Source organism: Arthrobacter sp. GMC3 (assembly GCF_002929305.1).
Classification (GTDB): Bacteria; Actinomycetota; Actinomycetes; order Actinomycetales; family Micrococcaceae; genus Specibacter.
Window position 1 is genome coordinate 115,344 of the sequence record NZ_PJIO01000002.1, and the last position, 56,423, is coordinate 171,766.

The 56,423-nt window shown below is 63.2% G+C and carries 57 protein-coding genes (2 of these 57 cut by a window edge); 39 read left to right on the forward strand and 18 right to left on the reverse strand.

Features of this window, described 5'->3' with window-relative positions; genetic code table 11:
* Nucleotides 1-410, reverse strand: partial view of a GTP pyrophosphokinase family protein gene (locus CXQ94_RS03805; RefSeq protein WP_104086898.1) — the beginning only. 697 nt of this gene lie to the left of the window's left edge; 410 of the gene's 1,107 nt are visible here — the first part of the coding sequence; its start codon is at nt 408-410; the stop codon falls past the left edge of the window.
* Between the two features lie 104 nt (nt 411-514).
* Between CXQ94_RS03805 and CXQ94_RS03810 the strand changes: the two genes are divergently transcribed.
* Genes CXQ94_RS03810 through CXQ94_RS03830 form a run of 5 tightly spaced genes read left to right on the forward strand, consistent with a single transcriptional unit; the run spans nt 515 to nt 4,778 of the window.
* Entirely contained in the window at nt 515-1,459 is a 945-nt protein-coding gene (locus CXQ94_RS03810; RefSeq protein ID WP_104086899.1) for a carbohydrate kinase, read from the forward strand.
* Between the two features lie 4 nt (nt 1,460-1,463).
* On the forward strand, nt 1,464-1,997 hold the full coding sequence (locus CXQ94_RS03815; protein ID WP_104086900.1) for a YbhB/YbcL family Raf kinase inhibitor-like protein: 534 nt from the start codon (nt 1,464-1,466) through the stop codon (nt 1,995-1,997).
* A 36-nt stretch (nt 1,998-2,033) separates the two neighbouring features.
* Nucleotides 2,034-2,843, forward strand: a complete 810-nt coding sequence (locus CXQ94_RS03820) for an HAD family hydrolase (protein ID WP_104086901.1) — start codon at nt 2,034-2,036, stop codon at nt 2,841-2,843.
* Between the two features lie 10 nt (nt 2,844-2,853).
* Nucleotides 2,854-3,633, forward strand: coding sequence for a glycerophosphodiester phosphodiesterase (locus tag CXQ94_RS03825; protein ID WP_104086902.1), 780 nt, complete (start codon nt 2,854-2,856; stop codon nt 3,631-3,633).
* Nucleotides 3,634-3,662: 29 nt separating this feature from the next.
* On the forward strand, nt 3,663-4,778 hold the full coding sequence (locus tag CXQ94_RS03830) for a glycerate kinase (protein ID WP_104086903.1): 1,116 nt from the start codon (nt 3,663-3,665) through the stop codon (nt 4,776-4,778).
* Nucleotides 4,779-4,828: 50 nt separating this feature from the next.
* On the opposite strand, the gene CXQ94_RS03835 is transcribed toward CXQ94_RS03830, so the two are convergent.
* Nucleotides 4,829-6,133 (reverse strand): uracil-xanthine permease family protein, encoded by a 1,305-nt coding sequence (locus tag CXQ94_RS03835; protein WP_104086904.1) that lies wholly within the window; start codon nt 6,131-6,133, stop codon nt 4,829-4,831.
* A gap of 223 nt (nt 6,134-6,356) precedes the next feature.
* Between CXQ94_RS03835 and CXQ94_RS03840 the strand changes: the two genes are divergently transcribed.
* Nucleotides 6,357-7,226 (forward strand): class II glutamine amidotransferase, encoded by an 870-nt coding sequence (locus tag CXQ94_RS03840; protein WP_104086905.1) that lies wholly within the window; start codon nt 6,357-6,359, stop codon nt 7,224-7,226.
* Between the two features lie 11 nt (nt 7,227-7,237).
* Here CXQ94_RS03840 and CXQ94_RS03845 read toward each other — a convergent pair whose 3' ends face one another.
* Nucleotides 7,238-7,552, reverse strand: coding sequence for a helix-turn-helix transcriptional regulator (locus tag CXQ94_RS03845; protein ID WP_104086906.1), 315 nt, complete (start codon nt 7,550-7,552; stop codon nt 7,238-7,240).
* Between the two features lie 53 nt (nt 7,553-7,605).
* On the opposite strand from CXQ94_RS03845, the gene CXQ94_RS03850 reads away from it, so the two are divergent.
* The gene (locus CXQ94_RS03850; protein WP_104086907.1) at nt 7,606-8,541 is read left to right on the forward strand and encodes a cation diffusion facilitator family transporter; all 936 of its coding nucleotides are present in this window, start codon (nt 7,606-7,608) and stop codon (nt 8,539-8,541) included.
* Nucleotides 8,542-8,832: 291 nt separating this feature from the next.
* Here CXQ94_RS03850 and pgm read toward each other — a convergent pair whose 3' ends face one another.
* Nucleotides 8,833-10,476: a phosphoglucomutase (alpha-D-glucose-1,6-bisphosphate-dependent) gene (gene pgm, locus CXQ94_RS03855; RefSeq protein WP_104086908.1), complete on the reverse strand. Its 1,644-nt coding sequence runs from the start codon at nt 10,474-10,476 to the stop codon at nt 8,833-8,835.
* A gap of 171 nt (nt 10,477-10,647) precedes the next feature.
* Here pgm and CXQ94_RS03860 point away from each other — a divergent pair, with 171 nt between their 5' ends.
* Nucleotides 10,648-11,298 (forward strand): DUF4190 domain-containing protein, encoded by a 651-nt coding sequence (locus tag CXQ94_RS03860; protein WP_104086909.1) that lies wholly within the window; start codon nt 10,648-10,650, stop codon nt 11,296-11,298.
* Between the two features lie 92 nt (nt 11,299-11,390).
* Here CXQ94_RS03860 and CXQ94_RS03865 read toward each other — a convergent pair whose 3' ends face one another.
* A complete protein-coding gene (locus CXQ94_RS03865; protein WP_258066672.1) occupies nt 11,391-12,869 on the reverse strand; it encodes a peptide MFS transporter in 1,479 nt (492 codons plus the stop codon).
* Nucleotides 12,870-13,049: 180 nt separating this feature from the next.
* Between CXQ94_RS03865 and CXQ94_RS03870 the strand changes: the two genes are divergently transcribed.
* From CXQ94_RS03870 to CXQ94_RS22440, 3 genes are all read left to right on the forward strand, one after another.
* On the forward strand, nt 13,050-13,376 hold the full coding sequence (locus CXQ94_RS03870) for a rhodanese-like domain-containing protein (protein ID WP_104086910.1): 327 nt from the start codon (nt 13,050-13,052) through the stop codon (nt 13,374-13,376).
* A 34-nt stretch (nt 13,377-13,410) separates the two neighbouring features.
* Nucleotides 13,411-14,361 carry a prephenate dehydratase gene (gene pheA, locus CXQ94_RS03875; RefSeq protein ID WP_104086911.1) on the forward strand — a complete coding sequence of 317 codons (951 nt, stop codon included), beginning with the start codon at nt 13,411-13,413 and terminating at the stop codon, nt 14,359-14,361.
* Between the two features lie 121 nt (nt 14,362-14,482).
* On the forward strand, nt 14,483-14,656 hold the full coding sequence (locus CXQ94_RS22440) for a hypothetical protein (RefSeq protein ID WP_181034062.1): 174 nt from the start codon (nt 14,483-14,485) through the stop codon (nt 14,654-14,656).
* 8 nt (nt 14,657-14,664) lie between these two features.
* On the opposite strand, the gene CXQ94_RS03880 is transcribed toward CXQ94_RS22440, so the two are convergent.
* Nucleotides 14,665-15,735, reverse strand: a complete 1,071-nt coding sequence (locus CXQ94_RS03880; RefSeq protein ID WP_104086912.1) for a diacylglycerol kinase family protein — start codon at nt 15,733-15,735, stop codon at nt 14,665-14,667.
* A 50-nt stretch (nt 15,736-15,785) separates the two neighbouring features.
* On the opposite strand from CXQ94_RS03880, the gene serS reads away from it, so the two are divergent.
* Entirely contained in the window at nt 15,786-17,063 is a 1,278-nt protein-coding gene (gene serS / locus CXQ94_RS03885) for a serine--tRNA ligase (protein WP_104086913.1), read from the forward strand.
* Between the two features lie 63 nt (nt 17,064-17,126).
* Here the strand turns inward: serS and CXQ94_RS03890 are convergent, their stop codons facing one another.
* Entirely contained in the window at nt 17,127-18,557 is a 1,431-nt protein-coding gene (locus tag CXQ94_RS03890; protein ID WP_104086914.1) for an MFS transporter, read from the reverse strand.
* A gap of 91 nt (nt 18,558-18,648) precedes the next feature.
* Between CXQ94_RS03890 and CXQ94_RS03895 the strand changes: the two genes are divergently transcribed.
* Both CXQ94_RS03895 and CXQ94_RS03900 read left to right on the forward strand, forming a co-directional pair.
* Nucleotides 18,649-19,323 carry a TetR/AcrR family transcriptional regulator gene (locus CXQ94_RS03895; protein WP_219816977.1) on the forward strand — a complete coding sequence of 225 codons (675 nt, stop codon included), beginning with the start codon at nt 18,649-18,651 and terminating at the stop codon, nt 19,321-19,323.
* Between the two features lie 105 nt (nt 19,324-19,428).
* Complete coding sequence (locus CXQ94_RS03900; protein WP_104086916.1) at nt 19,429-20,271, forward strand: HAD family hydrolase; 843 nt, start codon at nt 19,429-19,431, stop codon at nt 20,269-20,271.
* Here CXQ94_RS03900 and CXQ94_RS03905 read toward each other — a convergent pair.
* From CXQ94_RS03905 to CXQ94_RS03920, 4 genes are all read right to left on the reverse strand, one after another.
* Nucleotides 20,268-21,179 carry a PrsW family glutamic-type intramembrane protease gene (locus CXQ94_RS03905; protein WP_104087315.1) on the reverse strand — a complete coding sequence of 304 codons (912 nt, stop codon included), beginning with the start codon at nt 21,177-21,179 and terminating at the stop codon, nt 20,268-20,270. The two genes, CXQ94_RS03900 and CXQ94_RS03905, sit on opposite strands and share 4 nt — an antisense overlap.
* A 138-nt stretch (nt 21,180-21,317) precedes the next feature.
* Nucleotides 21,318-21,854 (reverse strand): RDD family protein, encoded by a 537-nt coding sequence (locus tag CXQ94_RS03910; RefSeq protein ID WP_104086917.1) that lies wholly within the window; start codon nt 21,852-21,854, stop codon nt 21,318-21,320.
* Between the two features lie 87 nt (nt 21,855-21,941).
* The gene (locus CXQ94_RS03915; RefSeq protein WP_104086918.1) at nt 21,942-22,511 is read right to left on the reverse strand and encodes a hypothetical protein; all 570 of its coding nucleotides are present in this window, start codon (nt 22,509-22,511) and stop codon (nt 21,942-21,944) included.
* Between the two features lie 243 nt (nt 22,512-22,754).
* Nucleotides 22,755-23,243 carry an inorganic diphosphatase gene (locus CXQ94_RS03920; RefSeq protein ID WP_104086919.1) on the reverse strand — a complete coding sequence of 163 codons (489 nt, stop codon included), beginning with the start codon at nt 23,241-23,243 and terminating at the stop codon, nt 22,755-22,757.
* Between the two features lie 183 nt (nt 23,244-23,426).
* Between CXQ94_RS03920 and dacB the strand changes: the two genes are divergently transcribed.
* The 14 genes from dacB (at nt 23,427) to panC (ending at nt 37,343) form a co-directional block, all read left to right on the forward strand.
* Nucleotides 23,427-24,827 carry a D-alanyl-D-alanine carboxypeptidase/D-alanyl-D-alanine-endopeptidase gene (dacB, locus tag CXQ94_RS03925; RefSeq protein WP_104086920.1) on the forward strand — a complete coding sequence of 467 codons (1,401 nt, stop codon included), beginning with the start codon at nt 23,427-23,429 and terminating at the stop codon, nt 24,825-24,827.
* Between the two features lie 145 nt (nt 24,828-24,972).
* Complete coding sequence (locus CXQ94_RS03930; protein ID WP_104086921.1) at nt 24,973-26,148, forward strand: zinc-dependent metalloprotease; 1,176 nt, start codon at nt 24,973-24,975, stop codon at nt 26,146-26,148.
* 3 nt (nt 26,149-26,151) lie between these two features.
* The gene (gene tilS / locus CXQ94_RS03935) at nt 26,152-27,276 is read left to right on the forward strand and encodes a tRNA lysidine(34) synthetase TilS (protein ID WP_181034064.1); all 1,125 of its coding nucleotides are present in this window, start codon (nt 26,152-26,154) and stop codon (nt 27,274-27,276) included.
* A gap of 35 nt (nt 27,277-27,311) precedes the next feature.
* Nucleotides 27,312-27,863 carry a hypoxanthine phosphoribosyltransferase gene (gene hpt / locus CXQ94_RS03940; protein ID WP_104086922.1) on the forward strand — a complete coding sequence of 184 codons (552 nt, stop codon included), beginning with the start codon at nt 27,312-27,314 and terminating at the stop codon, nt 27,861-27,863.
* 257 nt (nt 27,864-28,120) lie between these two features.
* On the forward strand, nt 28,121-30,193 hold the full coding sequence (gene ftsH / locus CXQ94_RS03945; RefSeq protein WP_104086923.1) for an ATP-dependent zinc metalloprotease FtsH: 2,073 nt from the start codon (nt 28,121-28,123) through the stop codon (nt 30,191-30,193).
* Nucleotides 30,194-30,294: 101 nt separating this feature from the next.
* Complete coding sequence (gene folE / locus CXQ94_RS03950) at nt 30,295-30,855, forward strand: GTP cyclohydrolase I FolE (protein ID WP_104087317.1); 561 nt, start codon at nt 30,295-30,297, stop codon at nt 30,853-30,855.
* 10 nt (nt 30,856-30,865) lie between these two features.
* A complete protein-coding gene (folP, locus tag CXQ94_RS03955) occupies nt 30,866-31,822 on the forward strand; it encodes a dihydropteroate synthase (RefSeq protein WP_104086924.1) in 957 nt (318 codons plus the stop codon).
* Nucleotides 31,819-32,232: a dihydroneopterin aldolase gene (folB, locus tag CXQ94_RS03960; protein ID WP_104086925.1), complete on the forward strand. Its 414-nt coding sequence runs from the start codon at nt 31,819-31,821 to the stop codon at nt 32,230-32,232. The genes folP and folB overlap by 4 nt, the downstream gene beginning before the upstream one ends.
* A complete protein-coding gene (gene folK / locus CXQ94_RS03965; RefSeq protein WP_104086926.1) occupies nt 32,229-32,762 on the forward strand; it encodes a 2-amino-4-hydroxy-6-hydroxymethyldihydropteridine diphosphokinase in 534 nt (177 codons plus the stop codon). Before folB ends, folK begins: the two co-directional genes overlap by 4 nt.
* 116 nt (nt 32,763-32,878) lie before the next feature.
* Complete coding sequence (locus tag CXQ94_RS03970) at nt 32,879-33,382, forward strand: DUF3180 domain-containing protein (protein ID WP_104086927.1); 504 nt, start codon at nt 32,879-32,881, stop codon at nt 33,380-33,382.
* A 70-nt stretch (nt 33,383-33,452) separates the two neighbouring features.
* Nucleotides 33,453-33,905, forward strand: coding sequence for a PH domain-containing protein (locus CXQ94_RS03975; RefSeq protein WP_104087318.1), 453 nt, complete (start codon nt 33,453-33,455; stop codon nt 33,903-33,905).
* A complete protein-coding gene (locus CXQ94_RS03980) occupies nt 33,902-35,467 on the forward strand; it encodes a PH domain-containing protein (RefSeq protein ID WP_104086928.1) in 1,566 nt (521 codons plus the stop codon). The genes CXQ94_RS03975 and CXQ94_RS03980 overlap by 4 nt, the downstream gene beginning before the upstream one ends.
* Nucleotides 35,457-36,401 carry a Rossmann-like and DUF2520 domain-containing protein gene (locus tag CXQ94_RS03985; protein WP_258066674.1) on the forward strand — a complete coding sequence of 315 codons (945 nt, stop codon included), beginning with the start codon at nt 35,457-35,459 and terminating at the stop codon, nt 36,399-36,401. Before CXQ94_RS03980 ends, CXQ94_RS03985 begins: the two co-directional genes overlap by 11 nt.
* 21 nt (nt 36,402-36,422) lie before the next feature.
* Nucleotides 36,423-37,343 (forward strand): pantoate--beta-alanine ligase, encoded by a 921-nt coding sequence (gene panC / locus CXQ94_RS03990; protein WP_104086929.1) that lies wholly within the window; start codon nt 36,423-36,425, stop codon nt 37,341-37,343.
* Between the two features lie 156 nt (nt 37,344-37,499).
* Here panC and CXQ94_RS03995 read toward each other — a convergent pair whose 3' ends face one another.
* The 3 genes from CXQ94_RS03995 to CXQ94_RS04005 are packed head-to-tail and all read right to left on the reverse strand — an operon-like array spanning nt 37,500 to nt 40,854.
* Nucleotides 37,500-38,438 (reverse strand): ribokinase, encoded by a 939-nt coding sequence (locus CXQ94_RS03995; protein ID WP_104086930.1) that lies wholly within the window; start codon nt 38,436-38,438, stop codon nt 37,500-37,502.
* A complete protein-coding gene (locus CXQ94_RS04000) occupies nt 38,435-39,859 on the reverse strand; it encodes an MFS transporter (protein ID WP_104086931.1) in 1,425 nt (474 codons plus the stop codon). Before CXQ94_RS04000 ends, CXQ94_RS03995 begins: the two co-directional genes overlap by 4 nt.
* A complete protein-coding gene (locus CXQ94_RS04005) occupies nt 39,856-40,854 on the reverse strand; it encodes a nucleoside hydrolase (protein WP_258066675.1) in 999 nt (332 codons plus the stop codon). The genes CXQ94_RS04000 and CXQ94_RS04005 overlap by 4 nt, the downstream gene beginning before the upstream one ends.
* A gap of 229 nt (nt 40,855-41,083) precedes the next feature.
* Between CXQ94_RS04005 and CXQ94_RS04010 the strand changes: the two genes are divergently transcribed.
* The 10 genes from CXQ94_RS04010 (at nt 41,084) to dhaM (ending at nt 50,783) form a co-directional block, all read left to right on the forward strand.
* Complete coding sequence (locus CXQ94_RS04010; protein ID WP_104087321.1) at nt 41,084-42,070, forward strand: LacI family DNA-binding transcriptional regulator; 987 nt, start codon at nt 41,084-41,086, stop codon at nt 42,068-42,070.
* A gap of 125 nt (nt 42,071-42,195) precedes the next feature.
* Nucleotides 42,196-43,644, forward strand: coding sequence for a lysine--tRNA ligase (gene lysS, locus CXQ94_RS04015; RefSeq protein WP_104087322.1), 1,449 nt, complete (start codon nt 42,196-42,198; stop codon nt 43,642-43,644).
* 13 nt (nt 43,645-43,657) lie between these two features.
* Complete coding sequence (locus CXQ94_RS22445; protein WP_181034066.1) at nt 43,658-43,813, forward strand: hypothetical protein; 156 nt, start codon at nt 43,658-43,660, stop codon at nt 43,811-43,813.
* A 96-nt stretch (nt 43,814-43,909) separates the two neighbouring features.
* A complete protein-coding gene (locus CXQ94_RS04020) occupies nt 43,910-44,239 on the forward strand; it encodes an Lsr2 family protein (RefSeq protein ID WP_104086932.1) in 330 nt (109 codons plus the stop codon).
* 161 nt (nt 44,240-44,400) lie between these two features.
* Complete coding sequence (locus CXQ94_RS04025) at nt 44,401-46,890, forward strand: ATP-dependent Clp protease ATP-binding subunit (protein ID WP_104086933.1); 2,490 nt, start codon at nt 44,401-44,403, stop codon at nt 46,888-46,890.
* Between the two features lie 116 nt (nt 46,891-47,006).
* Nucleotides 47,007-47,777 (forward strand): TMEM175 family protein, encoded by a 771-nt coding sequence (locus CXQ94_RS04030; protein ID WP_104086934.1) that lies wholly within the window; start codon nt 47,007-47,009, stop codon nt 47,775-47,777.
* Between the two features lie 4 nt (nt 47,778-47,781).
* Nucleotides 47,782-48,288 carry an amino-acid N-acetyltransferase gene (locus tag CXQ94_RS04035; protein ID WP_104086935.1) on the forward strand — a complete coding sequence of 169 codons (507 nt, stop codon included), beginning with the start codon at nt 47,782-47,784 and terminating at the stop codon, nt 48,286-48,288.
* Nucleotides 48,289-48,409: 121 nt separating this feature from the next.
* On the forward strand, nt 48,410-49,411 hold the full coding sequence (dhaK, locus tag CXQ94_RS04040) for a dihydroxyacetone kinase subunit DhaK (protein ID WP_104086936.1): 1,002 nt from the start codon (nt 48,410-48,412) through the stop codon (nt 49,409-49,411).
* Complete coding sequence (dhaL, locus tag CXQ94_RS04045; RefSeq protein ID WP_104087323.1) at nt 49,399-50,064, forward strand: dihydroxyacetone kinase subunit DhaL; 666 nt, start codon at nt 49,399-49,401, stop codon at nt 50,062-50,064. The genes dhaK and dhaL overlap by 13 nt, the downstream gene beginning before the upstream one ends.
* The gene (gene dhaM / locus CXQ94_RS04050) at nt 50,061-50,783 is read left to right on the forward strand and encodes a dihydroxyacetone kinase phosphoryl donor subunit DhaM (RefSeq protein ID WP_104086937.1); all 723 of its coding nucleotides are present in this window, start codon (nt 50,061-50,063) and stop codon (nt 50,781-50,783) included. Before dhaL ends, dhaM begins: the two co-directional genes overlap by 4 nt.
* A 209-nt stretch (nt 50,784-50,992) precedes the next feature.
* Here the strand turns inward: dhaM and CXQ94_RS04055 are convergent, their stop codons facing one another.
* Nucleotides 50,993-51,922, reverse strand: a complete 930-nt coding sequence (locus tag CXQ94_RS04055) for an A/G-specific adenine glycosylase (RefSeq protein ID WP_104086938.1) — start codon at nt 51,920-51,922, stop codon at nt 50,993-50,995.
* A 115-nt stretch (nt 51,923-52,037) separates the two neighbouring features.
* Between CXQ94_RS04055 and CXQ94_RS04060 the strand changes: the two genes are divergently transcribed.
* Nucleotides 52,038-52,703: a hypothetical protein gene (locus tag CXQ94_RS04060; RefSeq protein WP_104086939.1), complete on the forward strand. Its 666-nt coding sequence runs from the start codon at nt 52,038-52,040 to the stop codon at nt 52,701-52,703.
* Nucleotides 52,704-52,730: 27 nt separating this feature from the next.
* Here the strand turns inward: CXQ94_RS04060 and disA are convergent, their stop codons facing one another.
* The 3 genes from disA to CXQ94_RS04075 form a co-directional block, all read right to left on the reverse strand.
* Entirely contained in the window at nt 52,731-53,801 is a 1,071-nt protein-coding gene (gene disA, locus CXQ94_RS04065) for a DNA integrity scanning diadenylate cyclase DisA (RefSeq protein WP_104086940.1), read from the reverse strand.
* Nucleotides 53,802-53,996: 195 nt separating this feature from the next.
* Entirely contained in the window at nt 53,997-55,388 is a 1,392-nt protein-coding gene (gene radA, locus CXQ94_RS04070; protein WP_104086941.1) for a DNA repair protein RadA, read from the reverse strand.
* Nucleotides 55,389-55,469: 81 nt separating this feature from the next.
* Nucleotides 55,470-56,423, reverse strand: the 3' portion of a protein-coding gene (locus tag CXQ94_RS04075; RefSeq protein ID WP_104086942.1) for an aromatic acid exporter family protein. It continues 165 nt past the right edge of the window; 954 of the gene's 1,119 nt are visible here — the last part of the coding sequence; its start codon lies off the right edge, out of view; the stop codon is at nt 55,470-55,472.

Consider the following 56,423-nt stretch of genomic DNA (forward strand, 5'->3'; position numbering starts at 1 on the left):
GACTCGATGGAGCCGATGTCCTTTTCCCTGTCGCCGCGGCAGTCAAAAATGCTTCGACGGCGCTTGATCAGGTTCGCGGCCTGCGCATTCTCACCGGGAAGGGTGGTGATGACACGCACGCCCACCATGTCGGTCAGGTTGCGCAACGGCTCCGGAAATTGCAGGGCGGGCGCGGAGTCGGGCTCCGGGGCCACCATGCGTGAGGCCTTTTCCCGGAAAGATTCAACGGATTTGGTGCGGCTGGTGATGAAAAGCGGCTTGTCTTCGGCCTCTTCCATGACCTCGCGAACCAGAGATTCCATCTCCGCGGTGACCCGTTCCAACTGTGGCCGGGCACGTTCGTACGCGGCGACGGAGGCGATGACGGACGGACGCAGCGAATCGTCCAGGCGCTCCCAGTAGCTACTCATGTCTTCGAGCCTAAACGTCACGACCCTGCTGCGCGAGCGACGCACCCAATGCTCACCTCCTGTTCTTTCGGCAGTCTTTCCAGGGATGGCCGTAGGCTGGTGCCATGCTGACGGTAATTGGTGAGGCCCTGATCGATGAAGTAGTGCGCCCGGGTCAGGCGGCGCTCCCTCACGTTGGGGGAAGTCCCCTGAACGTGGCGGTGGGGCTGGCGCGGCTGGGGCACCCCGTGCAATTTCTTGGTCGTTTTGGCCGTGACGCCTACGGTGACATGGTGGCGGGGCACCTGCGCGAAAATGACGTGCTGGTCCCGGTGGCCCCGGACGCGCACCCAACCTCCGTTGCCCGTGCCGTATTGGATGACGCAGGCGCCGCCAGCTACGAATTTTCGCTGACCTGGGAACTGCCAGCCGTGGCCCCGGGCCCCGGTGGCGCCCCGAACTTCATGCTCACCGCCACCACGTTGCTGCACACCGGTTCCATTGCCACCATGCTGGCGCCCGGAGCGGAGCAGGTGTTTGCGGCAGTGGTCGCGGCGCACCCTTCGGCCACCATTTCCTATGACCCCAACTGCCGGCCCAGTATCATCACCAACGTTGACTATGCTCGGGCGCAGGCGGAGAAGTTCGTCAGGCTGTCCGACGTCGTGAAGGCCTCCGATGAGGACCTGGCCTGGCTGTACCCGGGCGTGGACCCGCTGGAATCGGCCCGCACCTGGCTGGCGTTGGCAGGAGAGGAAGGTCCCGCCGTAGTGGTTGTCACCCAGGGAGGAGGCGGCCCGTGGGCTGTTTGCGCTGCCGGTGAGGCCCAATGCGCGGTGCCAGCCACCACCGTGGTGGACACCGTGGGCGCGGGGGACTCGTTCATGGCTGCCTTGTTGGCAGCCCTGGTTGAGCGGGAACTCGATGGCGCCCAACGCCGTCCAGCCCTCTGCGCCATCAGCTGCGAACAGTTGGAGGAAGTGCTCCGCTATGCCGCCCGCGCGGCTGCGATCACCGTTTCCCGGGCCGGTGCCAATCCGCCCACCCACGCCGAACTCTTGGAAGGCTGAGCACATGTACGACTACGACCCCTACACATTCCTCACCCCTGTTCCGGGCTTTACACTCACCAGCACCTCCCTCACAGACGGGGCCACAATGCCCTTGGCACAGGTCAATGCTGGCGGGCATCCGGGCGGCCTGGACCTGTCCCCGCAATTGTCATGGGCGGGGTTCCCTGCCGGCACCCGCAGCTTTGCCATCACCATGCTCGACCCCGACGCGCCCACAGCTTCCGGTTTTTGGCACTGGGCCGTGGCCGACGTGCCGGCGTCCGTGACGAGCCTGGTAGAAGGTGCAGGCGATGCTCGCGAATCGGCCGGCCTGCCCGTTGGTTCGTTGACCCTAAAGAACGACGCCGGGTTCCCCGGATACATGGGTTCGGCCCCTCCCGCCGGGCATGGTCCCCACAGGTACATGCTGGTGGTGCACGCCGTGGACGTGGCCTCGCTTGAGTTGCCGGCGGATGCCACCCCGGCAGTACTGGGCTTCAACCTGCATTTTCACACCCTGGCGCGGGCCCGCCTGACGGGCGTCTTCGAGGCGTAGCGGGCGGCGGTGAGCGGAAGTTCGGTAGCCTTGGGTATGCGCTTAATTGCCAGTGACATTGACGGAACCATCCTGGGCCACGACGGCACCATCAGCCAGCGGACCATCGAGGCCTTCGCGAGGGCTGCGGCCGCGGGGGTCGAGATCGTGTTTGTCACGGGCCGCCCGCCGCGCTGGCTTGACCCGATCCGTGAACAAATCGGGCACACCGGAACTGCCATCTGCTCCAACGGCGCCGTGACCTACGACCTCAGCAGCGAGTGCGTTATCGACTCCCACGTCCTGGACTGGGACACCGTGGACCAGGTCCGGACCATTGTCATGAGCCTCGCCCCGAAGCCCTACTTCGCTCTGGAGTCCCTCACCGGTCTCCACGTTGAAGATGGTTTCTACGGCAACCACACCTCGCCTTTCGGGGTAGGAATCATCCCCTCGGCACTGACCCCTGACATGGCTGATGGCGGGATCGTGAAAATGCTGGCCGTGCTGCATTCCGGCAACGCTGATGAATTCATGAACCTGGTCACCCCCAGCATCGGCAAGCTCATCTCGGTCACCCACTCGGCCCCCGAAATTGCTCTGCTGGAAATGGGCCCACTGGGCGTCAACAAGGCCGTCACGCTCGCCGAATACGCCGCCGCGCGCGGCATTGACGCCGCCGACGTAGTGGCATTTGGCGACATGCCCAATGACATTGAAATGCTGGCCTGGGCCGGTGCCGGCTATGCCATGGCGAGTGGGCATCCGGATGCCCTGGCGGCCGCCCGGCTGACGGCTCCGCGCTTTGAGGACGACGGCGTGGCCCAAGTCATCGAGGCACGCCTGGCCGCGCTCCACCTGGCATAGGGAGGCGGCTGTGGACGAGACGAAGCCGTACCTGGGGTCGGCCCATCCGGTGGCGATCGCGCATCGAGGATTCTCCTTGGACGGGCTGGAAAACTCGCTTGCGGCGTTCACCGCCGCGCTCGCTCAGGGCTACCAGTACGTTGAAACCGACATCAACACCACGGCCGACGGGGTGACCGTGGTCTTCCACGACGCCTCCTTGGACCGGACCACAGACCAGGCAGGGCTGATAGCCCAACTGCCCTACACGGCAGTCCGCAAAGCCCTGATTGGCGGGCGGGAGCCTATCGCCACGCTGCGCGAATTCTTTGCCGCGCTACCCACCGCACGGTTCAACATTGACGTCAAGGACGCCGGATCGGTGGCCACGCTCGCGGCGCTCATTGAGGAACTTGGCCTGCATGACCGGGTCTGTGTGGCGTCGTTCTCCGATAAACGCCGGCGTCAGGTGCTGGCTAGGCTGAGCAAGCCGGTGGCGAGTTCGCCGGGCAGGAATCTGATGGCCGCCTACGCCCTGCTGGGCCCCTGGCTGCCGGCCCGGCTCATGCGGGCGCTCATGCACGACGTGGATGTGCTGCAGATCCCGCGCAGCTTCGGGAAGCTGAACCTCGTCTCGCGGCGATCCGTGACGCGGGCCCACCGGCTGGGGCTGAAAATCCATGTCTGGACCATCAACGATCCGGCGCAGATGAACGAACTTTTTGACCTGGGCGTGGACGGCATCATGACCGACAGGGCTGACCTGCTCGCGGACGTCATGCGGGCGCGCGGATACTGGCCGGCACCGTAACATGGGCCCCGGGCTGGCAGGATGGAACCATGCGAATTTTGATTGCACCGGATAAGTTCAAGGGCACCCTGACAGGCGTCGAGGCGGCCGCCGCCATGAGCGAGGGGGCGCTGCGCGTCTACCCCGAGGCCGTTGTGACAACGTTGCCAGTGGCCGACGGCGGCGAAGGCACCCTTGAAGCGGCCGTGGCCGCAGGTTTCGAGGAACGATTCAACACGGTGGTGGGGCCCATTATCAAGCCCGCCGGCGCCGTGTGGGGGTTCCACCCGCAGAGCCACGTGGCTGTCATTGAGACGGCACAAGCCAGCGGCTATCTGCTGTGCGAACCCACGGTGGAAAACTCGCTGCGCGCCCATTCCTACGGTTCCGGGCAGCTGATTGTCGCTGCGCTCGAGGCCGGTGCCACCGAAATTATCTTGGGCCTGGGTGGGTCGGCCATGACCGATGCCGGCTCCGGTGCGCTGCGTGCCTTGGGCCTGAAATTGGTGGACGCCCAAGGAAATCTGGTGCCGTTGGGTGGCGGGTCCCTGCTCGATGTGGTTGCCATCGACGCCACCGGCCTGGACCCGCGACTTGCCGCGGTCAAGGTGCGGATGGCAGTTGACGTGGACAACCCGCTGTTCGGCTACAACGGCGCAGCCCATGTCTTCTCCGCCCAAAAGGGTGCCGACGCCGACGCCGTGGAGAAGCTCGACGCCGGGCTCCGTCACCTGGCCTCCCTGGTCCGGGAAGCCACCGGGGTGGACGTCGACATTGCCGGATCCGGTGCCGCCGGCGGGTTCCCGGCCCTCTTCCTGGCCTATGCTGGCGCCACTGTTGAGCGCGGCTTTGACCTGGTGTCCGAGATGATCGGGCTGGATGCGGCCTTGGACGACACCGACCTGGTCATCACCGGCGAAGGGTCAATGGATGAGCAGTCCCTGTCCGGGAAGGCGCCCATCGGTGTTGCCGACGCCGCCCACGCGAGGGGACTACCCGTCGTCGTGGTTGCCGGACGGATCACCGTGACACCGGCCGAACTGGCCAAGCACGGTGTGGTTGCGGCCGTCAGCGCCACCGACGTGGCAGGATCGCCCGAGGCTGCCCTGGCCGCCGCCGCCCGCTACACCACCCTGGCAACCTCCGAAGCGCTCAACGGTATCTAGCCCCCGAACCGCTGGTGGAACAAGCCACCGCCGTGTAGCTGTGGCGAGGCCTAGTGCGCTGCGGCTTCCTTTTCCGGCTCCAACGGGTCGGTGGCGGTGCCGCGCCACTTCGCCAGGGCGTTCATGCCGTGGTAGATGACCAGGGCGGCGGTGGTTCCGAGCGCGATGCCAGCGAACTGCAGGTTGCCGATGGTCCAGGTGAAGTCGGCGACGCCGATGATCAGGGCGACGGCGGCAGTGGTCAAGTTGATGTTGTTGGAGAAGTTGACCTTGTTCTGCACCCAGATGCGCACTCCCAGGACGCCAATCATGCCGTACAGGAGTGTGGCCGCGCCGCCCAGAACACCAACGGGGACGGTGGCAATCAATTCCCCGAATTTGGGTGAGAAGCTCAGCAAAAGTGCCGCGATGCCAGCCACAAAGTAGGCTGCGGTGGAGTACACCTTGGTGGCGGCCATGACGCCAATGTTTTCCGCGTAGGTGGTGGTGCCCGAGCCGCCGCCGAAGCCTGCCAGAGTGGTGGCAACGCCGTCGGCAATCAAGGCGCGGCCGGCGTAGGGGTCAAGGTTTTCACCTGTCATTAGCGCAACAGACTTCACGTGGCCGATGTTCTCTGCCACCAGCACCAACACCACGGGGATGAACAGGCCAAGGACGGCAAAGTGGAACGTGGGTGTCTGGAAGTGGGGGAGACCGATCCAGCTGGCGTCGTTGATCTTGGAGAAGTCCACCTCGCTGCGCATGACGGCCACGAGGTAGCCGATCACCACGCCCACCAGGATCGCCAGGCGGCCTAGGATTCCGCGGAAAAGGACGCTGACTAAGATGATGACCGCAAGGGTGATGACCGCCGTGACAGGGGCCAGCTTGACGTTGTTCCATGCTGCCGGAGCCAGGTTGAGCCCGATCAACGCCACAATGGTCCCGGTGACCGGTGCCGGCATAAGCCGGTTGATCCACGAAGCGCCGAATTTTTGCACCACCAGGCCAATCACAGCAAGAGTCACGCCAGCAACCACCACGCCACCCAAGGCACCGGCCACGCCAAATTGCTGCTGCGAGGCCAGGATCGGGGCGATGAACGCGAAGCTGGAACCCAGGTAGCTGGGGACGCGACCGCGGGTCAGGATCAAAAAGAAAATGGTGCCAATACCGGAGAAGAACAAGGTGGTTGCCGGCGGCATGCCGGTGATCAGAGGCACCAGGAAGGTTGCGCCAAACATGGCCACCACGTGCTGGAGACCAATGCCGATGGTGCGCGGCCAGCTCAACCGTTCGTCGGGCGAGACCACCTGTCCTGGCTCAATTGTTTTGCCGTCCCCGTGGATACTCCATTTAGTGCCCAACAAACTCATAGCGTGCCTTTCCTGTGCAATGCCCTCATCATCTGCGCTTAAGCGCAGCAGTGCGTGATCATCGATAAGAATAGCGGCATTTGTGGCCGCCTCCGGAGCGGATTTCTTTTTGCAAGGGGCCACGGCGGTACACCGCAACCGCCAGCGCAGCTAGGATCACGGTAGGGGCGGTGGTTTTCCCTCGAACCGCCCGGTTTCCTTGATCAAGATGAAGGAGCGCCGTATGTGTCGACTCTTTGGCTTGCATGCCGGGGCGGAGCCGGTGAAGGCAACGTTCTGGCTACTTAAGGCCCCGGACAGCCTATCCGTGCAAAGCCGGCGTGAACCCGACGGCACCGGGATTGGGGTGTTTGATGCGGGCGGCGTGCCGGCAGTTTTCAAGCAGGCGCTGGCCGCATATGACGACGCGGTCTTTGCCACGGAGGCGCGTGAACTCAAAAGCAAAACCTTTGTTGCGCACGTCCGGTACGCCACCACGGGCGCCCACACCGAAGCGAACACGCACCCCTTCGAGCAGGACGGTCGGCTGTTCGCCCACAACGGCGCCTTTGGTGAATTGGACACGCTGGATGCCAGGCTGACCGAACTTGGTGGCAAGGATCTTGTCCTTGGTCAGACTGACAGTGAGCGGATGTTCGCGCTGATCACCTTGGAAACCAGACGCTCAGACGGCGACCTGCGGTCAGGTATTTCTGCCGCTCTGGGTTGGATTGCGGCGAACCTGCCTGTCTACAGCCTGAATCTCATCATTACCACCGCGAGCGATTTGTGGGCTCTGCGGTATCCGGATACGCATGAACTGTTCATCCTGGAACGGGCTCCTGGCGGGCATCGACGCGGACAGCCCTTGGCAGTGGACAGCTCCAGAATCCACGGACACAGCCGTGCCCTGGACAGCAAAGGTTCCGTGGTCATAGCCACCGAGCCCATGGACGGCGACCCCGGCTGGCGGCTCATGGAACCCGGGGAATTGCTCCATGTTGGTGCGAACCTCGAATCTCGGAGCAGCCGGCCACTGCTGCATGATCCGGTGCGGCGGCTGGTGTTGCCGGATCCGGGGACGGCTGTGCCTGGAAGCCCTGCCGACCCATAGATCTTGGGGGTCTAGGCCTGCTGGGGGTGGTGCTCGGGGTCAACCTGGAGTACGACGCCGAGGAGATCGTTGAGTGCGTGGGCCAGGGCTGGATGGGCTAGTTCATACCGGGACCGGCGGCCCTGCGCCACTGCCACGGCTAGTCCGCATTCGCGCAGGCAGGAGAGGTGGTTGGAGATGCTTTGGCGTGAAACGCCGAGTTTCTCGGCCAACGCGGCGGGATAGGTGGGGGCAACGGCGAGCTCCATGAGGATTTGCGCCCGTGTGGGGTCCGAGATGGCGTAGCCAAAGCGGGCCAGTACCGCCGCGTTGCTAATGGACTTCATTCTCAATATGATACACGCTTTGCTGGATTCAGCGTTGGATGTACTATTGAGTCATGTCAGGACACGATCACTCACACGGCCATTCGCACGCTGGCGCGCCAGGCGAAAGCCACCAGGGACGCATCGCCATTGCGCTGGGCGTTACGCTAGCCGTCTTTGTCCTGCAAGTCATTGGCTCACTGGTGACAGGATCGCTGGCGCTGCTCTTTGACTCCGCACACGTCCTGACCGATGCCGGTGGGCTTGCCATGGCCCTGCTGGCGGCCCGGCTGATGGCCCGGCCCGCCACCAGCAAACGCACCTGGGGCTTTGCCCGCGCAGAAGTGCTTGCCGCCACGGCGCAGGCGGCCGTCCTGCTCGCCGTCGGACTCATTGTCCTGGTCGAAGGCGTGCAACGGCTGTTTCATCCCACCGAGATTGCCTCGAGCGAGATGATCGTTTTCGGAGCCATTGGGCTCCTCGGCAACGTCATCTCCATGTTCGTTCTGATGGGCGGACGCAGCAAGAACTTCAACATGCGTGCGGCGTTCCTCGAGGTTGTCAACGACGCACTCGGCTCGGTAGCCGTCATCGTTGCCGCGGTGGTGATTGCCTTGACAGGCTGGATGCAGGCCGACGCCGTGGTTGCCATGCTCATTGGCGTGCTAATCCTGCCGCGCACCGTAAAACTTCTGCTGGAAACCGTTGGCGTGCTGCTGGAATCGACACCCGCCGGACTGGATTTGGCCAAGGTCCGCGAGCACATCCTCGAACTCGACCACGTACACGAGGTCCACGACCTCCATGCCAGCCAAATCGCCACCGGGCTGCCCGTGCTTTCCGCCCATGTCGTCGTGGATGCGCAATGCTTCCACGACGGCCACGCACCCAAAATGCTGGACGCGCTGCAAAAATGCGTGGCCAGCCACTTTGACGTCAGCGTGGAACACTCAACGTTCCAGCTCGAACCACTAGGTCACGTAGACCACGAATCCGGCGTCCACCACTAACTCGTGCGGACCGGCGTCTAGACCTGCCCGGCTGCGGACCGGCATTCCCTCGGCCGCTTTCCGACCGACGGCCGCGGGCGGCCTTACGGTCTCCCTGACGCGGCCTACGGAAACGCCGGCTCCTCCGCCGATCCGGTGATGTCTCCACCACAGCGGACCTCTGCGCTGAAGCCGGAGTCGACATTTTTTGTAGGCGACGTAAAGGAGACACCAAAGGCCGTCCGCGGCCGACGTGTCGGATAGTCGCCGGAAAAATGCCGATTCGGCGAAAGGGCCGGGTCCGCAGTCGGGTTAGGAGATGACGCCGTCGACTAGGGCTTTCGCTTCGGCCTGGACTTGGGCGAGGTGCTCGGGGCCCTTGAAGGATTCGGCGTAGATCTTGTACACGTCCTCGGTGCCGGAGGGGCGGGCCGCGAACCAGGCGTTCTCCGTGGTGACTTTCAGCCCGCCGATGGCGGCGCCGTTGCCGGGGGCCTCGGTCAGTTTGGCGGTGATGGGTTCGCCGGCCAGCGTGGTGGCCGTGACGTCGGCTGCTGAGAGCTTACCGAGGGCGGCTTTTTGCTCGCGAGTGGCGGCCGCGTCGATGCGGGCGTACGACGGCGCTCCGAAGCGGGCGGTCAGCTCGCCATAGTGCTCCGAGGGTGACTTGCCGGTGACGGCCGTGATCTCAGAGGCCAGCAGAGCCAGCAAGATACCGTCCTTGTCGGTGGTCCAGACTGAGCCGTCTCGCTTGACGAAGGAGGCACCAGCGGATTCCTCGCCGCCAAACACTCCCTCCCCGGACAGCAGCCCGGGCACAAACCACTTGAAGCCCACAGGGACCTCAACCAGTTGCCGGCCAAGGTCGGTGGCAACCCTGTCGATGATGGAGGAGGACACCAGTGTCTTGCCAACGCTGGCGGTTGCCGGCCATTGTTCGCGGTGCGTGTACAGGTACTGGATCGCTACGGCCAGGTAGTGGTTGGGGTTCATCAGCCCAGCGTCCGGGGTGACGATGCCGTGGCGGTCGGCGTCGGCGTCGTTCCCGGTGGCAATGTCGTAGGGCGCGCCAGCAGTGAGTTTGTTGATCAGCGACGCCATGGCGAAGGGGGAGGAGCAATCCATGCGGATCTTCTCATCCCAGTCCAGGGTCATGAATGACCACTGCGGATCCACGGTGGGGTTGACCACCGTCAGGTCCAGGTTGTGGCGTTCGCCAATCTCTCCCCAGTAATCAACGGACGCGCCACCCATGGGATCGGCGCCAATACGGACGCCCGCCGCGCGGATGGCGTCAAGGTCCAGCACGGACGGGAGGTCGTCAACATAGCTTGAGAGGTAGTCGAATTTGCCTGTGGTCGGCGCGTGCAGCGCCTGGGCCAACGCCATGCGGCGGACTCCGCGGAGCTCATTTTCCAAGAGTTCGTTGGCGCGGTTGGCGATCCAACCGGTCGCATCGGAGTCGGCCGGGCCACCGTGCGGGGGGTTGTACTTGAAGCCGCCGTCGCCGGGCGGATTGTGCGACGGTGTCACCACGATGCCGTCGGCCAGCCCTTCCGTGCGTCCCTTGTTGTACGTGAGGATGGCGTGTGAGACGGCAGGTGTGGGCGTGTACCCGTGACGGGCGTCGATGAGGACCTCGACGCCGTTGCCCGCCAACACCTCAAGAGCCGTGTTTTGTGCCGGCTCACTCAAGGCGTGCGTGTCCTTGCCCATGAACAGGGGGCCGGTGATGCCTTGGCCGTTGCGGTATTCCACGATGGCCTGGGTGATGGCGGCAATGTGGGCTTCATTAAAGGAGGTTTTCAGCGATGTGCCGCGGTGTCCGGAGGTGCCAAAGGCCACCCGCTGGCCGGGATCATTGAGATCCGGTTTCAGGTCGTAGTAGGCATCCAACAATGCAGTCAGATCAACGAGGTCTTGGGGAAGGGCAACAGTGCCCGCGCGGCTAGCCATGCCCCCAGCATGACAGAGCGTCCAAGCCTGCGCACTTATTTATCACAGTGTGGACGATTAACCGGCGGGCAAATGCCGGATGATTCAAATGCTGGACTACGATGGAAGGCAAGTTTCCCACCATCAAGTCAGACACTCCGCGTGGAGGGTCATTTCCGCTAGGAGCCACCCGTGTCGAACCAGCCGGAGCAACCGCAGTACCAGCCTGGAATGCCGCAGGACTACACTCCGCCCGGATACGCGCCCGCCCCCGCTGCGCCGCCCGTCTTCGACGCGCCGCCCGCCGATTTCCAGGGCCAAAACCAGCAATTCAACAATCCGCAGGCACCCTTCCAGCCGCCCTATGGGCAGGTGAATCAGGACCCCTACGGGCAACCTTTTGCTCAGCCTTATGGTTTGCCGCCGCTGGATCAGCACGGCCAGCCCATCCAAAACCCGTACGGTGCTCCCATTCCGGGACAATTTGGCGCACCCCAATTTGCTGCCCCCACGTACTACCAGGGTGGCCCGGGGTACATTGATGCGACAAGCGGCCCCCGTGGCATGAGCCTGGCCAGCATGATCATCGGGCTGTCGTCGCTGTTCATTGCGGGCTGGCTCATCGTTCCGCAAATCATCGGCATCGTGCTCGGACATATTGGCCTGAGCAAGGAAAGCCCCCAGGGAAAGCCGTTCTCCATCACCGGGTTGATCACCAACTACTTGGCACTGCTGGTTTATGGTGGCCTCTACTTGTTCCTCATCTTCATCTGGTCCGTCATGGGAACAGAGTCCTACAGCCCCTCTTCGGAGCCCTACACATGGTTGGGTTCTGGCCTGTAGGCCAGCACTGGAAACTAAAGTCTTAAAACGACGGCGGCACTTGCCCTTCGCTGATGCGAAAGGCAAGTGCCGCCGTCGTTTTAAGAAATCGCTTACATGACGCCGGACATGAGCTTCTTGATGGGCTTCTGCAGCAGGAACAACAGCACGCCGAAAGCGATGGAGACCAGGCCGATCACCAGGAAGTACGGGGTCTCATTCGCGGGGTCGTACCACTGGGCCAGGACGCCTGACATGGCCGTACCCAGTGACACGGACAGGAAGAACAAGGCAACCATCTGGGTTTGGAACGCGGCCGGGGCCAGTTTCGTGGCCAGGGACAGGCCCACGGGGGAGAGCAAGAGCTCGGCAACCGTGAACAGCAAGAGGATGAACACGATGGCCAGCAACGGCACGGCAGCCATGCCCGCGAACGGGATGAACGCCAGGTAGGCAAGGCCCATGACCACCAGAGAAGCCGAGAACTTGATCGGCGTACCCGGCTGGCGGGCACCCCACTTGGTCCACAGGGCGGCAAACACGCCGGCCAGGATGATGATGAAGACCGGGTTGATGGAGGTCACCCAGCTCGGCGGCATTTCCCAGCCGAATACGGTGCGGTCCAGGCGAGTATCCGCATACAGGGCCACAACCGTGAACTGCTGCTGGAAGAGCGACCAGAACACGGCGCTGGCCAGGAACAACGGCATAAACGAGAACACGCGGCTGCGCTCCACGGACGTCAGGGTCTTGTTGCTCAGAATCACGGCAAAGTAGGCGATAGCGGCCAAGATGACTACCGTGACGATGATCCACTTCAGGTTCTCGGCCGTGATCAGCTTGAAGGCAACCGCCAGGACGATCAGGACGACGGCGACACCCGCGAGGATGCCCACCTTCAGGTAGTCGGACTTCGGCAACGGGTTCGGGATGTGGTGAGCCGATGCCGGCAAGTTCTTGCGCGTCAGCGAGTACTGGATCAAGCCCAGCGCCATGCCGACAGCGGCAGCGGCGAAGCCGACGTGGAAACCCCAGGTGACCTGCAACCAGCCGGTGACCAACGGGCCAACGAGGCCACCAATGTTGATACCCATGTAGAAGATGGAGAATCCGGCGTCACGGCGATTGTCGTCCTTGGCATACAAGGTACCGACCAAAGCTGTGGCGTTGGCCTTCAAACCACCGGAACCAATGCCAACCAGGATCAACCCGACGGTCAAACCGACGGCTCCGGGCAAGACGGCGAGAGAAATGTGTCCGGCCATGATCAAGATGGCGCTGAAGAACAACACACGCTCGGAGCCCAGGAGTCGGTCGGCTACCCAGGCACCCAAAATGGTGGACAGGTAGACGCCGCCACCGTAGGCGCCCACAATGCCCAGTGCGGTGACCTTGTCGATGCCGAGGCCACCATCGGTGACTGTGTAATACATGTAGTAGGCGAGGATGCCCTGCATGCCGTAGAAGGAGAACCGTTCCCACAGCTCGACGCTGAAGAGGTTGAGCAGCATTTTCGGCTGCCCAAAGAACGATGTATCGCGGGGTTTTTGGTCGGCCTGATCTAAGTCGGCCTGGCTGTCTTTTGAGCTCACTTGACCAATTTTCGCATTATGACGGCCGTACGTCACATTTGTCCGCTATTTGGCCTGCTTGCAGTATCGGCCCCGGCGCTAGCGCCAACCGCTCGCCCAGCCCTTGCTTCGCTCGGTCCTGGCACCTCGGGCGTTACGCTTGATAGCAAGAACACGCTTATTTTGTAGGAGATTGAAGCCATGTCAGAGATCATGAACGTCACCGTTTCCGAGTTGGGTCAGGACGCCGTGATTTTGGATGTTCGCGAAGACTACGAGTGGGAGGCGGGCCACGTTGACGGTGCCTTGCACATTCCGCTCGAGCAATTGCCGGCCCGCCTTGAGGAATTGGACCCCGATACCGATCTGTTTGTCATTTGCCGCACGGGTGGCCGTTCTTTTCGGGCCACCACCTGGTTGACCGAAAACGGTTACTCCGCGTTCAACGTCATTGGTGGAATGGGTGCCTGGTTTGAGGCGGAGAAGTCCATGACGTCCGAGAACGGCGAAACCCCGCGCGTCCTCTAAGACCGGCTCTTCCTACTCACCAGACAGGTTCCCCATGACTTCCGCGCCCGGCCCATCCACCTTGCCCTACACCTACCTTGGGCCGGAGGGGACATTTACCGAGTCAGCACTTTTGCAGGTTCCCGGTGCAGGCGAAGCGCAGAGGGTTCCCTCAACCAACGCTTCTTCTGCTCTTGCCAAGGTGCGTTCTGGTGAGGCGTTTGCTGCCATGTTGCCGATCGAGAATTCCATTGAGGGCGGGGTGCCCGCAACCTTGGACGCCATTTCCGGCGGCACGCAACTTCGGATTCTGCATGAAGTAGTGGTGCCTGTTAGCTTCGTCCTGGTGGCACCTGCCGGCGTGACTCTGGCCGACATCACCGCGGTGGGAACCCATCCGCATGCGTGGGCGCAGACCCGCGACTGGTTCCAGGACCACCTGCCCCATGCCGTGCATGTACCAGCGAATTCGACGGCGGCGGCCGCCCACGATCTGGTGGCCGGCGGGACTGCGTTCCAGGCTGCCGTCTGCGCTCCCTTGGTTGCCGAGCAGACGGGGCTAAGCATTTTGGCCGCTGGCATCGAGGACAATTTGGGGGCGGTGACCCGTTTTGTGCTGGTCGGCCTCCCGGGGGCGTTGCCGGAACCCACGGGTGCGGACAAGACAACACTTGCCATTCCGCTGCCCAAGGACCATCCGGGTGCTCTGATGGCCATTCTGGAACAATTCGCCAGCCGCGGCGTCAACCTCAGCCGGATCGAATCCAGGCCGACGGGTAAGTACCTGGGACACTATGTCTTCAGCGTGGACGTGGATGGGCACATTCGCGACGCGCGGGTTGCCGACGCCCTTCGCGGCCTTCACCGGGTCAGCCCCGACATGCTCTTCCTGGGTTCTTACCCCCGCGCCGACAAGCAGCCGCCGCTGATCCGCGCCTACAACTCCGACTCGGCCTTTGAGGAATCGGGTGCCTGGGTGGACGGTCTGCTTACCTCGGCACCATAGCTGGAACTGGGGCCTCCTGGTTCTTCTCCGCGGGCCCCGGGAAGCCTATGCTGTGACTATCGGTACGACACAACGTGCTCTAAACAGTTTTGGCAGTACTTAGAAACCGGGTGAGTCAGCAATGGAACGGCAAGGATCCAAGGACAGCAGCGACGAAGGCACCATCGTCAACCCGCACCGCAACGAAGGCCGTGACACATCGGTGGGGGACGAGGGTGACGAAGCGAACGAACTTCGCTTTGACGAAGAGCAGCGGCTCATCAAGGAGCAATCCATGCGCCCCGAAACCGACTAAGTCAACTGCTACAGTGCCGGGTGGTTGGGCGCGGCAACGCGCACAAGTACCGCTTTCGGCTCAACGCTGACCTTAACCATGGTGGCGGTCCCCGAGGGGTCGCCGTCGACCTGCGTCTCAACAGGCAGCACGGTACGAATCACCAGGTTTTGTGAGCGGTAAAAGTCAATGACGGGCAGGCGGTTGTTGTGTTGGAACACCACTTTCCCTGCCATCGCAATCCAACCAAGCGCGCTGCGGGGGCTCACCACCACCACGTCTAGGACGCCGTCGTCAATGAGAGCGTCGGGGACAAAATCGATCCCGCCAGGCAGCAACCCGCAATTGGCAAACAACACGGAACGGACCTTGCGCTGCTGGGCAGGCTGGCCATCCATGACAATGCTGACCTTCTTGCGCCGCCCCACCATGTGCCGCAGCCCGGCCTCGCTGTACGCCAGCCAGCCCACCGATTCCTTCAGTTTCGCGTTGGTGTCATTCATGACCTCGGCGTCCATACCCAGCCCGGCAATCACCATAAATGACTGTTTGGACATGGCCCCGGTGATCTCATTCTCAATTTCCATCAGCCCGGCATCGATGTGCCGCTGATGCCCAAACAAGGCGATTTCCACGCTGGCGGCGATGTCGTTGACATCAAGCTCCAGGTTCCGTGCCAGCAGATTTCCGGTGCCCAGCGGGATGATCGCCATCGACACCTCCGTGTGGCGAAGGGTCTGGGCCACGGCGCGCACAGTGCCGTCGCCGCCGCCCACAATAACGACGTCGGCCTTGGCCTCAAGCGCGTGGTCCGCCATTGCGTAGCCGGGGTCCTCGGCGGTGGTCTCCAGGAAAGTCGGCACCGGCCAGCCCGCCAGCGCGGTGGAGCGCAGCAGCAAGGTCTTGGCAGCCTCGGCGCCATTTTTGGTCGGGTTGTAGATGAAAAAGACCTTCTGCGCCGCCGCATGAATCTTGTGCGGGGACTCGGCCACGGCACTGCGCGTGTGCTTTTGGGCGAGCTTGCGAACACCTAGCCAACTGAATCCGACAGCGAGCAGGAAAACGATCACAATGATGGCGATGAGGGCTTCAGTTGGCATGATTCTCTAACCATACCGGTGGACACACTTTGATTGGTTAGGCTTAGGGTGTGATCGATGTAAGAGACCTCTGCGAAAATCCCGAAAAGTACCGCGCCAGCCAAAGTGCTCGCGGGGCCCAACCGTCGGTGGTGGACGCCATTATTGCCGCCGACGCCGCCAGGAAATCTGCCATCAGCTCCTTCGAAGCGCTGCGTGCCGAGCAAAACGCTTTCGGTAAGAAAGTTGCGCAGGCCAAGGGCGAAGAAAAGCAGGCACTGCTGGCCGAGGTCAAGGAGCTCTCCGCGCAGGTAAAGGCCGCCTCCGCGGCCTCCGACGCCGCCAGCGCCGCGCAAGACGCCCTGGTTCGCAGCATGCCCAACCTCATCTCCGACGGCGTCCCCGAAGGCGGCGAGGACGACTACATTGTTGTCAAGACCGTCGGAACGCCGCGCGAATTCCCCGACTTCGCGCCCAAGGATCATCTTGAAATTGGTGAGCTGATCGGTGCCATCGATATGGAACGTGGCGCCAAGGTCTCCGGATCGCGCTTCTACTTCCTCAAGGGAGTGGGTGCCCGCCTGGAAATGGCGTTGCTGCAGATGGCCATGGACCAGGCCATCGAGGCCGGCTTCACCCCCATGATCACCCCCACCCTGGTGCTGCCCGAGACCATGGCCGGGACCGGCTTTGACGTGGAGCACGACGCCGAGATTTACCGTTTGGCCGACGACGACCTTTACCTGGTGGGCACCTCCGAGGTGGCCCTGGCCGGCTACCACGGCAACGAGATTATCGATGTGGCCGAGCCCGTTCGTTACGCTGGCTGGTCATCGTGCTACCGCCGCGAGGCCGGCTCGCATGGCAAAGACACCCGCGGCATCATCCGCGTCCACCAGTTCAACAAGGTGGAAATGTTCGTCTACACCACTGTTGAAAAGGCCGCCGAGGAGCACCAGCGCCTGCTGGCCTGGGAAGAGGACATGCTGGCCAAGGTGGAGTTACCGTACCGCGTCATCGACACTGCCGCCGGTGATCTTGGTGGTTCCGCGGCTCGCAAGTTCGACTGCGAGGCTTGGGTCCCCACTCAGGAGAACTACCGCGAGCTGACCTCCACCTCCAACTGCACCAGCTACCAGGCCCGCCGCCTGAACATTCGCGAGCGGATGACCAACGAGGACGGCAGCAAGGCCGGCACCCGTTCTGTGGCAACCCTTAACGGGACCCTGGCCACCACCCGCTGGATCGTGGCCATCTTGGAGCACCACCAGAACGCCGACGGTTCCGTCAACGTTCCGGTGGCCCTGCGCAAGTACCTGGGTGGCATGGAAATCTTCCCGGTCCTGTAAGGATTTATTGCGTCATCATGAACGCCGGGTAAATATTCACACTGTGCAAACCGCGGTGGATATTTACCCGGCGTTCACTGTTTCCCGGACCACCTCGTCATTTGCCATGGCCGTGGCGACGGAGCGTGCCCGGCTCCGCGACGGCAGCCAGAGTGCGGCCACGGTGGCCACCGCCAAAACCGCGGCCCCCACGTAGACGGCCGGGATGGCGGCGTCGACGTATCCCGTGGGTGTTAGCTGTCCGCCGGCGCCGGTAAACACCGCCGTCAGAACGGCCACGCCCAGCGCCACGCCCACCTCACGCAGGGTGGAGTTCGCCCCGGATGCCTTGGCATGGTCGTGGGGGTGCATGTTGGCCAGCACGGCCGTGGACATCGGCGCAAACACCAAGCCCATGCCAATGCCGGCGGCAATAAATCCGGGAACCATCATCGCGTAAGAGACGTTGGCCGAGAGGACCGCAGCGAGCCAAAACATGCCCGCGGTGAGCAGAGCCAGCCCCGTCACCATCAGGGTCCGGGTGCCCAGTCGTGGCGCCAACATGCCCGCCAATGGGGCCACGAACATGGGGGCCAGGGTCCACGGCATGGTCATGACGCCCGCTTCCAAGGGGCTGTATCCCTGCACTACCTGTAGGAACTGGATCAGGATGAACACCGATCCGAAGATGCCGAAACTAAATGTGAACCCGGTGATGTTGGCAACCGTGAAGCTGCGGTCGTGGAACAGGCGCAGCGGCAGCAGCGGGGAGGCAGTTCGCGACTCCCAAAGAACGAACGCCACCAGCAGCACGGCGCCACCAACCAGGGGTGCCAGAACCTCTGCACTGGACCAGCCGGCGTCGTTCCCGCGGACGATCCCAAAGACGACGGCCAGCAGGCCAATGCCGGATAGCAGCAGCCCGACGACGTCGGCCCGGACACGGGCGCCAAAGCTGTTGGGCAGGGCGAGTAGAACCAGCGGCAGGGACACGATGCCCACGGGCACGTTGAGCCAGAAGATGGCCTGCCAGTTCCAGCCTTCCACCACGGCGCCGCCAATTAGCGGGCCAAGAGCCACACCCAGGCCGGAAACGCCGCCCCAGATGCCAATCGCCAGGGGGCGGCGGGCGGTGCTGACCGAGCCCACCAGCAGCGTCAGCGACAGCGGCATGATGGCTGCCGAGCCAAGCCCTTGCACGGCGCGTGCGGCAATCAGCTGGGTGGGGTCGGTGCTCAGTGCTGCCGCGGCGGAAGCCAGGGTGAAGATGGCCAGTCCTGCCAGGAACACGCGGCGGCGGCCAAACCTGTCGCCGAGGCCCACGGCCAGCAGCATAAAGGTTGCAAAGCTGAGCGTGTAGGCGTTGACCACCCATTGAAGCTCCTCGACGCCGGCGCCCAGCTTTTCGTGGAGGACGGGCAGTGCGTTGGTGACAACCAGATTGTCAAGGGTTGCCATGAAAACCGGGATTGAGGCGGCCGTGATGGCCAGCCAGACGGGGATGTTCTTTTTCATGATGAGGCCAGAGCATTTCTTCGAGATTGTGGTAATCGAATGATTACTTAACTCACAAAGTTAGTTATCAGCTGATAACATGTCAAGTGTGGTGAAGAAAATAGCAGAAGCTCCCGCGACGACCCGCATCCCGGCCGCCGAACGCCGCGAGCTCATCCTCCAGGCGGCAACCGCCGTGTTTGCCGAGCGCGGCTACGCCGGCGCCACCACCGACCAGGTGGCCAAGGCTGCCGGCATTAGTCAGCCCTACGTGGTGCGGATGTTCGGCACCAAGGAAGCCCTGTTCCTGGAGGCCTTTGACAGGGCGCTGGGTACGGTGCTCGGCGAGTTTCGTGCGGTCATTGCCGACTACGACGCCGGCCGCCTCGCCGACAAGGTTGCCACGCTTGACCCGGCCCAGGGGACCCGCAGGCAGGACCACCTCAAGTACCTGATCGCCGTGACATATGCGGACTTAATTGCCGACCGAGGAATTCTCATGATGCTCATGCAGTCCTTTGTTACCGGTCACGAGCCCGTCATAGGCCCGCGCGCCCGGGACGGCTTCCTGACCATGTTCCGGCTGATCCGCGACGAAGCCGGCATGGACGCAGACTCCGCCCGCGACTTCCTGGCTCAAGGCATGCTCATGAACACGCTGATCAGCCTGCGCCTGCCCGACGTGTACGACGAGGACGCCAGCGCCGAGGAGTTGCTTGAATGCACCCTTAAGGCCAAGCTGAACATGGTCCTGGACACCAGCCGCGCACAGTCACGGGTTAGTTGAGGGGTCTTTCCCCCGGACACCCTGCGAAACTTTTCACCAAGTGTTCATCCCTGCTTAGGGATCGTATGGCAGGCGCCGTTGCCCTCCATCTGGTTAACTTGATGTATGACAATGACAGCAAATAATGCAATCCCCGGCATCGACGACCGGGTCCCAACAACTAACTACCTGGTGGCACTGGACGTGGACGGCACTCTGGTGGACCACGACGGCGTCATGAGCGACGGTGTCCGCTTCAGCGCCCAAGCCGTGGTCGGCGCCGGCCACGAGGTCATCATCGCCACCGGCCGGTCCCTAGGTGCCGTACTGCCGGTCCTGACGCAGATTGGGTTGCAGCGCGGCTACGCCGTGTGCTCCAACGGCGGTGTGACGCTCCGGCTCGATCCAGCACTCGAACTTGGCTACGAGATCATTGACCGCGTGACCTTCAGTCCCAGGACGGCCCTGACAACTCTGCGCGAGAAAGTCCCCGGCGCCCGCTTTGCCGTGGAAGACGCCGGCGGCAACTTCCTTGCCACCTCCCGCTTCCAGGACGCCAGCTTCGGCATCGAGGCACGCGGCGTGGACTTCCACCACCTGCTCGACGTCGAGGCCGTGCGGGTGGTGGTCAACAGTGCCGAAGCCAGCACCGACGAATTCGCCCAGGCCATAGCTGACGCCGGACTCCACGGGGTCACCTACGCCGTGGGCTGGAGCGCATGGCTGGACATTGCCGCAGCCGGTGTCACCAAGGCCACCGCGTTGGAGAAGCTGCGTGCGCAGCTGGGCATCGATCGGTCGCTGACAGTGGCCGTGGGTGACGGCAGCAACGACATCGACATGCTCCGCTGGGCCGGTCGCGGTGTTGCCATGGGCCAGGCGGAACCGTCCGTGAAGTCTGTTGCCGACGAGGTGACAAGTTCCGTGTACGACGACGGTGCTGCCGCCGTGTTGCGCAGCCTGCTCTAGTCCAGGGCGGTGCGGGTGGCCCGGGCGTGGTGGCGAAGGATGCGCCACAGGATCACGATGCCAAGGATGGCTGTCAGGGCCACGCCCGCCACGTAGAGCACAGACCCCATGGACGCAGCTTCCTGCTGCGAACCGGGTGGGATGAAGCCAAAGTGCAGGTCATCTCGGATTGTTCCGGTCAGCAACAAGGCAAGGAACGAGGTGATTCCGCTCATGGAATCCCACAATGCGTGCAGCAGCGACACCGTAACGTAGGCCGCAATGATGCTGAACCGGAACCGGTAACGGGTGTGCCCTCGTGCGGCGGCAAACAGAACGGCGCCCAGGATGGCCGTCCACAGGACATGGCCCACCGGGGTAAGGATGGCGCGCAAGGCCTCCGTCTGCAACATGGTGCCCAGATCGAAGCCCGACGCGGTGATGACCGCGTTAAAGGCGTACCCGGCAGATTCGAAAGCGGCAAAGCCTGCGCCGACGGCGGCCCCCAGGAGTGCGCCCTGGCCCGCAGTTTTCGGAACCACCCTCCACCCGATCACCACCAAGATCACGCCTTTGACGAACTCCTCAATGAATCCCACCCCCACATAAGTGAAGACGCTTGCCACCAAGCGCGCCTCAAGCAGTGAAGCCCCCAATATCCCGCAGATCCCGCCAACCACGAACGCCAGGATCACCTGGAGGGTGGTGACGTTGCCAACCAGGCGCTCGAGTATGAACAACACCACGCAGAACGGCACCAGAAAACTGCCGATCAGTATCAAGGTGGGAATCAGGTTGGTATTCATGGTCACTGCGGTGACCCACACGGTCAGTCCCCACAGTACAAGCCCCGTCAGGAGCGCTTTCCACCACCAGCCGTGTCGATGAGGGCGGGCTGTGGTGAGCGTTGGCGCGGTGATGGTGCTCATGGTGTGGACCCCCTCGTTCCGGACCATTCGCCGGTTCTTCCCGGGCGGCTGCCGGTTCGTCAAGTCTTAGGGGCACTGGGCCCGGCGTCAAGGGGATGGGCGTGCTTGGCCGCGGCGTCAACGGCGACGCGCGCCCGATCATACGGGGGTGATATTTCCCAGGTGCAATGCTTTCGTTGCTGCCTTGTCGATGCTGACATGGTGCTTTCGCTCCGGTTCCATTGCGCTGGAATCACCGTTCAGTGCCCCCAGCAGGGCGTTGATGGGCATCAGCATAAACAACACCACCCGCAGGAACATCAGCCAGCCGTTGCGCCAAAACCCCGGTGCTGACCCGTCACGAAGTTTCACCAGCCGGGTACCGGCCACCAAGGTACCTAGGGTGTTGCCGCCGATGCAGAAGAAACCATAAAGCCAAGGAAAGAAGAACCAGCTCAAAATGCCCACTGTCACGCCCGTTCCGGCGCTATAGGAAGGCATTCCGGCGAGCACTCCAGCGACGGCGGAAAACAGCAGAACAATGCTGACGTCAATGGCCCAGGCAGCAACTACGCTGCGGTCCCTTGCCCGCACTCCCCAGCTGCCGTCGCGGAATCGGGCAGTGCGCTCGCCGCTCCAGGAGCCGATGCCGGCGTCGGCGGGTTGGGCCCCAGAGGCGGCCTGCAGGTTATTCATAGGAGTCCTTTTTCAACGATGGTGACCACGGCGGCAAGTGCAGTGGCAGCCGAGACCGGTGTGAGATCCAGCTGGGCGGCCGGCCTGCTACTTGGCGAGCAGTGAGGAGTCCTCCACGGGAAGGATCCCCTTGGCAACGCCGGACTCCAGGTCGAGGGCCACGTAGCTGGGTGTGTAGTCGGCATTTCCGTCGAAAAGGCTGGCAACAACGATCACAATGTACAGCGGCAGGAACGACCACAGGATGGCCCGCCAGCCGCCAACCCACGGCCCTGAACGGGACCCGTCTTTGATCCGCACGCTGCGCATGCGTGCGGCACGGTCACCGAAAAGTCCCCAGGTGCCCCAAATCATGCCGTAGACGTACAGGGCGGGGAACCAGAACAAGCCCATCATGAAAATGAAGAAATCGTTATCGTAGCCCAACTCCCACATGGAAGAGCTGTTCTGCATGGCCCAACGGACGGGGATGGCGAGCAGCGACAACAGACCAAACGCGGCCAGGAATACTCCACCGTCAAGGACGCGACCCCAAAAATGGCGTTTGCCAGTGGCCCGGACGTAGAAGTTACCGGTCATGGTGAACTGGCGCACGGGGCGGCCCGTGGTGGCGTCGACCAGGCGTGTGGGCCCGTCAAATTTGGATTTCTTGGTCACGAATACCTCAAGAGGGAGAGAACTGCGGCGCAGGGAACCGAACGGTTCTCGATGCCGGTCCAGTGTAGGCAGAACGGGTGTCTTGCCGCGATGGGGACAACTACCCGCAGACGACAAAAGCGGCGCCCCCACACAAGGGAGCGCCGCCGTCGTTGTCTAATTGTTGGGCCCACAAACCGATGTGCTGGGCCCACGCGCCCAGAGTTCCCTCGCGAACTTGCGAGCGGAGGGAGGGCGTGGGGACTAGTGGCCTTCGGCCCCGAAGCGCTTGATGGAGGCTTCCAACTCTGCCTCGGCAGCTGCGCGGTCGGCCCAGCCTTCAGCCTTGACCCACTTGCCGGGCTCCAGGTCCTTGTAACGGGTGAAGAAGTGCTCGATCTCCTTGACCAGGTACTCGTCAACGTCGGAGAGTTCCTGAATGTGGTCGAAGCGCTTGTCGTCAACAACACACAAAACCTTGGCGTCTCCGCCGGACTCATCTGTCATGTTGAACACAGCGATGGGACGGGCGTCAACCACAACGCCGGGGTGCAGATCGTAATCCTGCAGCAGAACCAATGCGTCCAGGGGATCGCCATCTTCGCCGAGTGTGTTGTCGAAGAAGCCGTAGTGTGTGGGGTACTGCATAGAGGTGAACAGGACGCGGTCCAGGCGGACGCGGCCGGTTTCGTGGTCAACCTCGTATTTGACACGTGATCCGCGGGGGATCTCGATGGTGACGTCGTGCTTCATCTGGTGCTCCTCATCTTGTTAGCGGCGCGGTCCGGGCAGGCCGGCGGCGCAAATTCCGTCTACTATGAGGATATAGGCGCTTTTGTTGCGCTAAAAACCCACCCGCGTCATCCGTTGCGGGGAATGACCTGCCCCAGAGCGATTAATCCGCCGGGCCCCGCCGCGTAAGGAACCGCCAGAACTATGGGACGCACGTCGAAAGTTGTGACGAGCGGCTTGCTTATTTTGGCCCTTGCCGCGGTCTCTGTGCCCGCCGGGATGAACCTGGTACCGGCCCTGCTACCCAAGGACCCTGCCGCGGTGGCCATCACGCCCGCGGCTCAGCTCCCCCCGGCAACGCTTGGCTCCATCACCGGTGTTTCCCCGCTTCCCGCTGATGCCCCCTTGCCCAATTCAGCTGACCTTGCTGCGGCACTTGATCAGGCCCTGTCGGCCGACGGCGTAGGTCAGTTCAGCGCCTATGTCGCCGATGCCAGCACAGGAAAATCCCTCTACTCCAATGATGGGGACGATCCCCGAATCCCGGCGTCAAACCTGAAATTGCTTACCGCTTTGGCAGCGTTGAAATCCCTGGGTGCCGGCACCCGCATGACGACGTCGGTGATGCCCGGCACCACACCCAACTCGCTGATTCTCCGCGGCGGCGGCGACGCCATGTTGGCCACCGGCACAAGCGACCCCTCCGCCGTCATGGGCCACGCCGGCCTGGCCACGTTGGCCAAGGAAACCGCGGCAGCCCTTGCCAAAGCAGGCGTCAGCGGACCAATCACGCTCAGCGTTGATGATTCCCTCTTCACCGGGCCCGCCCTGAACCCGAACTGGGCCGACGGCGATGTGGCCTCCGGTCAGATCGCGCCAATCTATCCCCTGGCCTTGTATGCCGCACGGAGTGGCCCATCCGTCATGACCGGACCGCGCCCTGAGGATTCCGCCATGACAGTGACGGAGGCTTTTGCCGCAGCACTGGAAGCTGCCGGCATCCCCGTTTCGGGACAGATTGCCCGGGCTAAAGCCCCAGAAGGCGCACCCTTGGCGTCGATTAGTTCCGCAACCGTTGCTGAACAAGTGCAGTATTTCCTGGTGGAATCGGATAACTACCTGGCCGAGGTCATGGCGCGGTTGGTGGCGTCCAAGCAGCACCAAGAAGCCAGCAATACTGGCGCCGTAAAGGCCGTCCGGGAAGTAGTCACCGGACTCGGATTGTCCTTGGACGGCGTCGCTACGACGGACAACTGCGGTTTGGCCCTCGGGAATCTGATCAGTGCCAAAACGTTGAGCCAAACCATCTCTTTGATGCTGGCACAGTCCGGATCGGACGTGGGGCAGGCCCTGGCCGGACTGCCCATCGCAGGGTTGAGTGGCACCCTGGGGGGCCGCTTCTCCGGCGGAGACAGCCTGTCCGTGGCCGGCCTGGTCCGGGCGAAGACAGGAACACTTTTCGAGGTGTCGGCGCTCACCGGTTACGTGATCAACGCCCAGGGCCGCGTGCTGGTCTTTTCCATCATCGGCAACGGCCTGACCGCAGGCCCGGCGTCTGCCACCCCCATCATCGACGCGGCAGCGACGATCCTCGCCAAAAGCTAAATTCGCGGCGACGGCCACAAGTCGCCACGGCGGCGTATCTTTCCCGGGGACTTCACGAGTTGCCGCCGTCTTCGAGCCGAAAGTGAAGGCACCGGCTCTGTTGCTCGGCTAGTCATGACGAGAGCTGTCAGCTAAATATGATCTGATGGTTCTCATGAGCCCGCAGCCTAGCGCCCCCGCCCCCACAGCAACCCCCGCCAGCATGGTGAATTGGGCACTGGCGGCCAAAACCGCGGCCGCAATCGCCCCGGCCGGACCGCCCATGCGAAGCAGGGAAATCGCTCAGGCAGTGGAAAACCTGCATCTGATGGCCGACAAATCCGTGCCCCATGTGCATGAAATCAGCAAGCTTGAGGCCGCCCGGGACCTGCGCGATTCCGAGGTTCTGGTGGTCGATCGGGCCTCGTGGGCCAAGGCGAACACGCAGAGCTTCGCCGTCATGATGGACCCGATCATGAGCGCACTCGCCGCCAAGCAGGCCGAGAAAAGCAAGGGCACACCAGCGGGGACAGGAAATTTCAGTGCAACCGTCACGGGCGCTCAATTAGGCACCGTGCTGGCTTTCCTCTCCAGCAAGGTCCTGGGACAGTATGATCCCTTCGCTGCCCTGGCCGCCCCCACCATCACTGAAAACTCGGCGGGAACGCACCAGGCCTCCGGTGGACGGCTCCTGCTTGTGGCGCCAAATATCATCACCGTGGAACGCGATTTGAAGGTCGACCCGGACGATTTCCGTCTCTGGGTCTGCCTGCACGAACAGACCCACCGCGTGCAATTTGCGGCCGCGCCATGGCTGCGCCACCATATGCTCGCCGAGATTGAAAAACTGGGCGGCCTGCTGGTGGGCGATTCCGACAACCTCGGCGAGCGTCTGATGACGGCCGTCAAGCAAATGGGTGCCAAAAAGGTACCCGTGGAACCGGCCGCGGCCCCCAGCCGGGGCGGCGTGCTAGACCTGCTGCAAGACCCGGAGCAGAAAGCGGCGCTTTCACATGTCACAGCGGTCATGAGCTTGCTCGAGGGCCACGCCAATGTGGTCATGGACGGGGTTGACGCGCGAATTGTGCCCTCCGTCCGCACCATTCGCCAACGCTTCAACAGCCGCGGCAAGGATCGCTCAGCCATGGAAAAATTCATCAGAAACTTGCTGGGCCTCGATGCAAAAATGCGCCAATACAGCGACGGCGCAAAATTTGTTCGCGAAACCGTGTCAATGGTTGGCATGGACGGTTTCAACAACGTGTGGACGCAGGCGGAAAACCTGCCCACGGAACCCGAAATCCACAACGCCCGCCTCTGGGTCGAACGGATGGGTCTCTAAGCCATGGCAACACCAACTCCCGCCCCGAACACGCAGACCAATCGCGCCCGCGGACGTCTTGACCCCACAGTGGGCAAGGCCCGCACCATGGTCGCGGCCCTGCTGGGCCTGACCACCACGGGCAAGCACCGCCCCGTGGCTGAGCCGCCCTTGGTGTTGGTGGGTTGCAGTGGCGGCCCTGACTCGTTGGCGTTGGCAGCCGTTGCGGCGTTCTTTGCAAGCCGCGGTGAGATTCGGGTAGGCGCCGTGGTGGTTGATCACCAGATGCAGCCCGGCAGTGCCGAGGTCGCGGAAAACACCGCAGCAAAGCTGCGTCAGCTGGGCCTTGACCCCGTGCAGGTGCGCACCGTGGAACTGGAGAACGACGGCGTCGGCCCGGAAGCAGCCGCACGCGCGGCACGCTTTGGCGCCCTCGACGTCGCGGCCCGCGAGCTTGGAGCCCAGACAGTATTGCTGGGCCACACCCTCGATGACCAGGCCGAATCGGTGCTGCTGGGACTGGCCCGGGGCTCCGGGACCAAGTCACTTGCCGGCATGCGCCCGCGCCGTGGACTGTACGCCCGGCCCTTTCTGGGGCTTCGCCGGTCTGAGACATTGGCCATATGTGAGGCGTTGAATCTGGACCCGTGGCATGATCCTGCCAACACTGACCCGGCATATTTGCGGGTCCGGGTCAGGCACAATGTGCTGCCATTTTTGAGTGCCGAATTGGGCCCCGGTGTCACCGAATCATTGGCCAGGTCCGCGACCATCCTTGGCCACGACGCGGACTTTCTGGACGACTTGGCGCAGAGAGAATTTGAGCGGATCGCACAGATTATCCCCGGCACTGACACGCTTCCGGGCGAGGTTCGGCTCGGCGAGGAGGCGCTAAGGCAATTGGCGCCGGCCCTGCTCATGCGCGTGCTGGCGCGTGCCGTCGTCGTACTTGGCGGGTATCAGCCCAGCTACGAACGGCTGGCCTCGGCCCAGGTCTTGTTGGAACGCAAGGGCTCCGCCGGGCCGGTGCAAATGGCCGGAAAAGTCAGCGCCTACCGAATTTCACGTAGCCAAAGCGTTCCCCAAGACGGCCCGGGCTATGGGAAGCTAGTCTTTAGACGCAGCGACACAGCGTTGCAGCAGCAGTAAATCAGTCATAAGTCCTTCACAATCAGGAGCCGTTGGTGGATTCACAAGACGTCCAAGCCGATCTCAAGCACGTTCTTTACACCAAAGAACAAATCCAAACGCGGGTAGCCGAACTGGCCGCGGAAATTGATGCAGATTACGCCGGCCGCGACGTCCTGCTGGTGGGCGTGCTCAAGGGTGCCGTCATGATCATGGCCGACCTTTCCCGGGCCCTGCACAGCCACGTCACCATGGACTGGATGGCGGTGTCCTCCTACGGATCCGGCACGCAGTCATCGGGCGTGGTACGTATCCTGAAGGACCTCGAAACTGACCTCATGGGCAAGCACGTGCTCATCGTCGAGGACATCATCGACTCCGGCCTGACCCTGTCCTGGCTCAAGGCCAACCTGATCTCCCGCGGCCCCGCCTCGGTGGAAATCTGCACCCTGCTGCGCAAGCCGGATGCTGCCAAGGTTGAGATCGACGTCAAGTACGTTGGCTACGAGATCCCCAGCGAGTTCGTGGTCGGTTACGGCCTGGACTTCGCCGAGAAGTACCGCAACCTGGACTTCATTGGCACCCTGGCACCGCACATTTACGAGTAAGCCAAGCTATTCCGCGCCCGCTCCCCGCGCTCGCGCCCGTTCTACCGGGTGCGGCAGAGGGGAGCGGGCGCGTTTTTCGCCCTGAGACGGCAAAAAGCCGTTCTGCCCTCAGGGAACTATTTGAGGTTCCCGTGCGTGTTGCACTAGGAACGGTGTAAAGCTAGTAGCGCGGACTCGTGTCCGCGCGGGTGGCAGTGCCACGGATGTCGTGAAAAAATATTGGTTGAGCGGGAGGGACGGGGCCTGGCCCCGAACACATGAAAGTCAAAAAACTCGTCAAGGGTCCATTCATCTGGATCATTGTGGTGGTTGTGCTCATTGGTGCGGCCCTAGCCACACTGGGCGGCGGCGGTCCCACCCAGATCAACACCTCCGAGGGCTTGTCCCTGCTCCAAGGTGACAGAGTAGTTTCCGCCAAGGTCTTCGGCTCCGAGGGCCGCGTCGACATGGTCCTGAAGAGTGACTACACGACCGCGTCCGGGACAAAAGCCGGCACCAGCGTGCAGTTCTTCTACGGCGGCTACCGCGCCACCACCTTGCCGGACATCATTGACAACGCCAAGCTGACGTCCTTTGACGACCAGCCGGCTTCGAACAACTTCTGGTCCAGCATGCTCTCGCTGCTGATCCCGTTCGTGCTGATCGGCTTGATCTTCTGGTTCCTGTTCTCGCGTATGCAAGGCGGCGGCTCCAAGGTCATGCAATTTGGCAAGTCCAAGGCCAAGCTCATCACCAAGGACCACCCGCAGGTCACCTTTGCCGATGTTGCCGGTGCCGACGAGGCCGTGGAAGAACTCCACGAAATCAAGGACTTCCTGCAGAACCCCGCCAAGTTCACGGCCGTGGGTGCCAAAATCCCCAAGGGCGTGCTGCTCTACGGCCCTCCCGGCACGGGTAAGACCCTGCTGGCCCGCGCCGTAGCCGGTGAGGCCGGCGTGCCGTTCTACTCAATCTCCGGTTCTGACTTTGTGGAGATGTTCGTGGGTGTGGGTGCCTCCCGTGTCCGCGACCTCTTTGAGCAGGCCAAAACCAACTCCCCGGCCATCATCTTCGTTGACGAGATCGACGCCGTGGGCCGCCACCGCGGTGCGGGCATTGGCGGCGGTAACGACGAGCGCGAGCAGACACTCAACCAGCTGCTCGTGGAAATGGACGGCTTCGACGTCAAGACCAACGTCATCTTGATCGCCGCCACGAACCGCCCCGACGTGCTGGACCCTGCACTCCTGCGCCCCGGCCGTTTCGACCGCCAGATCCCCGTGGAAGCGCCCGACCGTCTGGGACGCGAGCAAATCCTCAAGGTGCACGCCAAGGGCAAGCCCATGGCACCCGGCGTCGACCTTAACGCCGTGGCCAAGAAAACCCCCGGTTACACCGGTGCCGACCTGGCCAACGTCCTCAACGAGGCCGCGCTGCTCACGGCCCGTTCCAACGCACAGCTCATTGATGACCGCGCCCTGGATGAGTCGATCGACCGTGTCATGGCCGGACCGCAGAAGCGCACCCGCGTCATGAAGGAACTCGAGCGCAAGATCACCGCGTACCACGAGGGTGGTCACGCCCTGGTTGCCGCGGCCATGCACAATACGGCCCCGGTCACCAAGATCACCATCCTGCCCCGCGGCCGCGCCCTGGGTTACACCATGGTGGTTCCCGAGGACGATAAGTACTCGATCACCCGTAACGAGCTGTTGGATCAGATGGCTTACGCCATGGGTGGTCGCGTCGCGGAGGAAATCGTGTTCCACGACCCCTCCACCGGCGCCTCCAACGACATTGAGAAGGCCACCGGCACCGCCCGCGCCATGGTCACCCAATACGGCATGAGCGAGCGCATCGGCGCAGTCAAACTCGGCGCAGCCGGTGGCGAGCCCTTCCTGGGCGGCAGCGCCGGACACGACCGCGACTACTCCGAATCACTGGCCGCGATTGTTGACCAGGAAATCCGCAAGCTCATCGAGCAGGCCCACGATGACGCCTACGAGGTGCTCATTGAGAACCGCGACATCCTTGACCGCGTGGCACTTGAACTGCTGGAACGCGAAACCCTGAACCAGAAGGAAATTGCGGAGATCTTCCACGATCTGCGCAAGCCTGCTGAGCGCAAGGTGTGGCTGTCCAAGGACACCCGCCCGGTATCCAACGTTCCTCCCGTTGTCACGGCGAAAGAGCGTCGCGAGGCCCTGGCCGCGGGCGAGCCGGCACCGGACACCGTGTCTCCGCAGGACCAGCTGGCCAGCGCCCGTCTTGATGGTGAAGTGGATGCGCCGTCCAACACGCCCGGTATTAACCTGGGCAAGGACGACACCCCTACGCTGCCCGGGCAGTAGTAATCAAAGATAGGATCACAGCCGTGACTGATTACGACGACGAACTAGACTTTGCGCAGGGCGGCACCACCGGTGCCGCCCCTGCGGGTGACGCCCACCCGGTGGACCTGCCCCGCATTGAGGCAGCTGTCCGGGAAATCCTGCTGGCGATCGGGGAGGATCCCGAACGCAGCGGCCTGCTGGATACCCCCAAACGGGTGGCCAAGGCGTATGCGGAGGTCTTTTCCGGCATCCACCAGGACCCTGCCGAGATTTTGGGCACCACCTTTGACATTGCTCACCAGGAAATGGTGCTCGTCAAAGACATCCCGTTCTACTCAACCTGTGAACACCATCTGGTGCCCTTCCACGGCAGTGCCCATGTGGGTTACATCCCGGGCCTGGACGGCAGGGTTACCGGCCTGAGCAAGCTGGCCCGGTTGGTGGATCTTTTCGCCAAGCGCCCGCAAGTGCAGGAACGGCTGACCACTCAGATCGCTGACGCCCTCGTGGAGCACCTCAAACCTGCCGGTGCGATCGTCGTCGTCGAATGCGAACACATGTGCATGTCCATGCGTGGCGTGCGTAAACCAGGAGCCAAGACCGTCACCAGTGCGGTACGCGGTTCGCTTCACGAGCCCGCAACCCGGGCCGAAGCCATGAGCCTGATTCTCGGAAGGTAACACTAGAAAAATGGATTCCCTCGCAGCCGCACCCGGCACGGGACCGGCCACGTCGCCTTTGCCCGTTCTTCGGGCCTGGACCTCCTTCGCCTCCTTTGCCAGCCTGCCCACCAACCGTGCAGTGGTCATGGGCATCCTGAACTGCACCCCCGATTCCTTTAGCGACGGCGGCGAGTACAACTCCGTTGACACCGCAATCGCGCACGGGCTGCGCATGTACTACGGGGGTGCGGACATCATCGACGTGGGCGGCGAGTCAACCCGTCCCGGCGCCCAGGATGTAGACGAACTCGAGGAACAGCGCCGCATCCTGCCGGTCATTGAAACCCTGGCCAAGGCCGGAGCCCTGGTAAGCGTGGATACCCGCCACGCCTCAACGGCGGCCCTGGCGCTCGACGCCGGTGCCGGGCTGATCAACGACGTCTCCGGCACGCATGTGCACCCCGACATGATCGCCCTGATCGCCGAACGCGGCGTCCCCTACGTGCTCATGCACAGCCGCGGCGACTCCCGTTCCATGGATTCGCTGACCCAGTACGCGGACGTTGTGGAGGACGTGGTGCGTGAATTGAGCGAGGTCCGTGAACGCTTTTACGCCGCCGGGGTGAAGCCCGAACAGCTCATTCTTGACCCGGGCATCGGCTTCTCCAAGAACGCCGAGCAGAACTGGGAACTCCTGGCCAACCTTGACCAGGTGGTCGCCATGGGCAACCGTGTGCTGGTGGGCACCTCCCGCAAACGCTTCCTGGGATCCTTGCTCACCACCGCCGGAAAGGCGGCCGCACCGAAGGAGCGCGACGACGCGACATCGGCCACCACCGCCCTTGCCGCGGCACAAGGAATCTGGGGTGTTCGCGTGCACGACGTCGCCGCCAGCCTTGACGCCGCCAAGGTCGCCGCCCGCCAGTTGCAGGGCAAGGCGAACCGCAGCGCCCGATTGGCAGCCGCAGCCCAGGACGCGCAGTGAACGCTCCGGCCTCCAGCGCCCCAGCACACCCCACCGACACCATCACCCTTTCCGGGATTACGGCCATTGGCTACCACGGTGTTTTCGACTTTGAAAAGCGTGACGGACAACCCTTTGTGGTGGACGCCGTGCTGCACGCGGACCTTACCGCCGCGGCCGCTACGGATGACCTGACGAAGACGGCGCACTATGGCGAGGTTGCCGACACCATCGTGGGCCTGATCCGCGGCGACGCCTTCGACCTGATTGAGACACTCGCCGTGCGGATTGCCGAGGCAATCCTGGCCGAATACGCCGTCGTCGTCGCCGTCGAGGTGACCGTCCACAAGCCCAAGGCGCCCATCCAGGTGCCCTTCGGTGACGTGAGCATCAAGGTTCTGCGCAGCAGGACCGCCGGGAGCGGTGCATGAGCGGCAACCGCCAGCTCACGCGCGCCATCTTGGCGCTGGGAAGCAACCTTGGTGAGCGGCGCGGCACACTTTCGGCCGCCGTCGGCGACCTGGTTGACCGCCCGGAGGTTCGTTTGGTGGATGTTTCCCCTGTCGTTTCCACCAAGGCCGTTGGCGGGCCGCCCGGACAACCGGACTTTTTGAACATGGTCATCGCGGTGGACACCTCCCTTGACCCCTACGAACTTTTGGCGCACTGCCAGAGCGTGGAATTGGCCCACCACAGGGTGCGCGAAGTGCGGTGGGGTGCACGAACCCTGGACGTTGACATCATCACGTACGGAGACGAACAGAGCCAGGACCCCGTGCTGACCTTGCCGCATCCGAGGGCACAGGAACGCGCGTTTGTGCTGTATCCGTGGGCCCTCATGGATCCCAACGCAGTCCTCGCCGGACGCTCGGTAGCCGAACTGGCCGCAGAAGCGGCAGACATGCCGGGGCTTGAGCACGCCGAACTTGAACCATCTGAGTCGGACGGCCCACAAGCCTAGGTCCTGGTAGGGGGACATCCGGGCAGCTGGTTTTCACGGCGCTCGATGGAAAAAACGGCTACGGTTGAACTAGTAGTCCCAACGTCATTTGGTGAGGCAAAAACATGAGGAGCACAATGCGGACCATCCGGCCTGCATGGTTGATTGTTGTTACCGTGGCTGTGGCCGTGGCCGGCTGGGTCGGAACATGGCTGACCTCACGAGCCAGCATGGCCTTGCCTGTCTTGCCGCTGAGCTCACTGATCACCATGGGCCTGATCGTGGTGGTCTGCTGGATCCTCGGATTCAAGGTCCGCCGCTGGCGCGACGGCAAACGGGATAAGATTCTTGACCCGCTGCTGGCAGCCCGAACCGTGGTTCTGGCGCAGGCCTGCGCCTACGCCGGGGCTGTCTTGTTCGGCTGGCATGTGGGCATCCTGGTCAACCAGATCCCCACCATTTCAATGCGCGCCGATCTTGGCGTCATCTGGCAAATGGTTGCCCTGATGGCCGGCGGCTTGTGCATGGTCGCCACAGGCATTGTGGTGGAACGCTTTTGCAAGCTCCCCCCGGAAGACACCGATCCTGGTGCCAAGCCCAAGGAGAAGCGCGAGACGCAAGGGAAGGAAGGCTTTGCCTAAAACCTCATCCGTTCACGGCAGCGCCATTGACCCAGTCGACGTCACCTTTTTGCCGGTCTCCGACAAACTCATGATCGCCCGCTTCATTGAACGCGGACTGACCGGGCTGATCATCCTTGCCATTGGTGCAATCCCGCTTCTCCTGCGCCAAAGCGGCGTGTGGGGCGGCTATCCGGCATGGCTGGCCTGGGGCGTCCCGGCCTTAATTCTGGTGATTGTCCTGTGGGTGCTGGTCCTGGTTCCCCGCCAAGTGCGCGCCATCGGCTACGCCGAACGCAACGAAGACCTGCTGATCCGCCACGGCATCATGTTTCACCGGGTCATGGTGGTCCCCTACGGCCGGATGCAATACGTCGACGTCACCATGGGCCCCCTTGAACGCCTCCTCGGGCTGAGCAGCATCCACCTCCACACAGCCTCACCGGGCACCAACGCCATCATCTTTGGGCTCCCTGCCGCGGAAGCTGGCCGGTTGCGCGAGCAGCTTTCTGCCCGCGGTGAGGCGAAACTGGCCGGGCTGTGAGCGGGCCGCAGCCCCTCCCGGGGAACCTCCCCGGCAGTCTCCCCGGAAAGGGCGACGACGGCACCACCGGGCACTTCCACACGGACGGCGATCAAACCTGGCATCGGGTTCACCCCGTATCGCCCCTTGTCCGCAGCTGGGTCGCCATCGCGGCGGTGCTCTTCATCTTCGGCCGCAACACTCTCGACACGCTGTTCACGCGCGGCCCCAACGGTCCGGCGCTGAGCAATGCCCCGGCCGCGCTCATCCTTGCCGTGGTGGCCAGCGTCGTGTTGGTATTCGGCCTCGCTTTCTTCCTGTCCTGGCGTTTTACCCGCTACCAAGTTACGGACCACCACGTCCATATCAACTCGGGTGTGATCTTCCGCCAGCAACGCCGTGCCCGCATCGACAGGGTCCAGGCCATCGACGTCGTACAGCCCCTGCTGGCACGGGTTTTTGGGCTCGCGGAACTGAAATTTGATGTGGCCGACGGCGGGAAATCGGCGTTCAAGCTCTCCTTCCTCAAGCTTGAGGAGGCCAAGCGGTTGCGGGCGGCCATCCTTGCCAGGGCGGCCGGAGTCGCCGTCGACCCCAATGCGCCCTCGGATGTCGCCGAGGCCCCGGAGACACCCATTTTGGCACTCTCGCCGGCCAGGATCATCGGTTCGGTGATGTTTGGCAGCCTCACCGTCACCACGGTGGTGACACTGGCAGCCGTCACCGCCTTGGCTATTTGGAGTGGAGAGATAGGCGTCTTTTTTGCCTGCATCCCGGTACTGCTTGGCCTTGTGGCTGCCTACTGGAAGGCCATCACGGGGGACTTCAACTTCCGCGTGGCGCTTTCGCCCGACGGGGTGCGGCTACATTACGGCATGCTGGAGACCCGGGCGCAGACGATTCCGCCGGGCAGGGTCCAGGCCGTGGGTATCAGCCAGGGGCCGTTGTGGCGTCCCTTTGGCTGGTATCGCGTCCACGTCAACGTGGCCGGTTACGGGCATGACAACTCCGACCACGGGTCCCGGACAGTCCTGCTGCCCGCCGGCACCATCGATGAAGTCATGGCAGTGCTGGCGTTGGTGTTCCCGGATCCCGGTGTCGAGAATCCCTTCGAGGTATTCGCCGCCGGCCTGCGCGGACCCGCCAACAAACACGGCTTCGTCCACTCGCCACGCTCGGCCATCTGGATTGACCCGCTTGCCTGGCGGTACAACGCCTACCGGGCCACGGCCACCGCGTTACTGTGTCGCCACGGCATCATCTTCCGCCGCCTTCAAGTGGTCCCGCACGAGAGAACCCAATCCATCAGCCTGCGCCAGGGTCCGCTCATGGCAATGCTTGGACTGGTCGATTTTGAGCTCCACTCCACGGTGGGACCCATCCGGCCCGTGGTGCACCACATGGCCCTGGACACCGGACGGCGACTCTTCGACGAACAAGCCACCCGCGCCGCCACCGCGCGCCGCCTGCAGAGGAACGAGCACTGGCTGACCCAGGCGGCTGCTGCCCCTGAACCCGCGGCGGGCGAACTTGCACCGATCGATCAACAACCCATCCTCAAGGAGGAACATCGTGGCGATTAAGCCTGGACGCCTTGGCGTTGGAATCATTGGTGCCGGAAAAGTGGGCGCGGTTTTAGGTGCGGCCCTGCGCGCTGCCGGGCACGCCGTCGTCGGAGTTTCAGCCGTTTCGCAGGAGTCCCTGGACCGGGCCGAATTGTTGCTGCCGGGCGTTCCGGTGTTGGAGATCCCGGACATCGTGGAGCGCTCCGAACTGGTGTTGCTAGCAGTGCCCGACGACGCACTGCCGGACTTGGTTGCGGGGCTGGCAAAGACCGGAGCGTGGCAGGCCGGCCAGCTGGTGGCGCACACTTCCGGGAGGTACGGCGTGTCCGTCCTGGCCCCCGTGAAGGCTGCCGGTGGCATTGCGCTGGCCCTGCATCCCGCCATGACTTTTACCGGGATGAGCCTGGATTTGACCCGCCTGGTGGATTGCACCTTTGGCATTACCGCAGATCCCGCCATGCTGCCCATCGCCCAGGCCCTGGTGGTGGAGATGGGGGCCGAGCCGGTGGTGATCGCCGAGGCCGATCGCGTTCTCTACCACGCAGCTCTGGCTCATTCCGCAAATCACCTTGTCACCATTGTGGCCCAGGCCGCTCAGATTCTCGGCGACATTGGCGTTGAGGCCCCCAACCAGGTATTGGGCCCACTGCTGCGGGCCGCCCTGGAAAATGCCCTGGCGTCGGGAGAGTCTGCGCTGACCGGGCCGGTGGCCCGTGGGGACACCGGAACCGTGCAGGCGCACTCTCAGGCGCTGCGCGAGCACGCCCTCGATACCGGTTCGGCCGATATTGTCGACGCCTATTTGGCGCTTTCTGCGGCGACCGCAGCGCGTGCGGCGCGGCGCGGGAAACTGTCCGCCGAGGCCTACCTGGGAATCCAGGCCGCCCTTTTCGAGGACGACGCCTCCGCCACAGAACCTCTGGGGACCGACCCCGACAGCCTGGAATCCTAGAACTGAAAGTAGCGTTTGAGTATGAGCATCACAGTGGTTTCCACCATTGCAGACCTGAAGGCAATGGCCGCCGCGTTGCTGGCCGAAAAGGCACACAGCCGCAACCCGGGCACGCTGGGGTTGGTGCCCACCATGGGTGCGCTTCACCAGGGTCATGCGGAGCTGGCCAGAACGGCTGTCGCGGAGAACGCCGTGGTGGTGGCCAGCGTTTTCGTCAACCCGCTGCAATTCGGGGACGCCACGGATTTGGCCCGTTACCCGCGCACCTCCGAGGCCGACGCGGCACTGCTTGAGGCAGCGGGGGTGGACATCATGTTTGCCCCTTCGGTGGAGGAGATGTATCCCGACGGCGAGCCCGGCATCCGCGTGACGGCGGGAAAACTCGGCGAGCTCTACGAGGGCGCCTCGCGGCCCGGCCATTTCGACGGCGCCCTGACAGTGGTGTCGAAACTCCTGCACCTTGGCCGCCCGGACACCGGACTTTCAGCTGCGGACCGTGCGGGACGCCCCGCCTACCGCGCCTACTTCGGCCAAAAGGATGCCCAGCAACTGGCGTTGGTGCGGCGTATGGTGGCCGACCTGAATTTCCCGGTGGACATTGTTGCCGTGCCCACGGTTCGGGACACCGACGGCCTCGCCATGTCTAGCCGGAACCGCTTTCTTTCTGCTCGGGAGCGCGAATCCGCCTTGGTGCTCTCCCGTGCGCTGCGCCTGCTGGAACAGCGGGCAGCCGCCCATGCACCCCTTGACATTGCCTCCGTCGAGGCCCTGGTGCGTAGTGCCCCAGGGGTGGATTTGGATTATCTGGAAGTGGTGGACCCGCAAACGTTGGCTGTCCGTGCCGAGAACTGCCAGGACACCCCGTTTACCGGTCAGGCCCTGGCGCTCATTGCCGCAAAGGTGGGCCCGGTCCGGCTCATCGACAACGTACCGCTCGGATAGCCAGCCCGCCTGGCCCGGCGGCCAGGCGGCCAGGCGGCCCGGTATTCCCTCGGCGACTTCCCGATCCTCGGCCGCGGGCGGCCTGCGGTCTCCTTGACGTCGCCTACGGAAACACCGGCGCCTCCCGGCCAGCATCCCGGCTGGGTTTTGGCGGGGTTAGCCGCCGTTGAGGGTTGGTGCCACCTCCGCGACGGAGGGGTAGGCGGTCTGTGTACCCTTCTTGGTGGCGGCAAGGGCTGCCGCGACGGATGCATAGCGGGCGGCCTCAATGAGGGTGTCGCCCGCGGCGAGGCGCGCGGCCACGCCACCGGTGAACGCGTCGCCGGCACCTGTGGTGTCCACGGCCCGAACCACCGTCGGGGCAATCCGCACTACCGGTTCTGCCGTGTTGGAGGAATCCAACACCACCGAGCCCTGCGCACCCAGCGTCACCAGAACCTGCTTCAGCCCGCGGGCCGCAAACGCGCTAAGCGCGCCGTGCCAGGCAGCGGCCGGGGCGTCGGCGTCGGGCATGGCCAGGCCGTCAAGGAACTGGGAGGCCTCGTGAGCGTTGACCAGGAGCACGTCCGTGAGCTGCGCCAATTCTGCCGGTACCGGTGCGTAAGGGGACAGGTTTAGCAGCACGGTTGCTCCGGCGTCGTGCCCGGCCTGCGCGGCGGCCTGCACGGTCGCCAAGGAAACTTCCAGGCACAGGCAAACAACGCCGGCGCCGTCGAACAGTGCAGGTTCCATGGCGGCGGGGGACAGGGTCCCGTTGGCGCCGGCGGAGATGATGATGGAGTTTTCGCCGCTGTCTTCCACGGAAATGATGGCCACACCGGTGGGTTCTGCCACGCGCTGGACGTGGCTGACGTCCACCCCGGCCCCGCCGGTGGAGGCCACCAGCATGTCGCCGTTGGAGTCCTGGCCGACGGCGCCGATCAAGGTCACCGCAGCGCCGAGCTTGCCGGCGGCTACTGCCTGGTTGGCACTCTTGCCGCCGGGGTTGACGGCGAATCCGTTGCCGTGGAGGGTTTCTCCGGGCATTGGCAGGCGCTCACAGTAGATGGTGAGGTCGGCGTTGAGGGAGCCGGCCACTACTATGCGGGCGTTCACGGTGCAACCTCGGCGCTGACGGGCTTGGGCACCAGCAGGGAGGCTGCGAAGGCGGCCGCCGTGATGGCAAGTGCCACCACAACCACTGTCACGTAGGAGCCTTGCCCGCCCAGTGGCGCCGTGGCAACCAGGATGGCCGGCAGCACCAGGAAGCTGAGCCCGGCACCGAGGTTGAAGGCACCGGCGTTCATGCCAGGCAGGAATCCGGGATTGCCTTCGGGGGAGAGAACCACGCCAAGTCCGTTGAGCATGATGTTCACGGTACCGGCGTACATGATGCCCAGCAAGACCGTTCCTGCGATCATCCAGGGCAGGCTGTGCAGGCCGAGGAAACCGATGATGGCCAGGGCAACAAGGCTGCCCAGCAGGCCGATCCGCAGCATCTTCGTGTAGCCCCAGACGGGAGCCAGGCGCCCGGTGATGGGGCCGAAGACCCAGCCGAGCAGGGCGTACGGGGTCAAGATGAGCAGGCTCATCTCGGTGGCGCCAATCCCAAATCCGGGGTCGGCCGCCTGCACGTAGGCCGGCACGATCCCGTTGATGACGGCAAAAATACCTGTCATGGTCAAGGTGGTGGTCAGCAGTGGGGCCCAGGTGGAGCGCTGGCGCAGGTGCACCGTTTCCACCATGGGGTGCGAGGACCGTTTTTCGACGGCCCAAAAGGCCATGAAAGCGACGACGGCGACCGCAGCCAGTGCCAGCGAGGTCACCAGCGGGCCCGTGGTGATGCCACCGACGAGCTTGGTCGCCTCATTCAGGGCAGTCAACAGGGCGCCCACGGCAACCACGATGAAGAACACGCCCAACCAGTCCATCTTGGTGCCCTCGCCGGGCTTGGATTCCCCGGCAAGCACCAGAACCAGTACGGTGGCGATGGCGGCGATGACAACCATCAGCCAGAAGATGCTGCGGAAACCAAAGTGCTCTGCGAAGAAGCCGCCCACAAACGAGTCGATACCGGCGATGCCGCCGTTGACGGCGGTGATGAGTCCCATTAGCGCGCCGTACTTCTTCGGATCCTTGACGGCCGAGCGGAGCATGATCAGACACAGCGGGACGGTGGGGCCGCTGACGCCCTGGATGATGCGGCCAATGAAGAGCCAGGTGATGTCCGGGGCCATGGCGGAAATGATGGAACCGATGCCCATCATGATCATCATGCCGAGCAGGACTTTCTTGCGCCCGATGATGTCGCTCAGGCGGGGAAGGAACAGTGAGAAAACGGCTGCGGCCGTGAAGAACCAGGTCTGGGACAGGCCGATGGCCGCCTGGCTGGCATTCAGTTCCTCGCCCATGGTGACCAGGGCGGGGCTGAGCATGGAGGCGTTGAGCTGGAACGCCACGCAGGCGGTCAGCAGCGCCACCATCAAGGCGGTGATGTTGCCCGGCTTGCTCAGTGCTTTTGTAGCGGTGATGCTCATACCTCGACCTCGCCAATGCGAACGAGTGCGTCGGTGACCATGTTCCAGAACTTGGCGTGGTCAAGCTTGACGGCGACGGAAGTCTTGCAGTCGGCAGGTGCAGGGGCGCGGAAATCGGCCACGGTCATGCCCAGCGTCAGGGTGCCTGTGAGTTCAATGTCGACAGGGACTTTTTGGGTGGTCATGACGGTGGGGTCAATGACGTAGGCCACGGCGCAAGGGTCGTGGACCGGCGGGTAGTCGAAGCCCTGGGCGTCCTTGTAGGTCTTGGTGAAGAATTCCATCAGTTCCATGACGAACTTGGCCGGCTTGGTGCCCACGGCGTCGATGGCGGCACACACTTCCGGGGTAGCCAGCGCCTGGTGCGTGAGGTCCAGACCCACCATGACTACTTCCCAGCCCGCGTTGAACACGATGTGCGCGGCCTCGGGGTCGATCTTGATGTTGAATTCGGCCACCGGGCTCCAGTTGCCCACGTGGTAGCCGCCGCCCATGAGGACAACTTCCTTCACGCGTTCCACGATGCGCGGTTCCTTGCGGGCGGCCATGGCGATGTTGGTCAGCCCTGCCGTGGGGACCAGCGTCACGGTGCCCGGCTCGTGGGCCATGATGATTTCAATGATGAGGTCGACGGCGTGACGCGGGTCCAACTCGATGGTGGACTCCGGCTGAGCGGGGCCGTCCATGCCGCTGTCGCCGTGGATGTCGGGGGCGTTTTCGATGGTGCGCACCAAGGGGCGGTCGCAACCGGCGGCGAAAGGGACGCCGGTGATACCTGCAATGGTGCCCACGGTAAGCGCGTTGCGTGTGACCTTCTCCAGCGTCTGGTTGCCCACAACCGTGGTGACCGCAAGGAGCTCGATGTTGGGATTGCCATGTGCCAGCAGCAGGGCAACGGCGTCGTCGTGGCCAGGGTCGCAGTCAAGGATGATCTTGCGGGGCGCTGTGGCGGTCCCGGAATCGATGCCGGCGGGGGTGGTCAATGCCGTGTTCACTTTTTCTCCACGTCTTTGGGGGCCGAACTAATTGGCCGGGGGTGAGTACAGCTCAGTTTTGCACCCAAATAAGCATCACGTCAAGCGCTTAACGTGATTGGCGTTAAGCGCTTGATTCATTGCGGCGGCGGCAATGTTTGCTTCTCACCGCTACTATCGATGCATGCACCCGGTCACAGATCCCCTCCCCGCCTTCCCCGCCACCAGTGCCGGGCGCGTTACGGCGGCAATGGTCGCCGCCAGGGCGGGGGTCTCCACGGCCACGGTTTCGCTGGTGACCAACGGCAAGACGACGGGACGCGTCTCTGCAGAAAACATTGCCAAGGTCGAAGATGCCGTGGCCGAGCTGGGCTACGTGGTGGACGGTCTGGGAAGTTCACTGGCAAAGGGCCGCAGCAACATTGTGATCCTGGTTGCCCCGGATGTCTCCAACCCCTTCTTCGCCAAGGTCATTGCCGGGGTCCGTGAGGCCATCGGCGATGACTACCAACTACTGCTTTCAGTTACCGACGCCGGCCTGACACCATCGCCGGCGGACGTGCGGAACCTGCTCTCGCTGCGCCCGGCCGGGCTGCTCGTGGATGCCCCCAGTGCGCAGTTTCTTGCCGAGTTACCGTCCGCGGGACCCATGGTTTTGCTGGATGCGGCCGGAGTTGTCAGTGACGCCCCGTCCGTGAACTTCGATGTGGCGCGTGGCGCCGAGATGCTGGCCGACCACCTGGCCTCGCTGGGACATCGCACCGTCGCATACCTGGACAGCGTGACCGGCACCGAAACCTTCCGCGTGCGTAAGGAAGCCTTCTGCCGTGGAGCCGCAGCCCACGGCATCCGCGTGGTGGCGGATGTGGCCACCACCATCGACATGGGGGCCTCCGCGCAGGCTTTTGCCCGGGCCTGGCCTGCTTGGGCGCAGACGGGAGTCTCCGCCGTGGTCTGCTGCACAGACACCCATGCCTACGGGGTGCTACAGGAGGCCCGTGTGGCCCGGATTGAGGTGCCCGGCCAGCTTGCCGTGACGGGTTTTGATGACCTGCCCTTTTCGGCTACCTCCAACCCTGGGCTGACCACGGTCCACCTGCCAGCTGGCGAACTTGGCCGGGCCGCCGGGCGGCAGTTGTTGCTGCTCCTGGCCGGGGAACAAATACCGCGGCCCGGGCTGACGCTGGAGAGCACTCTGGTGATCCGCGGGTCAACCGCCGGGTCTGCCGCGGATTGATCGCCGCACGCATTGTGCGGGCACAATGCTGTCACGGAGGATTCATCCAGATTCACCAACTAAACTAGTGAATTGTGAGTGCAGAAAACAATGTGACCCCAGAACCCAGCGATGCATCCGAGCAGATGCATGTGCGTATGGAAAAGCGTGCCAAATTGCTGGAGCGAGGTGAGCAGGCCTACCCGGTTGGTGTCGAGCGGACCCACACCCTGGAGGAAATCCGGGAAAAGTACCCGGAGCTGGAAGCCGATTCCACCACAGGCGACGTTGTAGGTGTCACCGGTCGAGTCGTTTTTGTGCGCAACACCGGCAAGCTGTGCTTTGCCACCCTGCAATCGGGCGCCGGCACGCGCCTGCAGGTCATGTTGTCCCTGGCCAACATTGGTGAAGAGTCGCTGGCCGACTGGAAAGCGCTTGTGGATCTTGGCGATCACGTCTTTGTCCACGGTGAAATCATTAGCTCCCGCCGCGGAGAGCTCTCCATCATGGCCGACACCTGGCAGATGGCCTCGAAGGCTTTGCGCCCCCTCCCCGTGCTGCACGCCGACCTCTCCGAGGAGATGCGGGTGCGCCAACGCTACGTTGACTTGATTGTCCGTGAAGAAGCGCGCGAACAGGTCCGCACTCGTTCAGCCATTGTGAAAGCAATTCGCGACACGCTCCATGGCGAAGATTACATTGAGCTGGAAACACCCATTTTGCAGCTCATGCACGGAGGCGCCGCCGCCCGTCCGTTCCGGACGCACCTTAATGCATTTGACCAGCCCATGACATTGCGTATTGCCATTGAGCTTTATCTCAAGCGTGCGGTAGTGGGCGGCATGGACAAAGTCTTTGAAGTGGGGCGCATTTTCCGCAATGAGGGTGTGGACTCAACTCACAGCCCCGAATTCACCATGCTTGAGGCCTATGAAGCCTATGGTGACCAATTCACCATGGCAAAGACCATGCAGCGAATCATTTTGGCTGCCGCCGATGCCGTCGGCTCGCGCATCATTGAAACCGAACGCGGCCAGATAAACCTCGACGGCGAATGGCCTTGGCTGCCCGTTTATCAGGGACTCAGCGACCTGGTCGGTGCGGAAATCACGCCGGAAACGACCGCCGATGAATTGCGCGCCATTGCGGCAAAGCATGAGGTAAAAATTGGCCCCGCCTGGGATGCCGAGAAATTGGTTGTTGAATTGTTTGGCGAAATAGTAGAGCCGACACTGATCCAACCTACTTTTGTTTGCGATTACCCGCCGTCCGCGCAGCCTCTGGCCCGCCAGCACCGCAGCAAGCCGAACCTCATTGAGGCGTGGGACCTAATCATTGACGGCCGGGAGACCGGAACGGCGTTCTCCGAACTGATTGATCCTGTCATCCAGCGCGAACGTTTGACCAAGCAGTCACTGGCAGCTGCAGCGGGCGATCCCGAGGCCATGCAATTGGACGAAGATTTCCTGCGCGCCCTGGAATACGGGGCCCCGCCAATGGGTGGACTTGGTTTGGGTGTGGACCGCCTAGTGATGCTCTTTACAGGTGTTGGAATCCGCGAGGCCATCCTCTTTCCTTTGATGAAACCCGAGTAGAAGCGGCAAGATTATGGAATATGTTGCAGTTATCCTCCCGTCTTTAGGTGTTGGAGTTCTTTTCTACTTCGCCATGAAGGCAATATTCAATGCCGATCGTTCCGAACGGGACGCCTTGGCGCAGGCTGAACGTGAGTCAAAAGCCAATGCGGAGCATCCGCCACAATAGGGTTTTAAGACGCATTCTTTGACGTGAGCTCATCTGCGCCCCATAATTTATGGTGTACCAAAAATGCTCCAATCAAATGTGAGGCGATTGATCCCCATGGCACAGAAGATTCATGTAACCCTGGTTGACGATATTGACCAGAGTCCCGCAGATGAAAACATCACTTTCGGCCTGGACGGAATCAATTACGAGATTGATCTTTCCGCCGACAATGCCGCATCATTGCGTGAGGCATTGGCAAAGTACATTGCTGCAGGACGACGAGCAGGAGGCCGGGCGGTGCGTGGTAGGGGACCCGCAGCACCGAAGGCAAAGTCAGACGTAAGCGAGATTCGTCTTTGGGCCAAGGAAAATGGCTACGAAGTTCACGAGCGTGGCCGTATTCAGGCCGAGATTCGTGAAGCGTATTACGCGGCTCAGGGCTAAAAAGGCCTGAACGACGGCGAGATCACCGCATGAGGTGATCTCGCCGTCGTGCATTAACGCCAGTGAAGTGAAGGAATGATATTTCCCCTGTGGCGAACAAGCCCCCATGAACGGCTGGCACTGCGTAGCATCAAAGTACGCAGTAAAAGGAGTGTGGCGAAATGTTTGAGCGATTTACTGATCGAGCCCGACGTGTTGTTGTGCTGGCCCAAGAAGAGGCCCGCATGCTCAACCACAATTACATCGGCACTGAGCATATTCTGCTCGGCCTCATCCACGAGGGTGAGGGTGTTGCCGCAAAGGCCTTAGAGTCCTTGAACATCTCTCTTGATGGTGTCCGGGAACAGGTCCAAGAGATCATTGGGCAGGGGCAGCAGGCACCCAGTGGGCACATCCCCTTTACGCCGCGCGCCAAAAAGGTTTTGGAGCTCTCCCTCAGGGAGGCGCTGCAGCTGGGCCACAATTACATTGGCACCGAGCACATTCTGCTCGGCCTGATCCGCGAGGGTGAGGGTGTTGCCGCGCAGGTGCTGGTGAAGCTTGGTGCCGATCTGGGCCGTGTGCGCCAGCAGGTCATCCAGCTGCTCTCCGGCTACCAGGGCAAGGAGCCTGCCGCCAGCGGCGGCGGCCAGCCTGAAGGTCAGCCCGCCGGTTCGGTGGTCCTTGACCAGTTTGGTCGGAACCTGACCCAGGCAGCCCGGGAAAACAAGCTTGACCCGGTTATTGGGCGCGAGCACGAGATGGAACGCGTCATGCAGATCCTCTCCCGCCGCACCAAGAACAACCCTGTGTTGATCGGTGAGCCCGGTGTGGGAAAGACAGCTGTTGTTGAGGGCTTGGCGCAGGCCATTGTCCGCGGCGATGTTCCGGAAACCATCAAGGACAAGCAGCTGTACACCCTTGACTTGGGTTCCCTGGTGGCAGGTTCTCGCTACCGAGGTGACTTCGAGGAGCGCCTGAAGAAGGTCCTCAAGGAGATTCGCACCCGTGGCGACATCATCTTGTTCATCGACGAGATTCACACTCTCGTGGGTGCCGGTGCCGCAGAGGGTGCCATCGACGCTGCCTCCATCCTTAAGCCCATGCTGGCCCGCGGTGAGTTGCAGACCATCGGTGCAACCACCTTGGACGAATACCGCAAGCACATTGAGAAGGACGCCGCACTTGAGCGCCGTTTCCAGCCCATCCAGGTCCCGGAACCCACCGTTCCGTTGACCATTGAGATTCTCAAGGGCCTGCGTGACCGCTACGAGGCACACCACCGCGTCTCCATCACCGACGGCGCCCTGACGGCCGCCGCCACCTTGGCGGACCGGTACATCAGCGACCGCTTCCTGCCGGATAAGGCCATCGACCTGATCGATGAAGCTGGCGCCCGGCTGCGCATCCGTCGCATGACCGCCCCGCCGGAGCTCAAGGCGATGGATGGTGAAATTGCGGCTGTGAAGAAGCGCAAGGAAGACGCCATCGACGCCCAGGACTTCGAGGGTGCCGCGGCTTTGCGCGATGACGAGCAGAAGCTCATCAGCGCACGGGCCGAGAAGGAGCGCCTGTGGAAGTCAGGTGGACTCGATGACATCTCCGAGGTCGATGAGGAACTCATCGCCGAAGTGTTGGCTAACTCCACGGGCATCCCGGTGTTCAAGTTGACCGAGGCCGAGTCCACGCGTCTGCTGAAGATGGAAGACGAGCTGCACAAGCGTGTCATCGGCCAGAACGAGGCCATCAAGTCCATCTCGCAGGCAATCCGCCGGACCCGTTCCGGGTTGAAGGATCCCAAGCGCCCGGGTGGCTCGTTCATCTTCGCCGGTCCCACCGGTGTTGGTAAGACCGAGCTGGCCAAGGCACTGGCCGAGTTCCTCTTCGGTGACGAAGACGCCTTGATCACCCTTGACATGTCCGAGTACTCGGAGAAGCACACGGTTTCGCGACTGTTCGGTGCCCCTCCCGGCTACGTTGGCTACGAAGAGGGTGGCCAGCTGACCGAGAAGGTCCGGCGTCGTCCGTTCTCCGTGGTCCTGTTCGACGAGGTTGAGAAGGCTCACGCCGACTTGTTCAACTCCTTGCTGCAGATCCTCGAAGACGGCCGTCTCACCGACAGCCAGGGCCGGGTGGTCGACTTCAAGAACACCATCATCATCATGACCACCAACCTGGGAACTCGCGACATCTCCAAGTCGGTGGCCACCGGGTTCCAGTCCGGCGGCGACACGCAAACGGGTTACAACCGGATGCGGGCACGCGTCACCGAAGAGCTCAAGCAGCACTTCCGCCCCGAGTTCTTGAACCGTGTTGACGACGTTGTGGTGTTCCCGCAGCTGACCCAGGACGAGATCATCGAGATTGTGGACCTGATGGTCGCACGCTTGGAGAGCCGTTTGGCGGACAAGGGCATGGGCATCGAGCTCACGGCCGCCGCCAAGGTCCTGCTGGCAACCCGCGGCTACGACCCCGCCATGGGTGCCCGGCCGCTGCGCCGCACCATCCAGCGCGAGATCGAGGACCACCTCTCCGAGAAGATCCTCTTCGGTGAACTCAAGGACGGCGACATCGTCACTGTGGATGTTGAGGGCGAGGGCGACGACGCGAAGTTCACCTTCGTTGGGACCGCCAAGCCGCACATCCCGGACGCCATCGCGGCCTCCGCGTAGCAGTCCCGCTTTTGAGGGGGCAGCTTGTCTCGCACCTAAGGGTGTGGGACAAGCTGCCCCTTCGCTTTAACCCCAGGGCCTAGCCACGAAGACCGCACCCGCCTAGATTTGAGCCTGTGGGCAGCCATCGGGAGAGTCACAAGAGTGCCGCAGCACAACGGGATCCGGGAAAGTACGCGGAACTGATTGCCGAGCGCGAGGGACGGCTGCGACGCGGCCCCGAAACTGCACGAACTGTGTTCTTCAGTGATGCGGTGTTTGCGATTGCCATGACCTTGCTTGTTCTGGATCTTAAGCCGGCCGTGCTGCCGCCGGATATTACGGGGGCCGAATTCGACACTTTTCTGGTGAGTCAGGCGGAACCATTCGCCGGGTTTGTTTTGAGCTTTGTACTGGTTGGCCGGATCTGGCTGGGGCATCACCGGACGTTCAACGCCATCAAGGCCTACGATGGACGCCTGCAGGTCATCAACCTGGTGGGCCTGTTTTTTGTGGTGTTCCTGCCTGTGCCGACGTCGCTCTTGTTCGAGGCAAACTCACAAACACCCTGGCCTCCGGTGATCTACGCACTCACCATCTCGGGCAGTTACCTGAGCCTGAATTTGCTGTGGCGGCATGCATACCGGGCTGGGTTGATGCACTCCTGGGTCGATGCCCCCATGTACAGGCTGGTACTGCGGGGGCAGGACGCCGGATGGGTGGTGTTTTTGTTGTCGATCCCGTTGGCGTTCATCCGGCCAGACCTCGCCTTGTTTTCGTGGATCCTCATTTGGCCCTACTCGGTGATTTCCGGTAGATACCGCAGGCGCCAGTTCGTGACGGACGAGACGGCCCGCTTCGACGCCGAGGGGCGGGCAGCAACCGGGCCTGCCGGGTCTATAGACTGAAGCCGTGACTTCAGCGCTAACTATCCGCCCCGCCCGCACCCCAGACGTTTCCGCCATCAAGAACTTGGTGGCGCCCTTGGCGGAGCAGCGAATCCTGATTTCCAAGGAATCCGTCACCTACTTTGAGGCGATTCAGGAGTTCTTGATCGCTGAGATCGACGGCGAAATAGTCGGCTGCGGCGCCCTTCACGTCATGTGGGAGGACCTGGCAGAGATCCGCACCTTGGCAAGCGCCGATGCGTGGCGCGGCCAGGGTGTGGGACACGCCCTGGTGGAGCGCCTCCTGGCAAAGGCGCGCGAACTGGGCGTGAGCCGAGTGTTCTGCCTGACCTTTGAGGTTGACTTCTTCACCCGCCACGGTTTTGAGGTCATGGCCGATCAGGGCGCGCTGGACCCTGCCGTCTACTCCGAGTTGTTGCGCTCGGCCGATGAAGGCGTGGCCGAATTCCTGGACTTGGCGCGGGTCAAGCCCAACACGCTGGGTAACACCCGGATGATCCGCCACCTCTAGCGGCACCCCACGGCGCTAAATGACCTACCAACTGCCCAGCTGGCCGGGTAGTGTTCGTAGCAAGGCAAGGGGGCTATCCTTTCGCCTTCATATTCCGCTGTGCGATTTGGAGGGTTCCGTCATGAAAAAACTCATCAATGATCCCAAGTCAGTAGTCGACGAATCGGTGGAAGGCTTTGGTTTGGCGCATGCCAGCCATGTCACCGTTCACCCCGATCCGCTTTTCGTTACGCGCAAGGATGCGCCCCGGGCCGGAAAGGTTGGTCTGATTTCCGGCGGCGGCAGCGGCCACGAGCCCCTCCATGCCGGGTATGTGGGTTACGGCATGCTGGACGCCGCCGTCCCCGGTGCCATGTTTACCTCCCCGACCCCGGACCAAATCATTCCGGCCACCCTGGCAGCGAATTCAGGGGCCGGCGTGGTTCATATTGTGAAGAACTACACCGGCGACGTGCTGAATTTTGAGATGGCCGCCGAAATGGCCCAGGCCGAGGGTGTGGAGGTCCGCACAGTGCTTGTCAATGACGACGTCGCCGTGGAAGATTCGCTCTACACCGCGGGGCGGCGCGGGGTAGCCGGTACCGTGCTGGTGGAGAAGATCGCCGGGGCTGCCGCCGAACGCGGGGACAATCTCGACGCCGTGGCCGCCATTGGCCAGCGCGTGAACGACAACGTGCGCAGCATGGGTGTGGCCCTTTCCGCCTGCACGGTTCCGCATGCTGGCGTGCCCAGTTTTGACCTGGCCGAGAACGAGATTGAGATTGGCATCGGCATCCACGGCGAACCGGGCCGCCACAGGATCCCGATGGAAAACGCCGATGGCATCACCGACAGGTTGCTGGAACCAATCCTGACCGACCTCAAGCCGGCGGTAGGGGAGAAGGTTCTTCTGTTCGTCAACGGCATGGGAGGCACGCCGGCCAGCGAACTTTACATTGTGTACCGGCATGCTGCGAAGGCGCTGGAAGCGGCGGGCCTGGTGGTGGAGCGTTCCCTGGTGGGCAACTACATCACGGCGCTTGAAATGCAGGGCTGCTCCATTTCGGTGCTGCGCCTCGACGCGGAAATGACCGAACTGTGGGACGCACCCGTGAACACGCCCGCCCTGCGATGGGGGATGTGAGCGTGGGGCGGACACTGGATGCTGCCTGGGCCGTGGATTGGTTGCGGCGCAGCGCGGAGGTAATCGCCGAGAACCGGGTGAAGTTGATTGAACTTGACCGGGAAATCGGCGACGGCGACCACGGCGAGAACATGGACCGCGGCTTCCAAGCCATCCTGGTGAAACTTGCAGAAGGCGAGCCCGAAACGCCCGGGGCCGTGTTCAAGCTGGCAGCGATGACCCTGATGTCAAAGGTCGGCGGAGCTGCTGGACCGCTGTACGGCACGGCGTTCCTGCGCGCGGCCACGGCGGCCGGCGATGAAGCTGCCCTTGATTCCGGGCTCCTAGCGGCCGCCTTGGCTGGGGCCCGCGATGGGGTGGTGGCACGCGGCAAGGCCGAGGTGGGGGAGAAGACCATGATCGACGCGTGGGCGCCGGCAGTTGACGCGGCCGCTGCGGCCGTAGCCGCCGGGGCGAGCCCCGCAGCAGTCCTTGACGCGGCCGCCACAGCCGCCCGGGCGGGGGCCGAATCCACTGACCCCCTCGTCGCGCGCAAGGGCCGGGCCAGCTACTTGGGGGAGCGCGCCATCGGGCACCGCGACCCGGGCGCCGAGTCCTCGGCCCTGATCCTGCGCGCCGCTGCCGACGCCGCGGCCTCAGGAGCCGGCGCATGAGTGTTGGGCTGGTCATCGTCTCCCACAGTGCCCAGCTGGCCGCCGGTGTGGTGGAACTTGCTGCGCAGATGGCCCGGGATGTTCTCCTGGTCCCTGCCGGTGGCACCGACGACGGCGGTATTGGGACTTCCTTGGAGAAGGTCATGGCGGCGCTGGATGCAGCCAACACCGGTGACGGTGTGGTGGTCCTGACCGATCTGGGATCGGCCGTGATGACAGCCGAAGCGGCGTTGGAATTTATGGGTAATCCGCAGGACATTGTCCTGGCGGACGCGCCCCTGGTGGAGGGCGCCGTCGCGGCCTCCGTCACGGCACAATCCGGTGCCAACATGGCAACGGTTCGCGCAGCGGCCGAGACCGCACTGGATCCCGCAGCCGCGGGAGCGCTGGGGTCAGTAGGTACCTCCAGCGGCACGGACCATGGCGCCGGGGGCGGCTCGGAGGACGGGGCAACAGGCTCCGCTGCGGTGACTGCCCAGTTGAAGCTGATCAACCCGATGGGTCTGCACGCCCGGCCGGCCGCCGTGCTGGCTGGCGAGCTGGGGGCCATGGACGTGGAGATTGAAATCAACGGCGTGGACGGGCAGTCGGTCATGATGCTCATGACCCTTGGTGCGGGTCAGGGAACCGAGCTTAAAGTGTCGGCAACGGGTCCCGACGCCCAAAAGGCAGTGGACCTTGTGCGCAGCGAGGTGGAGGCCGGATTCGGCGAGATCTGACCCGACGTCGGGGCCGGCATTCTCTCGGCGACTTTCCGGCCATCGGCCGCGGGCGGCCTTCGGCCTCCCTGACGTCGCCTACGAGAACACCAGCCCCGACGCCGTATCACTTCTGGCGCATTTTTGGGCAACGCCGTATCACCTTTGGTGGTCGAGTGGTCGAGTGCGCGCGACTAAGTGGCGACACCGCAGGATCTCGACAGGATCGATCAACGCGGCAGCTGGTACCCGTCGTCGGCGAGGCAGGCCAGCCCGTCCGTGACCAGGCCCGCCAGTGCCCGTTCCAGTTGCGGCGCATGCGTGTTGAGGTCGTGCAACTTTCGCAAGGCCGATCTGACCTCGGCCGGGTGGGCCAGCGGCTGCGCGGCCTTAAGCTCGCCCTCTGGCGTCCACAACAGGTCTGCGTGGATCGGGGCGTCGGCGGCGCGCAGCACGGCCATCACGGCGCCGCGCACCTGCCTGTCGGTTCCCGCCCATGGCTGACCCTTGGGGATATAGGTGGGTTCCGGCTGGCCCGCGGCAATCCAAGCACACTTATCCTGCACCGGGCAGAGCTCGCACTTGGGGCTACGGGCCGTGCATATCAGGGCACCCAGTTCCATGACGGCGGCGTTCCATTCCACTGACTCGGCCGGGTCCGCTGGTAGCAGTTCCGCGGCCAACTTCATCTCCGCCGCTGTTAGTGCGGGGGCTGGCAGCGCCTGGCCGATGAACAGCCGAGCGTGGACGCGTCGAATATTGGTGTCAACAACTGTCTCGCGCCGCCCAAAGGCAAACGCGGCAACGGCAGCGGCCGTGTACGTCCCTATGCCGGGAAGGGCCAAGAGTGAGTCGAAGGTGTCCGGGACCTCGCCGTCGTGCTCGTCAACAATCATTGCGGCGGCCGCGTGGAGGCGCAACGCGCGGCGCGGATAGCCCAGCCGCCCCCACGCACGCAGGATTTCGCCCTGAGATTCCGCTGCGAAGGCGGCCGGCGTTGGCCAGCGCGCCATCCACGCCTCCCAGACCGGCTGCACGCGCACCACGGGGGTTTGCTGCAACATGATCTCGCTGACAAGGATTCCCCAGGCGGAACAATCGCCACGCCACGGCAAATCACGGGCAGTTTCGCGGAACCATGCCCGCACTTGCTGATGCACTCCAACTCCCTCTGCCGGCGCTTGCTTCGCACGGGCAGTTCCACTGTAGCCCGGATCACCGGGCGGCTTGGCGGCGTGGTTGGCCGCTGCGGCGTCGGGGGTTCGCTAATCTGGAATGGTGGCGACATCAGGGAAAAAGGGGCAGGGCAATACTGCGCGCCAGCCTGCCTCCAAACCCAAGGTCTCGGCCAAGGTCTACCGACGACGCCGGACCGTAGTAGGCGTTTTGGCTCTCCTTCTGGTGGGCGTGCTCATTGCCACCGGTTTTGCTTTGTTTTCACTGCTCAGCCCCTCCGGCGGCAGCACGGCAGATCCGGCCGCGCCGCCGAGTACGGTCAGCACCCCGGAGGCCGAGAATCCGGCCATTAAGCCCGGCACACCGGCGTCGGCCGTCTGCAACGAGGCCGGGATCAAGGTTAGTGGCACGTCGGACAAGACCGTCTATGCGCCGGGGGAGGACCCCATTTTGACCTTGCGGGTCACCAATACGGGCGAGGCCCCGTGCGACATCAATGTCGGCACCAGCCAGATGGAATTCAAGATCACCAGCGGTGACGACGCCATCTTCAATTCCAAGGATTGTGCGGTTGATCCGTCAAACCTGGTCAAGAATCTTAAGCCGGGCGCCTCGGAGACGGCCAATTTCACCTGGAAACGAAATCGCAGCGCTGAAGGCTGTCCCAGCGTAGCGGCCATACCCGGTGGCGGGGGAGCAACCTACGTATTCGTGGCGACCCTGGGAAAATGGTCAAGCGACAAGGTCATTTTCCAGTTCCAGTAGGACACCTCCAGTAGGCCGGCGGCAAGCCTAGAGGAATCGGTCCAGAAGGCTGGCCTCGGCAATACGGGAGAGCCCCTCACGCACTGTGCGGGCACGCAGTTCGCCGATTCCGTCAACCACCATGAGCTCGTCAATGGTGGCAGCCATCAGGTCCTGCAGCCCGCCAAAGTGATCAACAAGGCGTCCGGCAACTGCGCGGGGAACCGCCTTGAGTTCAGAAACCAGGCGGTAGCCGCGGGGCTGGATGATGCCATCCAGGGCGTCATTTCCGGCCGGCAGCCCCACAACGCTGGCAATCAGGTTCAAGTCGATCAGGTCGGCCTGGTCGATGTCCTGCAAGGCCGTCACAGCCTCGTCAACGTCGGTAGTTTCGGGATCCGTGTAGTCGCGGATCACCATGTCGGCACCGGAGCCACGCGTTGCCGAAAGCTCATCCAGCTGCAGGGAGAGCAGCCGGCCGTCCACGCCCAGCTCCAACACATACTGGGCAATTTCCTCGGAGATCCGGCGCACCATCTCGTGGCGCTGCAAGGTCACAGCCACGTCGCGAACCGTGACCATCGCCTCGATTTCCAGCGCCGACAGGGAGCTTGTCACCTGATCGAGCCGGGCACGGTACCGCTCCAAGGTGGCCAAGGCCTGGTTGGCACGGGCAAGAACCTTCTCCGAGCCCTCCAGCACATACCGCAGCCCGTCAACGTAGAGGGCAATGATTTGCATTGACTGGCTGACGGAAACTACCGGCACACCCGTTTGAATGGCTACGCGCTCGGCAGTACGGTGGCGGGTGCCCGATTCCTGGGTTTCAATGCTGGGATCCGGGACCAGCTGCACCGCGGCCCGCAGGATCTTGGTGACGTCCTTATCGCAAACAATGGCGCCATCCATTTTGGCCAGTTCGCGCAAGCGGGTGGGCGCAAAATCGATGCCGATCTCAAAGCCGCCGGAGCAAAGGCTCTCCATGGTCTTGTCCATGCCAAGAACAATCAGTGCCCCTGTGCGTCCGCGAAGAATACGCTCCAGCCCGTCACGCAACGGGGTTCCCGGTGCAACACGGGCAAGAGTGGCCTTGAGGGCATCTTCGGGGCTGCGAAGCATTGACGAATCCTTCTTTTCAAGCGCGGGTATCCGCACAAGTCACAATCCCCATATTAGTGTGAACTTGCCCTTAATACGCGCCGTTGCGGCCTTTTGCCAGCCGGGCTACAACTCGCGGCTGCCAATTTGGAGCCGATTGGCACATCGGACAGCTAAATCTCATAGTTTTGACCGCTTTCGGGGCAAGAATCCCGGCTAGCTGTGCAGCAACAATTCGGTGGCTTCGGCAACGTGCTCGATCTGTTTCACCGTGAAGTTTGGCGGAATTTCACCCGGGCCGGAGGGGCTCTTGGGTACCAGAGCGTAGGTGAATCCGAGCCGGTAGGCTTCCTGGATCCGTTGGTTGATGCCGGGTACGGGGCGTACCTCCCCGGCAAGACCCACCTCGCCAAATGCCACCATTTTGTGGTGGACGGGCCTGTTCGTCTTGGCCGAGACGATGGCCAGCGAAACGGCAAGATCCATGGCCGGCTCGCTCAGCCGGGCACCGCCCACGGTTGCAACATAGCTGTCGTCGGAGTCCAGCCTGACACCGGCACGTTGTTGAAGCACGGCCAGCAACATGCCCACACGGGTGGAGTCCAGTCCACTGACCGTGCGCCTCGGCGACGATCCCACCGCGGGGGTCAGCAACGATTGCACCTCGGCCAGCAAGGGGCGCCGGCCTTCCATGGTGACAGTGATGCAGGTTCCGGACACGGGTGTGTTGGTGCGGGAGATGAACAAACCGCTGGGATCTGCCAGGCCCTCGATCCCGTTGTCGGTCAGGTCAAAGCAGCCCACCTCGTCGGTTTGCCCATACCGGTTCTTCACAGCCCGCAGGAGACGCAGACGGGAGTGGCGTTCGCCGTCGAACTGGCAAACCACATCCACCAGGTGCTCCAGCAGGCGCGGCCCGGCAATGGAGCCGTCCTTGGTCACATGGCCCACCAGCAGCGTGGTCATGTTCAGTCGCTTGGCGGCGGCGATCAGCGACGCTGCAACCTCGCGGACCTGGGACACACCGCCTGCCGCGCCATCCACCATGGCGCTACTAAACGTCTGCACTGAGTCAACAATCAGCAGTGCCGGCTGGACCGCCTCGACCTGCCCCAGGGCGGTGCCGAGGTCCGTTTCGGCACCCAGGTACAGGGTGTCGGCAACGGCGCCAATACGTTCGGCGCGCAGTTTTACCTGAGCCGCCGATTCCTCCCCCGTAAGATAGAGGACTTTTTGCGGCACCCTGCCATGATCATTGCGGGCAAACTTGGCGGCGACATCCAGCAGCAGCGTCGACTTGCCTACTCCCGGTTCACCGGCGAGCAAGATGACGGCACCGGGGACCATGCCGCCGCCCAGGACGCGGTCGAGTTCCGGTACGCCGGTCAGATTGTGGGCCGCCTTGGAGGCGTCCACCTCGGAGATGAGCTGGGCCGGGCGCACCACGGTAGTGGCCGCAGTGGTCCGCACCACCACTGAGCCGATCTCATCAAGGGTTCCCCACGCCTGGCATTCCCCGCACCGGCCCACCCACTTCACGGCTGTCCAGCCGCATTCGGTGCAGCGATAGTTTTGCCCAGCGTTGGCCTTAGCCGTTTTTGTTGCCATGCTTCAACCCTAGCGCCGGGCACTGACACAGACGCCCCTACGAGACCGGCCTGTGTGCGCTTCACGCAGGATGAAGGGATACTACAGTTTTGGCAGCAGCGCCCTGGCATCGGCCGGGTCCATCTTGGCCACCTCTAACAGGTCCACCATGAGCGTGCGGAACAGCAGCACCAGCGCCTCGCCCTCCATGCGCGTGATCTCCAACTTGCTGGGGTGCAGACCGGTGGCGAGGTCCGCCAGCCAATCCCGGGCATGGCTCAAGTTGGAACCGGAATCCGAGTCGGCAAGGGCGGCACCAAGCTCGTCCACGGCCGATGCGCACTCACTCATCACCTCGGCAAGGTTCATGGTGCCGACGTCGGACAGGGCCGCATTGTTGATTACACTGGCCAGCCGCCGCGCCAGGACCCGGCTCGAACGCATGGCGTAATCGAGGCGCTCCATCACCTTGGACATCCCCTCCACCTCCTGAAGGTGGCGCCGGTAGAGGGGAGAAAGCCGGGCAATTTCGACGGCGCTTCGCAGGCCCTGCCGCATCGCATCTATGCGCGGCTGCTGGCTGCGGGCCCTGACCAGGGCGTGCCAAGCAGTGGTGGAATCGTTGTAGGACAGGGCCGACGCGCATTCGCGCAGCACCAGGGAAAGCTCGCCGAGCATGACCTTTAGATCATCCTTGGGGGCCCGGCGGGGGTCGCGCGGAATCAGCAACGTGGCGGCCAAGGCAAAGCAACCGCCCACCACGGCGTCAATGCTGCGCGTGAATGGCCCGCCCGCCGGGACGGGCAGCAACACCACAAGCAGCGACTGCAACGCTAGCTGGGTGGTGAAAATGGCGCCGGAATCCAGGAATCGGGCTAGTAGCACCGAAAGGAAAACCACCAGGGCGGCCTGCCAAATCCCTGAGCCGAGCCAGTGCAGCAGGGTATCTCCGACCACAATGCCAATGGTGCAGCCAAGACCCACCTCCAGCACCCGGCGCAGGCGCGGATCCGCTGAAAACCCCAGGGCGATGATGGCGCTTGTCGCGGCAAACAA

Coding starts and splice junctions, on each gene's coding strand:
- CXQ94_RS03810 (WP_104086899.1), top strand. CDS start 515: ATGCTGACGGTAATTGGTGAGGCCCTGATCGATGAAGTAGTGCGCCCG.
- CXQ94_RS03815 (WP_104086900.1), top strand. CDS start 1,464: ATGTACGACTACGACCCCTACACATTCCTCACCCCTGTTCCGGGCTTT.
- CXQ94_RS03820 (WP_104086901.1), top strand. CDS start 2,034: ATGCGCTTAATTGCCAGTGACATTGACGGAACCATCCTGGGCCACGAC.
- CXQ94_RS03830 (WP_104086903.1), top strand. CDS start 3,663: ATGCGAATTTTGATTGCACCGGATAAGTTCAAGGGCACCCTGACAGGC.
- CXQ94_RS03835 (WP_104086904.1), bottom strand. CDS start 6,133: ATGAGTTTGTTGGGCACTAAATGGAGTATCCACGGGGACGGCAAAACA.
- CXQ94_RS03840 (WP_104086905.1), top strand. CDS start 6,357: ATGTGTCGACTCTTTGGCTTGCATGCCGGGGCGGAGCCGGTGAAGGCA.
- CXQ94_RS03845 (WP_104086906.1), bottom strand. CDS start 7,552: ATGAAGTCCATTAGCAACGCGGCGGTACTGGCCCGCTTTGGCTACGCC.
- CXQ94_RS03850 (WP_104086907.1), top strand. CDS start 7,606: ATGTCAGGACACGATCACTCACACGGCCATTCGCACGCTGGCGCGCCA.
- pgm (WP_104086908.1), bottom strand. CDS start 10,476: ATGGCTAGCCGCGCGGGCACTGTTGCCCTTCCCCAAGACCTCGTTGAT.
- CXQ94_RS03870 (WP_104086910.1), top strand. CDS start 13,050: ATGTCAGAGATCATGAACGTCACCGTTTCCGAGTTGGGTCAGGACGCC.
- pheA (WP_104086911.1), top strand. CDS start 13,411: ATGACTTCCGCGCCCGGCCCATCCACCTTGCCCTACACCTACCTTGGG.
- CXQ94_RS22440 (WP_181034062.1), top strand. CDS start 14,483: ATGGAACGGCAAGGATCCAAGGACAGCAGCGACGAAGGCACCATCGTC.
- CXQ94_RS03880 (WP_104086912.1), bottom strand. CDS start 15,735: ATGCCAACTGAAGCCCTCATCGCCATCATTGTGATCGTTTTCCTGCTC.
- CXQ94_RS03890 (WP_104086914.1), bottom strand. CDS start 18,557: ATGAAAAAGAACATCCCCGTCTGGCTGGCCATCACGGCCGCCTCAATC.
- CXQ94_RS03900 (WP_104086916.1), top strand. CDS start 19,429: ATGACAATGACAGCAAATAATGCAATCCCCGGCATCGACGACCGGGTC.
- CXQ94_RS03905 (WP_104087315.1), bottom strand. CDS start 21,179: ATGAGCACCATCACCGCGCCAACGCTCACCACAGCCCGCCCTCATCGA.
- CXQ94_RS03910 (WP_104086917.1), bottom strand. CDS start 21,854: ATGAATAACCTGCAGGCCGCCTCTGGGGCCCAACCCGCCGACGCCGGC.
- CXQ94_RS03920 (WP_104086919.1), bottom strand. CDS start 23,243: ATGAAGCACGACGTCACCATCGAGATCCCCCGCGGATCACGTGTCAAA.
- dacB (WP_104086920.1), top strand. CDS start 23,427: ATGGGACGCACGTCGAAAGTTGTGACGAGCGGCTTGCTTATTTTGGCC.
- CXQ94_RS03930 (WP_104086921.1), top strand. CDS start 24,973: ATGGTTCTCATGAGCCCGCAGCCTAGCGCCCCCGCCCCCACAGCAACC.
- tilS (WP_181034064.1), top strand. CDS start 26,152: ATGGCAACACCAACTCCCGCCCCGAACACGCAGACCAATCGCGCCCGC.
- ftsH (WP_104086923.1), top strand. CDS start 28,121: ATGAAAGTCAAAAAACTCGTCAAGGGTCCATTCATCTGGATCATTGTG.
- folP (WP_104086924.1), top strand. CDS start 30,866: ATGGATTCCCTCGCAGCCGCACCCGGCACGGGACCGGCCACGTCGCCT.
- folK (WP_104086926.1), top strand. CDS start 32,229: ATGAGCGGCAACCGCCAGCTCACGCGCGCCATCTTGGCGCTGGGAAGC.
- CXQ94_RS03970 (WP_104086927.1), top strand. CDS start 32,879: ATGCGGACCATCCGGCCTGCATGGTTGATTGTTGTTACCGTGGCTGTG.
- CXQ94_RS03975 (WP_104087318.1), top strand. CDS start 33,453: ATGATCGCCCGCTTCATTGAACGCGGACTGACCGGGCTGATCATCCTT.
- panC (WP_104086929.1), top strand. CDS start 36,423: ATGAGCATCACAGTGGTTTCCACCATTGCAGACCTGAAGGCAATGGCC.
- CXQ94_RS04000 (WP_104086931.1), bottom strand. CDS start 39,859: ATGAGCATCACCGCTACAAAAGCACTGAGCAAGCCGGGCAACATCACC.
- CXQ94_RS04010 (WP_104087321.1), top strand. CDS start 41,084: ATGGTCGCCGCCAGGGCGGGGGTCTCCACGGCCACGGTTTCGCTGGTG.
- lysS (WP_104087322.1), top strand. CDS start 42,196: ATGCATGTGCGTATGGAAAAGCGTGCCAAATTGCTGGAGCGAGGTGAG.
- CXQ94_RS22445 (WP_181034066.1), top strand. CDS start 43,658: ATGGAATATGTTGCAGTTATCCTCCCGTCTTTAGGTGTTGGAGTTCTT.
- CXQ94_RS04020 (WP_104086932.1), top strand. CDS start 43,910: ATGGCACAGAAGATTCATGTAACCCTGGTTGACGATATTGACCAGAGT.
- CXQ94_RS04025 (WP_104086933.1), top strand. CDS start 44,401: ATGTTTGAGCGATTTACTGATCGAGCCCGACGTGTTGTTGTGCTGGCC.
- dhaK (WP_104086936.1), top strand. CDS start 48,410: ATGAAAAAACTCATCAATGATCCCAAGTCAGTAGTCGACGAATCGGTG.
- dhaL (WP_104087323.1), top strand. CDS start 49,399: ATGGGGGATGTGAGCGTGGGGCGGACACTGGATGCTGCCTGGGCCGTG.
- dhaM (WP_104086937.1), top strand. CDS start 50,061: ATGAGTGTTGGGCTGGTCATCGTCTCCCACAGTGCCCAGCTGGCCGCC.
- CXQ94_RS04060 (WP_104086939.1), top strand. CDS start 52,038: ATGGTGGCGACATCAGGGAAAAAGGGGCAGGGCAATACTGCGCGCCAG.
- disA (WP_104086940.1), bottom strand. CDS start 53,801: ATGCTTCGCAGCCCCGAAGATGCCCTCAAGGCCACTCTTGCCCGTGTT.
- radA (WP_104086941.1), bottom strand. CDS start 55,388: ATGGCAACAAAAACGGCTAAGGCCAACGCTGGGCAAAACTATCGCTGC.